The organism is Natrialba sp. SSL1 (genome assembly GCF_001861355.1).
GTDB lineage: Archaea > Halobacteriota > Halobacteria > Halobacteriales > Natrialbaceae > Natrialba.
In genome coordinates this window covers 393280-450305 of the sequence record NZ_MASN01000030.1, presented here as the reverse complement: position 1 = coordinate 450305, position 57026 = coordinate 393280, and the positions used below count along the sequence as shown (strand labels likewise).

Annotated in this window: 52 protein-coding genes, 3 tRNA genes and 1 other RNA gene (2 of these 56 only partly in view); 35 read left to right on the top strand and 21 right to left on the bottom strand. The window is 62.2% G+C overall.

Annotated elements, in window-relative coordinates:
• From BBD46_RS10235 to BBD46_RS10210, 6 genes are all read left to right on the top strand, one after another.
• Window positions 1–1688, top strand: partial view of a DNA-directed RNA polymerase subunit A' gene (locus BBD46_RS10235; RefSeq protein ID WP_071401590.1) — the 3' portion only. 1243 nt of this gene lie to the left of the window's left edge; the window shows 1688 of its 2931 coding nt (coding positions 1244–2931); the start codon falls outside the window, past its left edge; the stop codon is at window positions 1686–1688.
• The gene (gene rpoA2, locus BBD46_RS10230; RefSeq protein ID WP_071401589.1) at window positions 1681–2880 is read left to right on the top strand and encodes a DNA-directed RNA polymerase subunit A''; all 1200 of its coding nucleotides are present in this window, start codon (window positions 1681–1683) and stop codon (window positions 2878–2880) included. The genes BBD46_RS10235 and rpoA2 overlap by 8 nt, the downstream gene beginning before the upstream one ends.
• A 3-nt stretch (window positions 2881–2883) precedes the next feature.
• Window positions 2884–3378 (top strand): NusA-like transcription termination signal-binding factor, encoded by a 495-nt coding sequence (locus BBD46_RS10225; protein WP_071401588.1) that lies wholly within the window; start codon window positions 2884–2886, stop codon window positions 3376–3378.
• A gap of 98 nt (window positions 3379–3476) precedes the next feature.
• Window positions 3477–4673: a lactate 2-monooxygenase gene (locus BBD46_RS10220; RefSeq protein WP_071401587.1), complete on the top strand. Its 1197-nt coding sequence runs from the start codon at window positions 3477–3479 to the stop codon at window positions 4671–4673.
• A gap of 258 nt (window positions 4674–4931) precedes the next feature.
• Window positions 4932–5360 (top strand): 30S ribosomal protein S12, encoded by a 429-nt coding sequence (locus tag BBD46_RS10215; RefSeq protein ID WP_004267302.1) that lies wholly within the window; start codon window positions 4932–4934, stop codon window positions 5358–5360.
• Window positions 5361–5362: 2 nt separating this feature from the next.
• A complete protein-coding gene (locus BBD46_RS10210) occupies window positions 5363–5971 on the top strand; it encodes a 30S ribosomal protein S7 (RefSeq protein ID WP_071401586.1) in 609 nt (202 codons plus the stop codon).
• Window positions 5972–6140: 169 nt separating this feature from the next.
• On the opposite strand, the gene BBD46_RS10205 is transcribed toward BBD46_RS10210, so the two are convergent.
• On the bottom strand, window positions 6141–6902 hold the full coding sequence (locus BBD46_RS10205; protein WP_071401585.1) for a DUF5781 family protein: 762 nt from the start codon (window positions 6900–6902) through the stop codon (window positions 6141–6143).
• A 215-nt stretch (window positions 6903–7117) separates the two neighbouring features.
• Here BBD46_RS10205 and BBD46_RS10200 point away from each other — a divergent pair, with 215 nt between their 5' ends.
• Complete coding sequence (locus BBD46_RS10200) at window positions 7118–9304, top strand: elongation factor EF-2 (protein ID WP_071401584.1); 2187 nt, start codon at window positions 7118–7120, stop codon at window positions 9302–9304.
• Between the two features lie 170 nt (window positions 9305–9474).
• On the opposite strand, the gene BBD46_RS10195 is transcribed toward BBD46_RS10200, so the two are convergent.
• The 3 genes from BBD46_RS10195 to BBD46_RS22640 all read right to left on the bottom strand — a co-directional run bounded on the left by BBD46_RS10195 (window position 9475) and on the right by BBD46_RS22640 (window position 11056).
• Window positions 9475–9825 (bottom strand): HalOD1 output domain-containing protein, encoded by a 351-nt coding sequence (locus BBD46_RS10195; RefSeq protein ID WP_071401583.1) that lies wholly within the window; start codon window positions 9823–9825, stop codon window positions 9475–9477.
• A 2-nt stretch (window positions 9826–9827) separates the two neighbouring features.
• Window positions 9828–10676 (bottom strand): DUF7344 domain-containing protein, encoded by an 849-nt coding sequence (locus tag BBD46_RS10190; protein ID WP_071401582.1) that lies wholly within the window; start codon window positions 10674–10676, stop codon window positions 9828–9830.
• A gap of 233 nt (window positions 10677–10909) precedes the next feature.
• Entirely contained in the window at window positions 10910–11056 is a 147-nt protein-coding gene (locus BBD46_RS22640) for a hypothetical protein (RefSeq protein ID WP_171908185.1), read from the bottom strand.
• Window positions 11057–11251: 195 nt separating this feature from the next.
• Here BBD46_RS22640 and BBD46_RS10185 point away from each other — a divergent pair, with 195 nt between their 5' ends.
• The 6 genes from BBD46_RS10185 to BBD46_RS10160 all read left to right on the top strand — a co-directional run bounded on the left by BBD46_RS10185 (window position 11252) and on the right by BBD46_RS10160 (window position 17663).
• The gene (locus BBD46_RS10185) at window positions 11252–12178 is read left to right on the top strand and encodes an alpha/beta hydrolase (protein ID WP_071401581.1); all 927 of its coding nucleotides are present in this window, start codon (window positions 11252–11254) and stop codon (window positions 12176–12178) included.
• A gap of 143 nt (window positions 12179–12321) precedes the next feature.
• Window positions 12322–13689 (top strand): ABC transporter substrate-binding protein, encoded by a 1368-nt coding sequence (locus BBD46_RS10180; protein WP_071401580.1) that lies wholly within the window; start codon window positions 12322–12324, stop codon window positions 13687–13689.
• 8 nt (window positions 13690–13697) lie between these two features.
• Window positions 13698–14513, top strand: a complete 816-nt coding sequence (locus BBD46_RS10175) for an ABC transporter ATP-binding protein (RefSeq protein ID WP_071401579.1) — start codon at window positions 13698–13700, stop codon at window positions 14511–14513.
• A complete protein-coding gene (locus tag BBD46_RS10170; protein ID WP_071401578.1) occupies window positions 14510–15208 on the top strand; it encodes an ABC transporter ATP-binding protein in 699 nt (232 codons plus the stop codon). The genes BBD46_RS10175 and BBD46_RS10170 overlap by 4 nt, the downstream gene beginning before the upstream one ends.
• Before the next feature lie 57 nt (window positions 15209–15265).
• A complete protein-coding gene (locus BBD46_RS10165) occupies window positions 15266–16288 on the top strand; it encodes a branched-chain amino acid ABC transporter permease (protein ID WP_071401577.1) in 1023 nt (340 codons plus the stop codon).
• 124 nt (window positions 16289–16412) lie between these two features.
• Complete coding sequence (locus BBD46_RS10160) at window positions 16413–17663, top strand: branched-chain amino acid ABC transporter permease (protein WP_071401576.1); 1251 nt, start codon at window positions 16413–16415, stop codon at window positions 17661–17663.
• 138 nt (window positions 17664–17801) lie between these two features.
• Here BBD46_RS10160 and serS read toward each other — a convergent pair whose 3' ends face one another.
• Window positions 17802–19181 (bottom strand): serine--tRNA ligase, encoded by a 1380-nt coding sequence (serS, locus tag BBD46_RS10155; RefSeq protein WP_071401575.1) that lies wholly within the window; start codon window positions 19179–19181, stop codon window positions 17802–17804.
• A 179-nt stretch (window positions 19182–19360) separates the two neighbouring features.
• Here serS and BBD46_RS10150 point away from each other — a divergent pair, with 179 nt between their 5' ends.
• Window positions 19361–20581, top strand: a complete 1221-nt coding sequence (locus tag BBD46_RS10150) for a potassium channel family protein (RefSeq protein ID WP_071401574.1) — start codon at window positions 19361–19363, stop codon at window positions 20579–20581.
• 25 nt (window positions 20582–20606) lie between these two features.
• Here BBD46_RS10150 and BBD46_RS10145 read toward each other — a convergent pair whose 3' ends face one another.
• Window positions 20607–21191, bottom strand: a complete 585-nt coding sequence (locus tag BBD46_RS10145) for a magnesium transporter (RefSeq protein WP_071401573.1) — start codon at window positions 21189–21191, stop codon at window positions 20607–20609.
• Window positions 21191–21760 carry a magnesium transporter gene (locus tag BBD46_RS10140; RefSeq protein WP_071401572.1) on the bottom strand — a complete coding sequence of 190 codons (570 nt, stop codon included), beginning with the start codon at window positions 21758–21760 and terminating at the stop codon, window positions 21191–21193. Before BBD46_RS10140 ends, BBD46_RS10145 begins: the two co-directional genes overlap by 1 nt.
• A gap of 201 nt (window positions 21761–21961) precedes the next feature.
• Here BBD46_RS10140 and BBD46_RS10135 point away from each other — a divergent pair, with 201 nt between their 5' ends.
• The 3 genes from BBD46_RS10135 (at window position 21962) to BBD46_RS10125 (ending at window position 24039) form a co-directional block, all read left to right on the top strand.
• Complete coding sequence (locus BBD46_RS10135; RefSeq protein WP_071401571.1) at window positions 21962–22141, top strand: hypothetical protein; 180 nt, start codon at window positions 21962–21964, stop codon at window positions 22139–22141.
• Window positions 22128–23165 (top strand): magnesium transporter, encoded by a 1038-nt coding sequence (gene mgtE / locus BBD46_RS10130; RefSeq protein WP_071401570.1) that lies wholly within the window; start codon window positions 22128–22130, stop codon window positions 23163–23165. The genes BBD46_RS10135 and mgtE overlap by 14 nt, the downstream gene beginning before the upstream one ends.
• A 421-nt stretch (window positions 23166–23586) precedes the next feature.
• Entirely contained in the window at window positions 23587–24039 is a 453-nt protein-coding gene (locus BBD46_RS10125; protein ID WP_071401569.1) for a universal stress protein, read from the top strand.
• Here BBD46_RS10125 and BBD46_RS10120 read toward each other — a convergent pair.
• Both BBD46_RS10120 and BBD46_RS10115 read right to left on the bottom strand, forming a co-directional pair.
• On the bottom strand, window positions 24036–24449 hold the full coding sequence (locus BBD46_RS10120; protein WP_071401568.1) for a fluoride efflux transporter FluC: 414 nt from the start codon (window positions 24447–24449) through the stop codon (window positions 24036–24038). The genes BBD46_RS10125 and BBD46_RS10120 overlap by 4 nt on opposite strands.
• Window positions 24446–24865: a fluoride efflux transporter FluC gene (locus BBD46_RS10115; RefSeq protein ID WP_071401567.1), complete on the bottom strand. Its 420-nt coding sequence runs from the start codon at window positions 24863–24865 to the stop codon at window positions 24446–24448. The genes BBD46_RS10120 and BBD46_RS10115 overlap by 4 nt, the downstream gene beginning before the upstream one ends.
• Before the next feature lie 368 nt (window positions 24866–25233).
• Between BBD46_RS10115 and BBD46_RS10110 the strand changes: the two genes are divergently transcribed.
• The 5 genes from BBD46_RS10110 to BBD46_RS10090 all read left to right on the top strand — a co-directional run bounded on the left by BBD46_RS10110 (window position 25234) and on the right by BBD46_RS10090 (window position 32625).
• Window positions 25234–26145 carry a cation diffusion facilitator family transporter gene (locus BBD46_RS10110; RefSeq protein WP_071401566.1) on the top strand — a complete coding sequence of 304 codons (912 nt, stop codon included), beginning with the start codon at window positions 25234–25236 and terminating at the stop codon, window positions 26143–26145.
• A gap of 77 nt (window positions 26146–26222) precedes the next feature.
• Window positions 26223–27140, top strand: a complete 918-nt coding sequence (locus BBD46_RS10105) for an MBL fold metallo-hydrolase (RefSeq protein ID WP_071401565.1) — start codon at window positions 26223–26225, stop codon at window positions 27138–27140.
• 150 nt (window positions 27141–27290) lie between these two features.
• On the top strand, window positions 27291–29288 hold the full coding sequence (locus BBD46_RS10100) for an AMP-dependent synthetase/ligase (RefSeq protein WP_071401564.1): 1998 nt from the start codon (window positions 27291–27293) through the stop codon (window positions 29286–29288).
• Between the two features lie 207 nt (window positions 29289–29495).
• Window positions 29496–30470 (top strand): ABC transporter ATP-binding protein, encoded by a 975-nt coding sequence (locus tag BBD46_RS10095; RefSeq protein WP_171908184.1) that lies wholly within the window; start codon window positions 29496–29498, stop codon window positions 30468–30470.
• Between the two features lie 88 nt (window positions 30471–30558).
• Window positions 30559–32625 (top strand): DEAD/DEAH box helicase, encoded by a 2067-nt coding sequence (locus BBD46_RS10090; RefSeq protein ID WP_071401563.1) that lies wholly within the window; start codon window positions 30559–30561, stop codon window positions 32623–32625.
• A 170-nt stretch (window positions 32626–32795) separates the two neighbouring features.
• On the opposite strand, the gene BBD46_RS10085 is transcribed toward BBD46_RS10090, so the two are convergent.
• Complete coding sequence (locus BBD46_RS10085) at window positions 32796–33053, bottom strand: pro-sigmaK processing inhibitor BofA family protein (protein WP_071401562.1); 258 nt, start codon at window positions 33051–33053, stop codon at window positions 32796–32798.
• Between the two features lie 83 nt (window positions 33054–33136).
• Between BBD46_RS10085 and BBD46_RS10080 the strand changes: the two genes are divergently transcribed.
• Window positions 33137–33209: transfer RNA gene (locus BBD46_RS10080), tRNA-Pro, on the top strand.
• A 195-nt stretch (window positions 33210–33404) separates the two neighbouring features.
• Here BBD46_RS10080 and BBD46_RS22635 read toward each other — a convergent pair.
• On the bottom strand, window positions 33405–33563 hold the full coding sequence (locus BBD46_RS22635; RefSeq protein ID WP_171908183.1) for a hypothetical protein: 159 nt from the start codon (window positions 33561–33563) through the stop codon (window positions 33405–33407).
• A gap of 164 nt (window positions 33564–33727) precedes the next feature.
• Here BBD46_RS22635 and BBD46_RS10075 point away from each other — a divergent pair, with 164 nt between their 5' ends.
• Together BBD46_RS10075 and BBD46_RS10070 are read left to right on the top strand one after the other, a co-directional pair.
• Window positions 33728–34426 carry a DUF502 domain-containing protein gene (locus BBD46_RS10075; protein WP_071401561.1) on the top strand — a complete coding sequence of 233 codons (699 nt, stop codon included), beginning with the start codon at window positions 33728–33730 and terminating at the stop codon, window positions 34424–34426.
• Between the two features lie 133 nt (window positions 34427–34559).
• Window positions 34560–37205 carry an AAA family ATPase gene (locus BBD46_RS10070; RefSeq protein WP_071401560.1) on the top strand — a complete coding sequence of 882 codons (2646 nt, stop codon included), beginning with the start codon at window positions 34560–34562 and terminating at the stop codon, window positions 37203–37205.
• Between the two features lie 63 nt (window positions 37206–37268).
• On the opposite strand, the gene BBD46_RS10065 is transcribed toward BBD46_RS10070, so the two are convergent.
• Complete coding sequence (locus BBD46_RS10065) at window positions 37269–38258, bottom strand: transcription initiation factor IIB (protein WP_071401559.1); 990 nt, start codon at window positions 38256–38258, stop codon at window positions 37269–37271.
• 180 nt (window positions 38259–38438) lie between these two features.
• Window positions 38439–39029 carry a cysteine hydrolase family protein gene (locus tag BBD46_RS10060; RefSeq protein WP_071401558.1) on the bottom strand — a complete coding sequence of 197 codons (591 nt, stop codon included), beginning with the start codon at window positions 39027–39029 and terminating at the stop codon, window positions 38439–38441.
• 113 nt (window positions 39030–39142) lie between these two features.
• On the opposite strand from BBD46_RS10060, the gene BBD46_RS10055 reads away from it, so the two are divergent.
• The 4 genes from BBD46_RS10055 (at window position 39143) to BBD46_RS10040 (ending at window position 45355) form a co-directional block, all read left to right on the top strand.
• Entirely contained in the window at window positions 39143–40927 is a 1785-nt protein-coding gene (locus BBD46_RS10055) for an Hvo_1808 family surface protein (RefSeq protein ID WP_071401557.1), read from the top strand.
• 24 nt (window positions 40928–40951) lie between these two features.
• The gene (locus tag BBD46_RS10050; protein ID WP_071401556.1) at window positions 40952–42625 is read left to right on the top strand and encodes an Hvo_1808 family surface protein; all 1674 of its coding nucleotides are present in this window, start codon (window positions 40952–40954) and stop codon (window positions 42623–42625) included.
• Window positions 42626–42748: 123 nt separating this feature from the next.
• Entirely contained in the window at window positions 42749–43909 is a 1161-nt protein-coding gene (locus tag BBD46_RS10045) for a nicotinate phosphoribosyltransferase (protein WP_071401555.1), read from the top strand.
• A 240-nt stretch (window positions 43910–44149) separates the two neighbouring features.
• Window positions 44150–45355 carry a hypothetical protein gene (locus BBD46_RS10040; protein WP_139173559.1) on the top strand — a complete coding sequence of 402 codons (1206 nt, stop codon included), beginning with the start codon at window positions 44150–44152 and terminating at the stop codon, window positions 45353–45355.
• Between the two features lie 63 nt (window positions 45356–45418).
• On the opposite strand, the gene BBD46_RS10035 is transcribed toward BBD46_RS10040, so the two are convergent.
• A complete protein-coding gene (locus BBD46_RS10035; protein WP_071401553.1) occupies window positions 45419–45994 on the bottom strand; it encodes a hypothetical protein in 576 nt (191 codons plus the stop codon).
• 161 nt (window positions 45995–46155) lie between these two features.
• Window positions 46156–46755 carry a TIGR00296 family protein gene (locus tag BBD46_RS10030; protein ID WP_071401552.1) on the bottom strand — a complete coding sequence of 200 codons (600 nt, stop codon included), beginning with the start codon at window positions 46753–46755 and terminating at the stop codon, window positions 46156–46158.
• A gap of 158 nt (window positions 46756–46913) precedes the next feature.
• On the opposite strand from BBD46_RS10030, the gene rnpB reads away from it, so the two are divergent.
• Window positions 46914–47473: RNase P RNA component (gene rnpB / locus BBD46_RS10025), an RNA gene on the top strand.
• Between the two features lie 112 nt (window positions 47474–47585).
• On the opposite strand, the gene BBD46_RS10020 is transcribed toward rnpB, so the two are convergent.
• Together BBD46_RS10020 and BBD46_RS10015 are read right to left on the bottom strand one after the other, a co-directional pair.
• Entirely contained in the window at window positions 47586–47837 is a 252-nt protein-coding gene (locus tag BBD46_RS10020) for a HalOD1 output domain-containing protein (RefSeq protein WP_071401620.1), read from the bottom strand.
• 589 nt (window positions 47838–48426) lie between these two features.
• Window positions 48427–48499 (bottom strand) — tRNA-Arg (locus tag BBD46_RS10015).
• Window positions 48500–48954: 455 nt separating this feature from the next.
• On the opposite strand from BBD46_RS10015, the gene BBD46_RS10010 reads away from it, so the two are divergent.
• From BBD46_RS10010 to BBD46_RS10000, 3 genes are all read left to right on the top strand, one after another.
• Entirely contained in the window at window positions 48955–50418 is a 1464-nt protein-coding gene (locus BBD46_RS10010) for a single-stranded DNA binding protein (RefSeq protein ID WP_071401551.1), read from the top strand.
• A 64-nt stretch (window positions 50419–50482) separates the two neighbouring features.
• Window positions 50483–50914, top strand: a complete 432-nt coding sequence (locus tag BBD46_RS10005; RefSeq protein WP_071401550.1) for a histone — start codon at window positions 50483–50485, stop codon at window positions 50912–50914.
• 6 nt (window positions 50915–50920) lie between these two features.
• Window positions 50921–51949, top strand: a complete 1029-nt coding sequence (locus tag BBD46_RS10000; RefSeq protein WP_071401549.1) for a histone deacetylase family protein — start codon at window positions 50921–50923, stop codon at window positions 51947–51949.
• A gap of 63 nt (window positions 51950–52012) precedes the next feature.
• Here BBD46_RS10000 and cca read toward each other — a convergent pair whose 3' ends face one another.
• A complete protein-coding gene (cca, locus tag BBD46_RS09995) occupies window positions 52013–53494 on the bottom strand; it encodes a CCA tRNA nucleotidyltransferase (RefSeq protein ID WP_071401548.1) in 1482 nt (493 codons plus the stop codon).
• 96 nt (window positions 53495–53590) lie between these two features.
• Here cca and BBD46_RS09990 point away from each other — a divergent pair.
• Together BBD46_RS09990 and BBD46_RS09985 are read left to right on the top strand one after the other, a co-directional pair.
• Window positions 53591–53696: transfer RNA gene (locus BBD46_RS09990), tRNA-Asn, on the top strand.
• A gap of 83 nt (window positions 53697–53779) precedes the next feature.
• On the top strand, window positions 53780–54241 hold the full coding sequence (locus BBD46_RS09985; RefSeq protein ID WP_071401547.1) for a group I intron-associated PD-(D/E)XK endonuclease: 462 nt from the start codon (window positions 53780–53782) through the stop codon (window positions 54239–54241).
• A 236-nt stretch (window positions 54242–54477) separates the two neighbouring features.
• Here BBD46_RS09985 and BBD46_RS09980 read toward each other — a convergent pair whose 3' ends face one another.
• From BBD46_RS09980 to BBD46_RS09970, 3 genes are all read right to left on the bottom strand, one after another.
• The gene (locus BBD46_RS09980) at window positions 54478–55404 is read right to left on the bottom strand and encodes a poly-gamma-glutamate hydrolase family protein (protein WP_253184540.1); all 927 of its coding nucleotides are present in this window, start codon (window positions 55402–55404) and stop codon (window positions 54478–54480) included.
• Window positions 55405–55788: 384 nt separating this feature from the next.
• Window positions 55789–56883, bottom strand: a complete 1095-nt coding sequence (locus BBD46_RS09975) for a poly-gamma-glutamate hydrolase family protein (RefSeq protein WP_071401545.1) — start codon at window positions 56881–56883, stop codon at window positions 55789–55791.
• Window positions 56884–56983: 100 nt separating this feature from the next.
• On the bottom strand, window positions 56984–57026 hold the 3' end of the coding sequence (locus tag BBD46_RS09970; protein ID WP_071401544.1) for a Mur ligase family protein. Its footprint extends 1301 nt past the window's final position; 43 of the gene's 1344 nt are visible here — the last part of the coding sequence; the start codon falls outside the window, past its right edge; its stop codon occupies window positions 56984–56986.

Genomic DNA, 57026 nt, shown 5'->3' with positions numbered 1-57026 from the left:
CAAAGGAGATGACCCAGACGATGAACGTCACCGATCGAAACGTCGAGGAGGCTCGACGCTACGTCTCGAACGGTCCGGAGGGCCATCCCGGCGCGAACTACGTCCGCCGGCCCGACGGCCGTCGGCTGAAGGTGACCGAGAAGAACTGTGAAGCACTCGCCGAGAAGGTCGAGGCAGGTTGGGAGGTCAACCGGCACATGGTCGACGGCGACATCGTCATCTTCAATCGCCAGCCGTCGCTCCACCGGATGTCGATCATGGCCCACGAGGTCGTGGTCATGCCGTACAAGACGTTCCGCCTGAACACCGTCGTCTGTCCGCCGTACAACGCCGACTTCGACGGCGACGAGATGAACATGCACGCGCTGCAGAACGAGGAGGCCCGCGCCGAAGCGCGCGTCCTCATGCGCGTCCAGGAGCAGATCCTCTCCCCGCGCTTCGGTGAGAACATCATCGGCGCGATTCAGGACCACATCAGCGGGATGTACCTCCTGACCCACGACAACCCGCGCTTCAACGAGACGCAGGCGCTCGACCTGCTCCGTGCGACCCGGATCGACGAACTGCCGGAACCGAGCGGCATCGACGACGAGGGCGAGCCGTTCTGGACCGGGTACGACGTCTTCTCCGAACTCCTGCCAGACGACCTCAACCTCGAGTTCACGGGTACCGTCGGCGAGCCTGTCGTCATTGAAGACGGCCAGCTCATCGAGGGCACCATCGCCGAGGACGAAGTCGGCGAGTTCGGCGGCGAGATCGTCGACACCATCACGAAGATCTACGGCAACACCCGCTCGCGGATCTTCATCAACGAGGTCTCGACGCTCGCGATGCGCGCCATCATGCACTTCGGGTTCTCGATCGGGATCGACGACGAAACCATCCCGGGCGAAGCGCAGTCTCGCATCGACGAGACGATCGAGGACGCGAACGACCGCGTCGAGGAACTCATCGAAGCCTACGAGAACAACGAACTCGAGTCCCTCCCGGGCCGGACGCTCGACGAGACACTCGAGATGAAGATTATGCAGACGCTCTCGCGTGCGCGTGACAACGCCGGTAACATCGCGGACGAGCACTTCGACGACGAGAACCCGGCGGTCGTCATGGCCAACTCCGGTGCGCGTGGGTCGATGCTCAACCTGACGCAGATGGCCGGTGCAGTCGGTCAACAGGCAGTTCGGGGCGAGCGAATCAACCGCGGCTACGAGGACCGGACGCTCAGCCACTACAAGCCGAACGACCTCTCGGCTGAGGCCCACGGCTTCGTCGAGAACTCCTACACGTCGGGACTGACCCCGCGGGAGTTCTTCTTCCACGCGATGGGTGGCCGTGAGGGGCTGGTCGACACGGCAGTCCGGACCTCGAAGTCCGGTTACCTGCAGCGTCGCTTGATCAACGCGCTCTCGGAACTCGAAGCGCAGTACGACGGCACCGTCCGGGACACCTCGGACACGATCGTCCAGTTCGAGTTCGGCGAGGACGGCACCTCGCCGGTGAAGGTCTCCTCGGGTGACGACAACGACATCGACGTCGAGCAGATCGCAGACCGCGTGCTCGACTCGGAGTTCGCCTCCGAGGCTGAGAAAGAAGAGTTCCTCGGTACGAAACGACAGCCGACGAACCTCTCCGAGCACGCCGATACTCGCTTTGTCGAGGAGACGGAGGAGGTGACCTCCGATGACTGAGGTCGACTACGCCGTCGATGACGACATGATCGCCGTCGTCGAGGACAGCGACCTGCCGCGTCGACTCAAGGACAACGTCTACGAGACGCTCGAGGACCGCGGGGATGCGACCGTCGAGGACGCAGACGAACTCGCGAAGGCAGTCGAAGCCCGCTACGTCGACACGCGTGTCGAACCGCTCGACCCCGTCGGCACCGTCTCGGCGCAGTCGATCGGTGAGCCGGGGACGCAGCTGACGATGAACACGTTCCACTACGCGGGGGTCGCAGAAATCGACGTGACCCAGGGGCTGCCGCGGCTGATCGAACTCGTCGACGCCCGAAAAACTCCGGACACACCGATGATGACGGTCTATCTCGAGGACGAGTACGCGACCGAGCGCGAACGCGCCCACGAGGTCGTCTGGAACATCGAGGCGACGAAGATCCTCGCGCTGGGTGACGTCTCGACGAACGTTGCGGATATGCGCGTCCAGATTTCGCTCAACCAGGATACGCTCGAAGAGCGTATGATCACGCCCGAGGAGGTCGCCGAGATCATCGAGGACAACCTCGGCGTGAGCACGGTCCAGCAGGGAACTGACATCCAGTTCGGGCCTGAGGAGCCGTCCTACCGGGACCTGCTCCAACTCGTCGAGGAGCTTCGCGAGATCACGTTCAAGGGAATCGAGGAGGTCTCTCGCGTCGTTATCCGCCGAGAGGAGATGGACGACGGCGACGAGCAGTTCGTCCTCTACACCGAGGGATCGGCGTTCGGCGACGTCCTCGAGATCGAGGGCGTCGACGCCTCCCGGACGACGTGTAACAACATCCACGAGATCCACCGTAACCTCGGGATCGAGGCCGCACGCGAGGCCATCATCGAGGAGACGAACAACACGCTCGCAGAGCAGGGGCTCGACGACGTGAACGTGCGCCACCTGATGCTGGTCTCGGACATGATGACCAACCGCGGCGAGATCGAGTCGATCGGTCGCCACGGTATTTCGGGGTCGAAGGACTCGGTCCTCGCACGCGCAGCGTTCGAGGTGACGGTTAACCACCTGCTGAACGCGGCGATCCACGGCGAGATCGACGAACTCGACGGCGTCACGGAGAACGTCATCGTCGGGAAACCGATCAAGCTCGGGACCGGAGACGTCGACCTCCGGATGGGGTCGACCAGCCCCGAAAGCGGCGGCCAGGCAGACTAATCGATGGCGGTTACCCTCGACGACGACGCGCGTCAGTACCTCGCGACGTTCGAGGAGGTGACGGGCGCGGATGGGACCGATTGCATCCTCGACGGCGGCTGGACTGACGCCGCCGACGAGGGCGAGGACGCCGGTGCCGGCAATGGCGGCTCCGCCGGTGAGAGCACTGCCGACCGGCTGATCATCGTCGTTGCAAGCGGCCAGATGGGCGAAGCGATCGGTCCCGAGGGACGGACGATCCAGCGCTTCGAAGATCGGGTCGACCTGTCGGTTCGACTCGTCGAGAACGCGGCCGACCCGGAGACGTTCGTCGCGAACACGCTCGCGCCCGCGGCGGTCTACAACGTGACGATCAGCGAGAACAACGACACCGTCGCGTACGTCGAGGTTGCAGACGCCGACCGCGGCATCGCGATCGGGACGAACGGCCGCACGATCGACGCCGCACGCCGACTCGCAGAGCGTCACTTCGACATCGACGATATCCAGCTAACCTAACCGCGCGTCAACACGCCGTGGGAGACCCACACCCTATACCCCACACGACGTGTGAGTCGGTGCCAAGCTATTTTCTGTCGCACTGTGAACGGGACTCCATGAGCGACGAGCAGACACCGTCGTACGGCCGCGAACGGCTGGTAGAAGTCTACACACAGGGGATGTTGGCCGACACCACTCCCTCGATACCACCGCGCTTCGAAGACCTCGAGGCCGCCGCTCGCGAGGCACTCGAGTCCGACGCCTACGCCTACGTCGCGGGGAGTGCGGGTGCAGAACGAACCGACCGGGAGAATCAGGCGGCGTTTTCGACGTGGCGAATCGTGCCTCGGATGCTCCAGGGTGTCGAAAATCGCGATCTCTCGGTGACGCTCTTCGGCGAGCGCTACCCCGCCCCGGTCGCGCTGGCACCCATTGGCGTGCAGTCGATCCTGCATGAGGACGGCGAACTGGGGTCGGCACGCGCCGCAGCCGATCTCGGACTGCCATTCGTTCAGAGTTCGGCGTCGACGGAGCCACTCGAGTCCGTTGCCGAGGCGAGCGATGAGGGGCCGGCGTGGTTTCAGCTCTACTGGAGTTCGAACCGCGACCTCACCCGGAGCTTCGTCGAGCGCGCTGAACAGGCAGGGTACGAAGCGCTCGTCGTCACCGTCGACACGCCGGTGATTAGCTGGCGCGAACGCGACATCGAACAGGCGTACCTGCCGTTCCTCGACGGCGAGGGCGTCGGGAACTACTTCACCGACCCCGTCTTTCGCGACCTGGTCGGCGCACCACCCGAAGAGAACCAGGACGCTGCAGTCATGCAGTTCGTCGACGTCTTCGGCGATGCCTCGCTCACGTGGACCGATCTCGAGTGGCTCCGCGGCGTAACCGACCTGCCGATTCTGGTCAAGGGGATCGTCCACCCCGACGACGCACGGTGTGCACTCGAGTCCGGTGCGGACGGCGTGATCGTCTCGACGCACGGTGGTCGGCAGGTGGACAACGCGCTGCCCGCGATCGAGGCGCTGCCGCGGGTGGTCGACCACCTCGAGAAGGAGGGGTACGGCGACGCGCCGGTATTGTTCGACAGCGGGATTCGCCGTGGTGCGGACGCCGTCGTGGCGCTGGCACTCGGTGCGGAGATGGTGTTGCTCGGTCGCCCGTACGTCTACGGGCTGGCGATCGACGGCGAGGACGGCGTTCGCGAGGTCTGCCGGAACTTCCTGGCGGATTTCGATCTGACGATGGGGCTGTCAGGGCAGGCCTCGGTTGCAGACCTCGATCGGTCGCTGTTGGTTGAGTCGCAGTGATCGGGGCTGACGCAGTTGGGTGCATCCGTGTTCGGTCACTGTTGGTGAAGCCGCAGTGACCGGCGCTGTCGCGATCGGGTACACCCGCGTTCGGAAACCTCTCGCCCGCCGAGCGTCGCTACGCCACGCTCTGGCCGTAACTCGAAATCGTAAAACGGCCTCAGATTCGGCGAGCGGGGTGCGTCGAGCGCTCTCGTGGCGTAACGCCGAATCCAAACAGGGACGCTTAAGTGGCTCCGACGGATAGCGACGGGTACTATGGCAAACGGCAAATACGCCGCGCGCAAGCTCAAGAAGGACCGCCAGAACCAGCGGTGGTCCGACTCTGACTACGCGCGCCGCGCTCGTGGCCTTCGCGAGAAGTCTGACCCACTCGAGGGAGCACCACAGGCACGCGGTATCGTCCTGGAGAAGGTCGGTATCGAAGCAAAGCAGCCAAACTCGGCGATCCGAAAGTGCGTCCGAGTGCAGCTGATCAAGAACGGAAAGCAGGTCACCGCGTTCTGTCCCGGTGACGGTGCAATTTCGTTCATCGACGAGCACGACGAAGTCACCATCGCCGGTATCGGTGGGGCGAAGGGTCGTGCAATGGGTGACCTCTCGGGTGTCAACTACAAGGTTGACAAGGTCAACGGCGTCGCGCTGAAAGAGCTCGTCCGCGGGAACGCGGAGAAACCGGTTCGATAATCATGGCTGCAGAAGACCAACCAGACCCGGACGCCCCAGCCGGCGGCGCAGACATCGGTGCACAGCTCTTTGGTACGTGGGAAATCGACGAGATCGCCTACGAGGACCCCTCGACCGAACGCTACATCTCCGTGACGCCGGTCGCACACACCGCCGGTCGCCACGCGAGCAAGCAGTTCCAGAAGTCCCAGATCTCGATCGTCGAGCGCTTCATCAACCGCTTGATGCAGACCGAGGACAACACGGGCAAGAAGCAGCAGACGCTCAACTTCGTCCGTGAGGCGTTCGAACTCATCCACGAGCGCACCGAGGAGAACCCGATTCAGATTCTCGTCACGGCTGTCGAGAACGCTGCTCCGCGTGAGGAGACCGTCCGCCTGAAGTACGGTGGCATCTCCGTTCCGAAGGCCGTCGACGTCGCGCCACAGCGTCGCGTCGACCAGGCCCTGAAGTTCCTCGCCGAAGGTGTCCACAACGACTCGTTCAAGTCGTCCACGTCGGTTCCGGAGGCCATCGCCTCCCAGCTTACCGGCGCGGCGAACTACGACGTCCAGACCTACGCAGTCAGTCAGAAAGAAGAAAAAGAGCGCGTCGCGGCGGCTGCCCGCTAACGTCGGTTTCGTTTCGTTCGACCCGGCCTACTCGAGTTCGGGCCGTCGACACCGACTCTCTTCTCTCGCGTTCGATACTCTTTATTCGAGAGCTGTCGCGACAGCGCCAGTAATCGATGTGAGCGTCGAACGTGCGGCGGAATCGGCGTGCAACCGCAGCCGTCCCGTTTCAGTCTGCGGCCGCCGAGTTCGAATCGACGTACGAGCGCGTAGCGTCGACGAGCACTTTCCGGTACGTGCTTGCATCGGTTTCACGGCCGAGATCACGGAAGCGGCGGCGAAACGCCATCGTATCGACGGCGGGTGCGTCCATCGCGGCCGCGTGTGCGAGGTCGTAGAGGCGATGGCTCTCGTCCGGGTTGACGAGCTCGTGTCGCTCTGCAAGCGCGAGCGCGAATGCGGCGTTGACGGCCGTAATGTCCGGATCAGCACTCGCAGAGAGTCGCTGGAGTCCCGGTCGCGATGGGGTGTCCGGTCGGTCCGCGACCGCCGTTGCGAGGCTGGACTCGAGAAAGGAGAGCAGTTTCTCGCCGGGGCCGACCGAGAGCGTGATGTCGTCGGCGTAGATGTCTTTCATGTGGTTCGCAATCTGGTAACAGTGTGAGAGCTTTCGGCGTTCGACTGATTTGCCGGCCAGCGCGAGGTAGAGGACTTCCTCGATGGACTGGGTGTGGGAGGGATGGTCCTCCTCGTATCTGGCCATGTGGGCGAACTCGTGGAGGGCGAGTTCGCGGGCCATCGCGCTGGAGGCGGCCTGTCGTGAGATGTTGAGGACGTGGCGGTCCTCGTAGTGGCCGGCCCAGGTTCGCTCGTCTGGATCATCGCGCAGGCGCACGTAGACCGGGAGGGAGAGATCGTGTTCGGTTTCGAAGAGGTCCCGGGCGCTGAGAAATGGGGAGGTCGGGCCCGGCCCCTGAATACGAATGTCCATGTGCAAGAATAGCAAGGGCTGTGGCGGTATGTCTCTTACGCCGGTTTCTGTTTCGTGTGAACTAGTCGGACGACCACTGTCACAGCCGCCTCGCTTAGTGCATGTTATTCACTCACGCAAAATGTACATTCACCGCTGCGGACGGGGATACGCGTCGGATTCTGCCGGCGACGAAACACTACCCTTTTGACCCCGCTAGCGGTAATGAGGGGTATATGGGCCGACGCAAGAAGATCGTCCAAGAGTGTGAACGGTTGATGGACGAACCGGAGAACATCCGGAACATCGCCATCGCCGCTCACGTCGACCACGGGAAAACGACCCTTTCTGACAACCTCCTCGCGGGTGCGGGCATGATCTCCGACGAGACTGCCGGCGAACAGCTCGCGATGGACACGGAAGAAGACGAACAGGAACGTGGGATCACCATCGACGCAGCGAACGTTTCGATGACCCACGAGTACGAGGATACTAACCACCTGATCAACCTGATCGACACGCCGGGCCACGTCGACTTCGGTGGCGACGTGACGCGTGCGATGCGTGCCGTCGACGGTGCGCTCGTCGTTGTCGACGCCGTCGAGGGTGCCATGCCGCAGACCGAAACGGTCCTGCGCCAGGCACTCCGCGAGGGCGTCAAGCCGACCCTGTTCATCAACAAGGTCGACCGCCTGATTTCGGAACTGCAGGAAGGTCCCGAGGAGATGCAGCAGCGTCTCGTCTCCGTCATCGGCGACGTCAACGAACTCATCCGCGGCATGACCGAGGACATGGACGACGTCGAGGACTGGACCGTCTCCGTCGAAGACGGCACCGTCGGCTTCGGATCCGCCCTCTACAAGTGGGGCGTCTCGATGCCGTCGATGCAGCGCACCGGTATGGACTTCGGCGACATCATGGAACTCGAGCGCAACGACGAGCGCCAGGAGCTCCACGACCGGACGCCGCTGTCGGACGTCGTGCTCGACATGGTCTGTGAGCACTTCCCGAACCCAGTCGACGCACAGCCACGTCGTGTCCCGCGCATCTGGCGCGGTGACGACGAGTCCGAACTCGCAGAGGGGATGCGCCTCGTCGACGAGTCCGGTGAGGTCGTCTTCATGGTCACCGACATCGGAATGGACCCACACGCAGGCGAAATCGCCTCCGGTCGTGTCTTCTCGGGCTCCCTCGAGAAGGGTCAGGAGCTGTACGTCTCCGGAACCGCGGGCAAGAACCGCGTCCAGTCCGTTGGTATCTACATGGGTGGCGAGCGCGAGGAAGTCGAGCGCGTCCCAGCAGGTAACATCGCAGCCGTCACCGGTCTGCGTGACGCCATCGCCGGCTCGACCGTCTCCTCGGTCGAGATGACGCCGTTCGAGTCCATCGAGCACATCTCCGAGCCCGTCATCACGAAGTCCGTCGAGGCCCAGAACATGGACGACCTGCCAAAGCTCATCGAGACGCTGCGCCAGGTCTCCAAGGAGGACCCGACGATCCAGATTACGATTAACGAGGACACCGGCGAGCACCTGATCTCCGGACAGGGTGAGCTCCACCTCGAAGTCATCACCCAGCGTATCGAGAAGAACCAGGGTATTCCGGTCATCACTGGTGAACCGATCGTTGTCTACCGCGAGCAGCCACAGCAGGCAAGCCCGGAAGTCGAGGGTATTTCGCCGAACCGTCACAACCGCTTCTACATCTCCATCGAACCGATGACGGACGATCTCGTCGAGGTCATCCAGCTCGGCGAGGCATCGATGGACATGCCGGAGCAGGAACGCCGTGAAGCCCTGCAGGACGCCGGCATGGAGAAGGATGCGTCCCAGAACGTCGAGCACATCCACGGGACAAACATCCTCATCGACGACACGAAGGGTATCCAGCATCTGAACGAGACGATGGAACTCGTCATCGAAGGATTCGAGGACGCCCTCGACAACGGCCCGCTCGCAAACGAGCCGGTCCAGGGGACGCTCATCCGTCTGCACGACGCCCGTCTCCACGAGGACACCATCCACCGTGGTCCGGCACAGGTTATCCCTGCAACCCGTAACGCGCTTCACAACGCGCTGATCCACGGCAAGATCAAGCTGCTCGAGCCGATGCAGGACGCCCGTATCGACGTGCCAAACGACCACATGGGTGCCGCATCCGGCGAGATCCAGGGTCGTCGTGGCCGCGTCGACGACATGTACCAGGAAGGTGACCTCATGGTCGTCGAGGGTATCGCACCCGTCGGCGAGATGATCGGATTCGCGAGCGACATTCGCTCCGCAACCGAGGGTCGTGCCTCCTGGAACACCGAGAACGCCGGCTTTGAAGTCATGTCCGACTCGCTTCAGCGTGAGAAGATCATGGAGATCCGCGAGCGAAAGGGCATGAAGCTCGAACTGCCGGAAGCGATCGACTACCTCTAGGACTGGGACCGAACTGGGACGTGTCACAGCGTCCGTGCTCCCTGTCGTTCATTTTTCGCACTACCGACCGAGACCACACCGAGACCACGGTGAGCCGCTGTGCTATCCAGCCCGTCGTTCCACGTCGACTGCGCTGCTGTGAAACTATCGGCTGTCTGTTCTACCGGCCGTCAGCCACTGTTTCCATCCCTCTCTTCGGTGTCGCTCTCTGTCGTCATTTGAACGTGAACCGCCGTTCGAGTAACGGTGACGGCGCAGTCGCTGTACGTAAACGAGAGTTCCGCTTGCACCGCATCGGGCGTCTTTTCGTACAGTTCGTCCAGTTGCGTCGGATCGATGACGGTGTACAGCGGTTCGAGATCCAGCACGGGTGTGTTCGTGAGCGCGGCCACACCGCGAACGACTGTTTCGCTCGGTGATCGGCCGTCGGTAATCTCGTACGTCGACTGTGTGGCTGCCGGTACCGGTTCTCCCTCACCGTCGTCACCATTGCCACCGTCGGAGCGGAGTTTGTCTGTCATCGTTACAGTTCAAACGGCAGTTCACCGCTGAAGTGGTCGCTCTGGTAATCCAGATGATCGAGGCGCGGACCGAGTAATTCGCGGACGAGCACGACGAGCGGATTGGTCTTTCCCTCGCCGATCATCGCCGTTTCCGTTTTCGAGCCGGCCGCCATTGGTTTGTCTCGCAGCGAAAGCAACACCTTGTCACGGTCGGCGACGATGAGGCGGCTAATCCGTGGATAGCGAGAGGGCTCGTTCATCCAGTCGAGTTGTGGTTCCCAGATCGTCGTCTCCGGTGCGTGTTCGCGGAAGAACTGTCGAACGTCCGGATTCTGGGTCCCAACACAGAACTCGACACCACGGTCCATCGCCTGCGTTGCGTGTGGAATACAGTCCTCATCGAGGAGATCATCGGTCCGATAGATGATGAAGAGTTCCTCTTCAGCTTTATCAGCCAGTTCCCGACCGTAGTCGTAGACCGCCGCCTCCCCCTCGATCACACCGACATCGGCAGTATCGCCACCGTGTCTGACCCCGAACCGCGAGAGAAACTCATCGATCAGATCGAACGCAACCCAGTCCGGATCGATCGCATCCTCCCTCACCGAGACGACAGTTGTCTCGGGATCGTACTCGAGTATCTCTGCCTCGTCGAGTTGCGGGAGTTGGCCGTGGTGGAGTGCGTATTTCGTTCGCTCACGTTCGTTGTCGTACGCCTCGGTACCGAGGACCGCCGTGTCTTGCTCGACGAGTCGTTCGGCGAGTTCGTCGACGGTGAGCGTCCCCGGTGCGTCGTCGAGGCAGGAGAGGATCGCACGAATCTCTGGATCGGCGATCAGTTGAACGATCTGTTCCTCAGGGAGTTCCATGGGCCGCTTTGGATTGTCGACCAAATAATAGTATCTCCACATTCTGTTTTTTGTTCGGGTATTGTGACTATTGCTGGCCGATATTCATATTGGCATATTGTTTTGAGACGGTGTGTTCTGGCGGTCGACTGTGCGTGAACTCCGTCGGAGTTATCAGAAATCGTCACACTCGTGTGAACGTTCATTAGGCGATCTACGGTGTCTTTTTCGCCGTAATGTGACTGTCTCGGCTCTCAGGCGGTCAGGAGTTTTGCGAAGAAGGGGATCATTGCACAGAACGCGAGGAAAGCGAACCACCACGGTGCGAAGAAGATAATCACAATCGCGAATCCAAGGCCGACAATTGAGGCGATGAGTTTCTGTCTGAAGTCGATGTACATGTTCGGGTTGCACCGTGTTTTCGAGCCGACCAGATTATCTCTTCCGTCCGAGTCGACAGTGGTGTTTTCAGACGCCTGTGGTTGTGAGCACTGTGTGGGTCACGGGGACTGCGAGGGCCGTGAGGGCTGCGAGAGCCGCGACACGTTTACGAGTTAACGTCGGATTTTATTAATAACTCGGACGACCATCGTGCTATGGGATTGACGCAGCACGAAGTGACCGCAGACGACGGAACGGCACTAAATCTCTGGGAGCTATCGGGGGATCGTTCCGACGCTGCCGTCCTGTTCGTACACGGCGCGTTGACGTGCTCCCGCGCGCTGTTCGCTCCACCAGTCGACGGTGACGACTCGTACTCGTGGCTCCATGCGGCGGCCGACGAGCGAACCGCCTTCGCACTCGACGTTCGCGGGTACGGAGATAGTGACCTCCCAGCAGCACTCGAGGAACCACCCGAAGCGAACGGGCCGCCGGTTCGTGCGACTGACGCGGCCCGAGATATCCGGGCGGCGGTCGAGTTCGTGAGCGATCGGTTCGAGACGGTTCACTTCGTAGGGGTCTCCTGGGGGACGATCACGGGCGGAACGTACCTCACCGAAAACGATCACGATCTCGCCTCGGCGACGCTGTGTGCGCCGGTTTACAAACCCGAGTACGAGTTCGAAGTCGGCATGCAAGGGTTCGGACTGGAGACGGATCTGGACGCCTACTTCGTCGAGCGGCGCGAGGAGGTCGAGGAGAGACAGGATCCCGATAACGAAGCGCTGTTCGATGCGGTCTGGAACACGCAGGTCGAATCGAATCAGGGGCTGGCAGACGGTGATGGATACCTCGCCCAGACTGGCGCGCTCGCCGATGTCCGAGCGGGCTGTGAGGGAAATCCGGTGTACGACGCCAGCGAGATTGACTGCCCGACGCTCGTCGTCAGAGGGTCGGTCGACCAGGTCGCCGGTCGTGGCGACGCGCTGGCGCTGTACGACGAACTGTCGCTCCCGAATGATCAGAAGGAGTACGCCGAGATCGGCGGCGGCGACCACTTCGTCATGCACGGAGCGCGCCGCCACGCGCTGTACGACGTGGTCGACGCGTATCAACGCAGACACGAGGACGAAGCGGCCTGAATCACTCGGTTTCCCGCTGGACTGATGTACCGCGAACGCAGCGACATTGTTCGACGGTGAGTCCCTGATTTGCTCCGGAGCCGAGTCGCAGGTTGACATATGAACATGATGTGTTTCGTACTCGTAGTGCCTCATACATTGTTATGGCACGTCACACCACGAGGCGCAGTGTTCTCAAGGGTTCGGGTGCAACGGCTGCGGTCGGAACGACGCTGCTCGCGGGTTGCGTTACCGAAGAGGACAACGGTACCGGCGACCCGGACGAGCAGACGATTCGAATCGGCGCGTTCCAACCGACGTCGGGGGATCTGGAATATTACGGTCAATCAGCGCTACAGGGATTCTACTGCGGACTCGCGTACAAGTACGACGACGTCGAACCGGTCGACACCCTCTCGGCGGGCGAGTACACGGTTGACCCTGCGGACGGGCCGACGTTCGAGATCGTCCTCGAGGATACGGCGTTCGATCCGGACACCGCACGGCGCGTGGCGGAAGACCTCGTCGTCGACGAGGACGTCGACATCTTGTTCGGGGGCACGTCGTCCGACAGCGCACGCCGTGTGATCGACACGATCGTCCCGGAAACTGACATCCCGTACCTCTGTGGACCGGCAGCGGACGGGGATATCACCGTCTCGGACGAGTACTGCCACGAACGCGTGTTCCGCGCGAGCGAGCACACCTCGATGGACGCGCGGTCCGGTGCGAGGTACGTCGCCGAGGAGATGGATATTTCGACGGTACAGCTGTTTGGCTCGGACAACGCGTTCGGTCGCGGCGGCGTGGAGAACTACACGGCCGTCCTCGAACAGTCCGATGACATCGAAATTCTCGAACCGCGCTTTACGGAAGTTGGCTACTCCGAGTTCGAGGGAATGATGGACGAAGCCGTGGACGAAGAGGCCGACGCCGTCGGTGGTGTGTACACGTTTCAGACGCTCCCGCAGTTCATCGGCACGGCGATGGCGTACGACGTACAGATTTTCGGCGGCTTCGCGGAACTGGTCACGACACAGGTGCTGGGCGGGGCGGTCGTGGAGGCGCTCGGCGAGGAGTTCACCGCGGAAGACATCGAGGAATCCGGCTTGGGGCCGTTCACGACGCGATATCACTGGAACCAGTACGACAACCCGGTCAACGACGCGTACATCGACATGAACGTCGAGACCTACGAACAGGTTCCGGACCTCCTCAGTGCGGGTACCTTCACGATCGCCTCCGCGCTGGTGCAGGCGCTGGAGGAGGCCGAGGACGCCAGTTCCGATGCGATCGTCGACGCCCTAACTGGTATGACCGTGACGGACACGCCGAAGGGCGAGAACGGCTATCAGTTCCGCGAGGAGAACAATCAGGCGGCCTCGGAGATGACCGTCGCCTACCCGGTGCCGACGTCCGAGGAGTTCGAAGACACCTGGGACGCTCCGATCATGCCGGGCGACCCGATCGAAACCGTGGCTGCCGACGAGGCGATGGTGCCGGCCGACGAGATGGGTTGTGACCTCAGTTAGAGTCAGCAATGTTACTCTCGACCACCAATTTGACGAAACAGTTCGGTGGGATCACTGCCGTGGACGGCGTCGATTTCACGCTCGAAGACGGGCAACTCTGTTCCGTAATCGGTCCGAACGGGGCCGGCAAAACGACGTTCTTCAATCTGATTACGGGTGAACTCGAGCCCACCTTCGGGACAATCGAGTTCGACTCCTCCGACGCGGGAACCGTCGAGATCACGGACGCCGATCCGGCGACGACCGCCCGGCTTGGACTCCACCGGTCGTACCAGATCACGAATATCTTTCCGACGGTCTCGGTTCTCGAAAACGTCCGAATCGCGGCACAGGCCCACCGTGGCAACGACTCGTGGCGGTTCTGGCGGAACGTCAACAGCTTCGACGAACACTTCGAGGAGGCCCACGCCATTCTGGAGCGAATCGGCCTGGCCAACGACGCCGACATCGCTGCCCAGAACCTGAGCCACGGCGAGAAACGTAGTCTCGAGATCGGAATCGCACTCGCCGGTGACCCTGACGTGCTGTTGCTCGACGAACCGACTGCCGGCGTCTCGAGCGAAGATATCGGTCGGCTCACCGACCTCATCGACGACGTCGCCGCGGATCACGCGATCATGCTGATCGAACACAATATGGACATCGTGATGGACATCAGCGATCGCGTCGTCGTCCTCGACAACGGCGAACTCATCGCGGACGGCGTTCCGTCGGAAATTCGCGAGAGCGATCGGGTCCAGCAGGCGTATCTCGGCGGTTACGGGCAAGACGACGAAAGTGACGAATCCGCCGACGACTCAGAGACGGGGGTGGCGGCCGGATGAGTGTTCTCGAACTCGAGGACGTTCACACCTACTACGGCGAGAGCCACGTGTTACAGGGAGTTTCTCTCGACGTCGAAGAACAAGAGATCGTCGCACTGATCGGGCGTAACGGCGTCGGGAAGACGACGACGCTCCGATCGATCCTCCAGCTAACGCCGCCTCAAGAAGGGACGATCCGTTACAGAGGCGAGGAGATCGTCGGGAAGGACACACACGAAGTTAGTAACGACGGGATCGGCTGGGTTCCCGAGGAGCGGCGGATGTTCGGATATCTGACCGTCGAAGAGAACATTCGGGTTGCAGTCAAACCGGACGACGATTTCGAGGCCCAGCGAGAGTACGTCTACTCGCTGTTCCCTGCGCTCGACGAGTTCAGCGAGAAGGAAGCGAGGAACTTGAGTGGCGGCCAACAGCAGATGCTCGCCATCGCTCGCGGCATGGTCGGACAGAACGAGTTGTTGCTCGTCGACGAGCCGAGTGAGGGGCTGGCACCGATGATCGTCGACCAGGTTGTCGACGCGCTCGAAACGGCCTCGGAAGACACGACGATGATCCTCGTCGAGCAGAACTTCCCCCTCGCGATGGAGCTCGCAGACCGGTTCTACCTCATCGATCACGGGACCGTCGTCGAGTCCGGTTCAACCGAGGGTGTCACGGCTGACGACGAACGAATACGGAGGTATCTCAGCGCATGAGACGGAACGAGCGAGCACAGCGCCGACAGCGAACCTGCTGTTCAGGAGGTCGAGACGATGACGTTTGAACTCGCGACCGAGGTTCCGCTGGTGATCGATACGCTCGAACGGCTGTTCCAGCCGAGTACGATCGCACGGATCATCGTCGAGGGACTCGGCAAGGCGGCCGTCTACTTCGTCCTCGCGGTCGGATTGACGCTCGTCTTCGGTCTGATGGGCGTGCTCAACTTCACCCACGGTGCGATGGCGATGCTCGGTGCGTACATCGGGGGGCTCATCATGGTCCTTTCCGTCTCCGACGGCACGGGCGCACTCGTTCGGATCGCGCTCTTCGTGGTCGTGCTGGCGGTGGTCTTTGCACTGCTCACCGGCTTCGGGAGCGCCTTCGAGTACTCGCTGATCCGTCCGATCTACGATCGGACGCCGATGTACCAGATCCTCCTGACGTTCGGCGTCGCGCTGATCCTCGAGGAGGTGACGCGGATCGTTGTCCTCTCGCAGGGAATTCAGCCCGAACCACCGTGGTCGGGAGCGATGGGGACGGCTCCGGCGGTCTTCACGGAGCGATACGATATCCTCGGTGCACCGATCCGCGGCCTGTACGCGTTCGAAATCGTCCTCGGGATTGTGGCTGTCGTGGGCGTCTGGCTGTTCCTCAACCGGACGCTGTACGGCCTCTATATCCGGGCCGGCAGCGAGGACCCGGAGATGGTCGAGGCGCTCGGCATCGACGTTCGCCAGGCGTTTACGATCGTGTTCGGCCTCGGGACGGGTCTCGCCGGTATCGGCGGCGTATTGCTCATGTGGGACCCGCTGTGGGGGCCAAGCGCCCTGCTCGCCATCGACGTGTTGCTGTACGCGTTCGTCGTGGTCATCATCGGCGGCCTCGGCTCGTTCAAGGGCACGGTCGCGGCGGCAATCCTGGTCGGCATCGCAGACTCGTTCACGACGTGGCTGTTCGCCACCGGGATCGTCACCTTCACCGGGCTCCCGGAACTGACGATATTCGGTTTACTGGTAATCATGCTCATTATCCGTCCACAGGGACTGTACGGCGTCGAGGAGGTGGGGGGCCATTAGCCCGACTGACTCCGGTCGAGACTCCGACCCCGATCACGACCGCAACTGCGACCGCGAGCGAACCGCGGACGGCGGCGTCGAGACCACATCGGACCAGGCCGCCGAGCAGCGCTCGACAACGGCCGTGAGTTCCAGTGACGAACACTGGATCAGGTCGTACGGCCGCGACCAGTTCCCGCACGTGCTGGTCGTGCTCGGATTCGCGCTGTATCCGATACTGCTTGGCGTCCTCAACCGAACGCCGCTCGCGTCGGAAGCCAGCGCGTTCCTTCCGGGGCTCACCTTCATGATCATCGTTCTCTACATGGGACTGTTCGCGATCAGCTTCGACTTTATCAGCGGCTACACCGGCTACCTCTCGTTCGGCCACGCCGCGTTCTACGGAACGGGAGCGTACTTCGTGGTGCTCGCTGCGAACGGACAGGTCCCGGGCGTCCCGGAAGGGACGCCGTTCATGATTACGATGCTCCTCGGTGCGACCCTGGCGTTCGTCGTTGCGCTCGCCATCGGTGCCGTTTCGTTCCGGCTCACAGGCGTCTACTTCGCGATGCTTACGCTCGGCTTCGCGCAGGTGATGTACGAGTTCATCCGCCACTGGGGGTACGTCAGTTCGAACCCGACCGAGGGGGCGACGATTCCGTCCGGCGCCGACATGTCGATCGGCGTTCCGTTCGTCGACTCACTCAACTTCGCCGTCGGCCGACTCTCCGGGGACAGCTTCGAGAACGTCCTCGGAGTGGGAATCGACGTTTCGGCGACGATGACGTCGTACTACGCGCTCGGCATCGTCGTCCTTCTGTCGTACTTCGTGATGCAGCGGATCATCCACTCTCCCTTCGGCAAAGTCATGATCGCGATCCGCGAGAACGAAGAACGCGCCAGAGCGGTCGGCTACAATGTCTTCTGGTACAAGATGGGTGCGTTCGCGACGAGTGCGTTCTTCGCCGCTATCGCCGGTGCACTGTTCGCCGCGTACGCGGGCGGTGCCTCGCCGGACAATTCCTTCTACTTCCTCGTCACGGCGGACGCGCTGATCATGGCGATCATCGGCGGTATCGGAACGCTCGCCGGACCACTGTTCGGCGCACTGTTCCACGAGTGGTTCGAAGACATCCTCTCGACGGAGAGCGACGGACTCTCCACGTACCTTGAGCAGCTCCTGCCGGAGAGCGTCCTCACCGCCGAGGTCGCGGGACTGACGATCAACGACTTCATCGGAACGTTCCTCGACGGCCGCGCCCCGCTGTATCTGGGGATTATCTTCGTGCTGTTCGTGCTGTTCGTCCCCAACGGACTGCTCGGATCGATTCGAGATCGACTCGGCGGGACGGTAAGTAAGCGCCTCCCGGCTACTCTCGAGCGCTACCGGCGGTAAATCGACTCTCTTTTTTTCGCGTGCGTTGATCGATGTATCCGTCACAAATCGTCCGTCGATCGCTATTCCGTCAGAAACCGTTCGTCAACCGTCGTTCCCGCGATAACGTGGTTGTCTTTCCGTATGGTCGACTTTCGGTTACTCCCGTTCGCCCGACCCAAGCGCACTCTCGCCGACCTTCTCGTGGCCCTCGATAACTTCCTGGCCACCCATGTACGGCCGCAGCGCCTCGGGCACCGTGACAGTGCCGTCCTCGTTCTGGTAGTACTCGAGTACCGCCACCATCACGCGCGGCAGCGCGAGTCCGGAAGCGTTCAGCGTGTGCAGGTAGTCGGCCGATTCGTGGCGCTCTGGGCGGTAGCGCAGGCCGGCGCGGCGGGCCTGGAAGTCTTCGAAGTTCGAGGCCGAGGAGACTTCGAGCCAGCGGCCGCCCTCCTCGGGACCGTCGTCCATGTCGTCTGCGGGGGCCCAGATCTCGATGTCGTAGGTTTTGGCCGAGGCGAAGGTGAGGTCGCCGGTACAGAGTTCGAGGATGCGGTAGGGAAGGCCGAGTTGCTGGAGTACCTCCTCGGCTTCCGAGAGTAGTCCCTCGAGGCGGTCGTAGCTGTTCTCGGGTTCGACGAAGTTGACGAGTTCGACCTTGTTGAACTGGTGGACGCGGACGATGCCGCGGGTTTCGGTGCCGTGTTCGCCGGCTTCGCGCCGGAAGTTCGGGGTGTACGCCTGGTGTTTGAGCGGGAGGTCGTCTTTGAGGAGGATGTCGTCGGCGTACATGTTGGTGACCGGCACCTCGGCCGTGGGACAGAGCCAGAGGTCCTCGTCCTCGTAGTCTTCTTCGTTGCTGCCGCCGAGTCGGTAGGCGTCGTCGGCGAACTTCGGTAGCTGACCGGTACCGCGCATCGATTCGCTGGTGACCGGCACCGGCGGGAAGAGGTCCACGTAGTCCTGCTCGCGGTGGACATCGAGCATGAACTGGATCAGCGCGTGCTCTAAGCGTGCGCCGTCGCCCTTGAGGAAGTAAAAGCCCGAACCCGTGGTCTTCGCGCCGCGAGCCTCGTCGATGATGTCGAGATCCTCGCCGAGGTCGTAGTGAGGGACGACCTCGTCGGGAAGGTCACGCCTGTCGTCGAAGCCCCAGCGCCGGTCCTCGACGTTGTCGTCCTCGTCCTCGCCGACCGGGACGCTCTCGTCGGGAAGCTGTGGGATTTCGAGCAGTCGCTCGTCGAGCTCATCGCGGAGGTCGGCGGCCTCGGTTTCGACGTCCTCGATTTCGGCTTTGAGCTCCTTCGATTCCGCGATGGCTTCCTCGCGCTCTTCGTCTTTGCCCTCGGCGACGAGTTCGCCGATCCTGTCGGTAATCTCGTTTCGCTCGTGGCGGAGTTCGTCGCCGCGGGCTTTCAGTTCGCGCCAGCGCTCGTCCGTCTCGAGAAGGTCGTCGAGGTCGATGTCCGCGCCCCGGTTCTCGAGTGCCTCGCGAACGGCGTCGGGCTGTTCGCGAAGCGTCGTTTGATCGATCATTGCCCGTGGGTTCTTTGTGGCCGTCCAAAACCGTATCGGAAGGCGTCGTTGGCTGTGTCTGTCGCCGTGGTCGTTGTCTACCGCCCGTCGGTTGCTGTCCGTCGTCTACTGTCCGCCGTTCGGAACGAACTCGGCCCACGCGGGAAACGTTTTTTTCGACGCGGCGGGTTTGTCGACGTATGGACCCGTTCGAGGGGGAAGCGGCGGTACCGATCGAGTACGAGCCACGGAGCGTCAAGGACGTCCTCGTCGAGATGAAGGACACAGCGGAGCTGCTGATCGACCTCTCGTACTCGGCGGTGCTCCACCGCAACGAGGACCTCGCGCGGGAAGTGCTCCGGCTCGAAGAGCGCATGGACGTACTCGAGTTACAGGCGCGCATGAGCCTCATGCTCGCCGTCCGGAATCCGGACGATGCGGAGCAGCTCGCGCCGGTGCTCGGCATCGTCGCCGCGGCGGGCGATATCAGCGATGCGGCTGGCGACATTGCGAAGATCGTCTTGGAAGAGGTCGGTCTTCCGGAGGCGATGCGCGCGGCGCTGCCCGAGGCGACCGAGACGCTCGTCCGCGGTGTCGTTGCATCCGATTCCGAGTACGCCGGGCGCACGCTGGTCGATATCGACCTTGAGTCCGTGACCGGCGTCCGGGTAATCGCGCTCCGGCGCGGTGACGAGTGGCTGTTGAACCCCGGACCGGAGACGCAGATCGAGCGCGATGACGTCGCGCTGTTGCGCGGTCCCGAACCGGCAGTCGATGGGGTCTACGAGACGCTAACTGGCGAGCCCTACGAGTCACCGGCGATCGACGCGCCGGATATCGAGGATCTGGAGCGAGCGGTCGACACGATCGTCCACATGAAGAACCTCTCGGAGCTCGCGGTCGACCTGGCCTACAGCAGCGTGCTGTTCGACAGCGAGGGGATCGCAGAGGAGGTTCGGAATCTCGAGGTCGAAGTCGACGCGATGGAATCGCGCTTCGAGGCGTGGACTCTTCGGGCCGCCGCGGACGCCGAGGATCCGGTCGTGCTGCGCGGGTTGATCCAGCTCGGGAGCAGCACGGAGGTTATCAGCGACGCGGCAGTCGACATCAGCGAGGGTGTGCTCAGAGATCTGGAGGTACATCCGGTCGTCCAGATGGCAGTCGAGGAGAGCGACGAGATCATTACGCGGGTCGTGGTCGAACCGGAGAGCAGACTCGATGGGGCGACCGTCATCGGCGGTGTGCCGGATACAGAGTCGACGATGTCGATTATCGCGATTCGTCGCCCCGAGGAGGGCTGGTTGCTCGTCGGCGACACCGACACCGAACTCGAGGCGGGCGACGTGTTGATCTCGAAGGGAACGCGGACGGCGGCGGAGGCATTCGACGACCTCTCGCAGGAACAGGAACGGACGCCGTAGCAACGCGCCAAAACGTTATTCCGGATTAAAAGCCGATAACCAGCGCCGAAACGCCGATGAAGATGATCATCCCGAAGACGTCGACGACGTTCGTGACGATCGGAATCGTCGTGTCGTCGGGGTCGATCCCCAGTTTGTAGGAGGCGTACGTCGCCGCGAAACTGAAGACGATCGCGATAACCGCGACGGACAGCCCGCTCGTCAGCGAAATCACGAGCAACATCCACAGCGGCAACGCGCCGCCGATTATCTGTCCGAGCAGCCAGGCACCTACGGCAAGCGCGGTAAAAACAGTCACCGCGAGCGCGAGAATCGCAAGAATGTTCGCCCAGAGCTCCCGGTCTCGGGGATCGAAATCCGTCATCCCCAGGTGGAGCCGGGAGGTAAGCCGCGAACTCAGAATCGCACCGAGGTTCCCGCCCATGTCGACCATCGTCGGCACCATCACCGCGAGCAGCCCGTACTCGGTGAGCATCTCTTCTGCGTCCTCGAGTGTGATCCCCGCTGCGAGGACGATAACCGAGAGGACGATCAACAGCGGGAACATGTTCCTGACGATGCTGTGTGCATCCCACGAGCCGAGCGAGCCCTGTCCCTGCGGGACGACCATCAGACGATCACCTCGACGACGCCGATCGCGAACAGCAAGAAGAGCATCCCGAAGATGTCACCGAGGGTGGTCACGATCGGTCCGACGAGGTTGTCCGGATCGTAGCCGTACTTGTAGCCCGCGAAGATCAGCGCGAGCAGGCCGAAGATGAGCACGACCGAGGTCAGTACGCCGGCGACGAGCATGATCCCGACGAGTTCGTACAGCGCGGCAGACTCCCAGCCGAGCACCTGCAGTGCCAGCCAGCTAACGACGCCGATGACGACCGAAATGCCGATGCCGTTGATGAACGAGGCGATGACGGCGTTGACGAGTCGCTCGTCCCACTCGAATCGCGGTTCGATCAGTCCCTGGTGGAGCCCACTCGAGATGCGCCCGCCGAGTGCGCCGTAGACGTTCCCCCTGGTTGCGAGGAAGACGGGAACCATCACGAGCAAGCCGGGAAAGCGCTCGACGCTCTCGAGCATCCCCTCGAGAACGAGGCCGGCGAACAGGCCGCCCCCGAGCGCGATGAGGAGAATCGGCATCGCCTCACGATAGATCGACCAGACATCGCCGCGAACGCTCATATCAGTTCATCACTCAGTCGTCTGTTAAACGTATCGGGACTGAAAGCACCAACACTGGTGCTGGAAGACGAGACACGTGGTTGGGTTCGCTCGATCCCACTCGGATTTGTTCTCAGTGTCTCCGCCACTGGTGTGTGGCTAAAATACATGGTGTATCTAGAAGGGAAACTGTTTTTGAGAGGTCTAATAATTCTGCACCGTATGCTGGATACCAATCACAGCAGTCGATACGGAACTGAAACTGCGATCGCCGATGCTGCCGTCGCCGACGGTATCGAACGCCGGCGGACACTCGAGGAACTCGTGCTCGACCTGCTCGAAGGCGAGTTTGCAGGTGTCATTCGGTCCCACGTTCGAGGTGAGGTATATGGGGGCTGCTGAGCAACCCACCGAGTTCCACGCGGATCGCGTCTACGACGTAACCGACGAGGAGTACGTCGCCGTCACCCAGGAAACGTTCGTCGGCCCCGCAATCGAAGAGTTCCGTCACTTCGAACCGATCGACGACGAAACGACCGTCTATTATCTCTACGTCACCGACAACTCCGGCCGATTAGTCGGCGTCATGTCCCTCCGGGAACTGCTCAACGCCCCGGAAGACGACGTGGTCGAAGAACACATGCATACCGACCTCGTGACGATCGACGCCGATGCGGATCCCGAGTACGCGGCCGACGAGATGGCTGATCGGGACTTCCCCGCACTGCCGGTCATCGACACCGACGACGTGCTGATCGGCGTCCTCCGTACCGACGACATGCTCGAGGTCGTCGAGGAGGAAGCCACCGAGGACATCATGAAGAGCGCCGGCTTCTCGTTCGCCGACATCGAGAGCTCGCGAAGCTCGGCCATACTCGAGTCCTCGATCCCGAAGATCCTCCGACTGCGACTGCCGTGGCTGATCGTCGCGTTGGCCGGCGGTCTGATGGCCGGCGGCGTCATCGAGCAGTTCGAGGACACGCTCGAAGCCGTCGTGGCGCTCGCCTTCTTCGTCCCGGTGATCATGGACATGGGCGGGAACGTCGGCACGCAGGCGTCGACGATTTTCGTCCGCGGTCTCGCGCTCGGTCACATCGACGATAGAAACGCGATGCGTCACTTCGCTCGCGAGGGGCTGATCGGCCTCCTCATCGGCCTGATCATCGGCGGGATCGGTGCTGGTGCGGCGTACGTCTGGCAGATCAACGAACCGTACGCACTCGAGCTGGCGGCGGTCGTCTTCGTCGGCCTCGTCACGGTCTGTGTGGTCGCGTCGGTCGTCGGCTACGTCATCCCGTGGATCATGAACAAACTCGGCTTCGACCCCGCGGCGGCGTCGGACCCGCTGATCACGACGGTCAAGGACATCACCGCGCTGCTGATCTACTTCGGACTGGCGGCGGTGCTGCTGAGTGAACTGATCTAAAGAGTACAGCGGGAGTTCCACGGGTCATCTGACCCGTGGGTGAATCGCGTACGCCCCTCGTCATAATCTACGGTTTTATTACGCATCAACTCGTTGAATTAGATGGGAACCCACCGTTAACAACCACTCAAAACCCACGCACTGAAACATGGTAAGACGTGGTGAGACTGGTGGTGTCGAGCCATCGTAAAGTGGCTGACCTTCACGGACACGAACGGCGTGTTCGGGTGTTACTGGTTCCACGCGACCGAACGGGAGCGCGAAGGGAATTAAAGATTCGCACGCTTTACCGCCCGATTCTGGGCGTGACGCGCCTCTGGGAACGCTACGGGTCACCTGACCCGTGGTACTTTACGCCATCGCCCCTGCAGGGGCACTCCTGCCGACGTACACTTTTTGAAACTGCCGTCGTAGTCGTCGTATGCCCGAGCACATCCTCGTTCCAGTCGACGGCTCCCAGCCAGCGACGGCGGCACTCGAGTACGCCCACGAGCACTTCCCCGAGGACCGGCTGACGGTGCTGTACGTCGTTGACCCGATGGCGGATTACAGCCGCGAACGGTCGTATCCGGGGTATACGGCGGACGATGAGTTCAAGACGGAACACGAGAAGGGAGAAGCGATACTCGAGACGGCGCGCGAGCGACTGCCGGACGACGCGACCGTCGAGACTACACTCGAGGCCGGCAAGCCTCCGAGGGTAATCGTCGAGTACGCAGACGACCACGACGTCGACGGAATCGTTATCGGGAGCCACGGACGGACGGGTGCTGTCCGCTATCTGCTCGGCAGCGTTGCAGAACAGGTCGTTCGTCGGGCTGCGGTGCCGGTCACCATCGTTCGTGGCTCTCCCGAGGACGAGCCCTCAGATTAGACGACGGCGACGACCACCCACGCGAGGCCGATGCCCGCGAGCGAGAGAGCGAGGTTGACGACCGCGTTGGCGACGGCGAGGTGTTTGTCGCCGCGTTCGTAGAGCTGGACCGTCTCGACCGAAAAGGACGAGAACGTTGTGAACGCGCCGCAGATGCCGATTCCGACCAGCTGAATCACCGACTCGCTCGCGCCCGCGAACGTCGCCAGCGCGAAGACGAAACTCCCGACGACGTTGACGAGCAGCGTCGGCCAGGGGAATCGGTCACTCGAGAGCTGCTGGTAGACGGCGTACCGAAGTATCGCACCGATTGCGCCGCCGGTGCCGACGATGTGGGCCGGTTCGGGGTCGATGGCGACGAGGTCGGTAGTGAGTGCCAGCGCTAACGCCAGTATCGGAAATTCGCTCACGCCGTCTCACCTCCGGCCGCTGTGGCTTCGGGACTGCGAACCCGGCGGGCGAGTTCGCGGCTCGCGAGCACGCCGGCGAAGCCGAGTCCGTAGTTGCCGAGGACGATGGCGACGAGCAGGAACGGGTCGGTGGCGAGCGCCGTCTGGAGTGCGAACGTACTGTAGGTCGTCAGTGACGACAGAAAGCCGGTCGTGAAGACGAGCCGCGACTTTCGTTCGACGATTCCCGAGTACTGGGCCTCGTAGGCGATAAAGCCGAGCGCGAAACAGCCGAGAACGTTGACGAGCAAGACGGCGACGACATCCGGGACAAGCCCGAGTGCGAAAAACCGGAGATTCGCGCCGGCGAAGCCGCCGATGCCGACCAGCGCGAGCGTTTCGAGTCGAACGAGGGGGTGGGGGTGGGATCCTGCCATGGCTACCGAAGCAGGGACCGTCAGCCGGCCGTGGGGTACAGGCTGAACGCGCAGCGTGGATCCGACCAGCCAATCGGCCGACCAACCGATCATCCGGCCAGCCGACCAGCCGAATACTCGAATAGCCGAATATCCGACCAGCCGAACAGCGTCTCGCGTACACAGTCTGCCCACAGCACCGACAGTTGGGTCAGGCGGGCCCCATCGCCCAGTGTCTGTCACGTCCTTCTCACAGCCACCCAATGAGCGTTGCGGAACCAGAGAGGAGGTGGTACTCGAGTTCGACCCAGAGCCCACGTCGCCAGCTACCCTACCCAGCAGTCACCGCGAAGGAAAAGACCCAAGGTTAGACTGGCTCTAAAACAGCCATGGTCGAGGCCGTCGAGGAGCGACGCGGGTTTGCGCGGGCGTCGTGGGCCAACGTGCTCGGAAACGCGGTGAAGATCATCGTCGAGGGAGCGGCGGGCTTGCTGTTCGGCAGCGTCGCGTTGCTGGCCGACGCGGCCCACTCCGTCGCGGACCTCGTTGCGAGTATCGTCGTCCTCGTCTGGGGGCGCAGTTCGTTCGACGAACCCGACGACACCCACCCCCACGGCCACGATCGGATCGAACCGCTGACGGCGCTGTTCGTCGGTGCGGTGATCGCCCTGCTAGGGCTGAACCTGCTCTATAGCTCCGTCGAGGGGCTCATCACCGGCGTCGATGTCACGTTCAGTCCGCTCTTACTCGGCGCGCTCGCGTTCGCAATCGTCGACATGTATCTCGTCTACCGCTACACCGAGGCGATCAACGAACACCTGCAGTCGACCGCACTCGAGGCGCTCGCGACTGACTGTCTGAACGATATCTACACCTCCTTCGCGGCCGTCGTCGGCGTTATCGGCGTTCTGCTCGGCCAGCCGCTGCTCGATCCGCTCGCTGGCGCACTCGTCAGTCTCCTCGTCGTCTATCAGGGCGTCGTGATCGGCCGTGAGAACGTGAACTACCTCATCGGTGCCGCACCGACGCCAGAGAAACGCGAGGCGGTGACCGAGGTCCTTCGCGAGCATCCCGACGCGCACGGAATGCACGACCTGACCGTCTTCTACGACGGCCCCGTCCTCGAGGTCGAAGTCCACGTTGAGGTCGACGGCGACCTGCCGCTCCGGCGGGCCCACGACATCGAGTCCGACCTGGTCGAGGAACTACGGGCACTCGAGGACGTGGGTGACGCGCACGTCCATCTCGACCCGTCGGGGATCGGGGAGTGGAAGGAGCAGTCGGACGAAGCTGAGCAGTAGCGGGAGTTGGCTCCACCGGAGAACGGCGGGCTTGCTGTGATACGTGCTTTTATCCCGTCTGCCGACGGGCTTCCGATATGGCCATCGGAGACGTTCGTGCGGTGACGGTTGGCGACTGCTCGGATCTCTACTACCTGGACACCGGCATGTACGAGACGGAAGGGTACGGTGCCGTCTACATCATAGACGACGAGCGGCCGGCGATCGTCGAGACCGGTATCGGAACCAACTACGACCTGATTCTCGACGGGCTCGCGGAACTCGACATCGCACCCGAGGACGTCGCGGTCATCACCGTCACGCACATCCACCTCGATCACGCGGGCGGTGCGGGACTCCTCGCAGAGGCCTGCCCGAACGCTGATGTGCATATCCCCAGTGTCGGCGCGAGCCTGCTCGCCGACCCCGGCAAACTCGTCGCCGGAACGAAAAACGCCGTCGGCGACCAGTGGCAGTACTACGTCGAACCGGAACCGATCCCCGAAGACCGGATCGTCGAACTCGAGGACGGCGACGTGATCGACCTCGGCGAGCACGAACTGCGCGTTCACGAGGCACCGGGTCACGCCTTCCATCAGGTGGTCTTCGAGGACCCTGCGAACGACGCCGTCTTCACCGGCGACGCGGCGGGGATCTGGATTCCCGACCGCGAGGAAATCGTCGAGACCTCACCACCCTCCGACTTCGATCTGGAGCAGTGCCTCGCGGATGCTCGAACGATCGCCGATATCGACCCCGACGTCCTCCTCTACACTCACTTCGGCCCCCGATACGTCGGCGACGATGCCGACCAGGCTCTCGAGGAGTACGCCACCGTCCTCACCGAGTGGGTAAACGCGGTCGAGGCGAAGCGAGAGGAACTGGCCGACGACGAACTCATGGCACACTTTGCGGCCGCGACCGACCACGGTGACGCCTGGAGCGACGAGAAGGCGAGCGCCGAGGCAGCGATGAACGTTCGCGGCGTGGTCGGCTACCTTGACGACCGGGAGTGAACTGCGAGCGAGGGGGAACGTCTCTCGACCGAACTCGCCACCGCTGTCGACAGATCGGCGGTAACAAGTTCTCGCACACGAATAAACGGAAATTCGACCGAAACCAGTTTCATCACGTTTTATCGCGTGGGCCTCACTCTCATTTGATATATGAACTGGCGGGACGCCGAACGCGAGTACGACGACGAGGTGATCGGGACGACGACGCTCGGACGGATGTTCGAGGAGACGGCCGAACGGAACGCGAATCGGCCGGCCCAGCGCTACAAGGGTGGAGTCTACGACCGCTCGCTCACCGACGACGTGCTGCCGGCGGCCGAGCCGGACTCGTTCACCGCGATTTCCTACGCCGAGATGCGCAATATCGTCCGCAACCTCGCCGCCGGCTTTCGCGACCTCGGCGTCGAGTCGGGCGACCGAGTCGGCATCTTCAGCAACACCCGCATGGAGTGGGCCCAGACCGACTTCGCGCTGCTGGGTGCCGGCGCAGTCGTCACCACGGTCTACACGAGTTCTTCTCCCGACCAGGTCTCCTATCTGCTCGACGACCCCGACGCAGATGGCGTCGTCGTCGAGAACCAAGAACTTCTCGAGCGCGTCCTCGAGGTCGAGGACGAACTGGCACTCGAGTTCATCGTCTCGATCGACGAACTCGACGGGTACGACGACCGGGACGACATTCTGACGCTCGCGGAACTGCACGAGCGCGGTGCAGAGGCGTTCGACGAGGAGGCCTATCAGGAATGGGTCGACGAACCCGCGATGGACGATCTGGCGAGTCTCATCTACACGAGCGGGACGACCGGGAAGCCAAAGGGCGTCCAGCTTACCCACAGCAACTTTCGGTCGAACGTCAACCAGATCCGCAAGCGCTTCGCGCCGCGACCGGACCGCGACGACGACGTGCCGGTGATTGACTCGGACTGCCAGGCGATGTCGTATCTGCCGCTTGCACACGTCTTCGAGCGGACGGCGGGGCATTTCCTGTTGTTCGCAAGCGGTGCCTGCGTTGCCTACGCCGAAAACCCGGACACGCTGCAGGAAGACTTCAGCACCGTCCAGCCGAACACGGCGACCAGCGTCCCGCGCGTCTACGAGAAGATCTACGACGCGATCCGCGAGCAGGCGAGCGAGTCCCCGGTCAAGAAGCGTATCTTCGAGTGGGCAACCGACGTGGGTGTCGAGTACCAGCGGGCGGACTCACCCGGCCCGATTCTGAACACGAAGCGCGCGCTCGCGGACAAACTCGTCTTCTCGACGGTCCGTGAGGCGTTGGGCGGCGAGATCGAGATCCTGATCAGCGGCGGTGGTAGCCTCTCGCCCGAACTCGCTCGACTCTACCACGCGATGGGGCTCCCGATCTTCGAGGGCTACGGCCTGACCGAGACCTCGCCGGTCGTCGCGGTCAACCCGCCAGAGGAGCCGAAGATCGGAACCATCGGGCCGACGGTGACCGACGTCGACATCTCGATCGACGAGAGCGTCGTCGATCAGGACGCGTTCGACGACCCTGGAACGGTCGGCGAACTGCTCACCCGCGGGCCGAACGTGACACAGGGGTACTGGAACAAGCCCTCGGCGACCGATCGGGCGTTCACCGATGCCGCACAGCCTGACGGCGGTGCAGCCCTGCAGGACCCAGATGCCGACGCCGAGGGGCAGTGGTTCCGCACTGGCGACGTCGTCCACCTGCGCGAGGATGGCTACATCGAGTTCCGCGACCGCGTCAAACAACTCATCGTCCTCTCGACGGGCAAAAACGTCGCGCCCGGTCCGATCGAGGACGCCTTCGCCGCGAGCGAGGTCGTCGAACAGTGTATGGTCGTCGGCGACGGCGAGAAGTTCATCGGCGCGCTGCTCGTCCCGAACGTCGAACACATCCGCGAGTGGGCCGACGAGGAGGGTATCGACCTGCCCGACGACCTCGAAGCACTCTGTGACGACGACCGCGTTCGCGAGTACGTCCAGCAAGAGGTCGACCGCGCGAACGAGGACTTCGAGAAACACGAGACGATCAAGCAGTTCGAACTCGTCCCCCAGGAGTTCACCGAGGAGAACGAGATGCTGACGCCGACGATGAAGAAGAAACGCCGCGTCATCATGGACCGATTCGAGAACCGCGTCGACCGGATCTACGACGAGTCCTGATTCCGTCGTTCTCACGACCGACACCACGCTCCAGCCGTCCATCGCCGCGCTCGGGTTCGCGCGCGTCGGGTCAACTCTTCTGCTCTGTTTGCCCGAACAGGTTCGCAAAACGTCGGTCACTCTCGGGTACGGATCGCCGAAACCGATGCACTTTTCAATAGTTAGGTCAGCCTAAAAAGTGAACAGGCGGCAGCTGTTCGGTAACCTATGAGCAACGAGACGCACTCGCAACCGTCCTCACAATCGACGCCAGAGGCGCGAACAGACCGGTCCGCCGTGCACGAATCCGGTGACACCAGCCAGTTCGCCGACGCTACCGTCCACTCCGGTCCGCAGCCAGCCGACGCCGCTGACGGGGACTCGAGTACCCCATCCGATACCAATGGCGGGCACTCGAGTCAACTCGTCGGCGATACCCTCGCGATCGGCTACCCGACGACCGAGGAGCCGGTCGTCGAGGTCGACCGGATCGACCTTCCGGCGGGCGAGATTACGGCGCTCGTCGGGCCGAACGGGAGCGGTAAGTCGACGCTGCTGAAGGCGCTGGCTCGCCAGCACGCGCCTGAGAACGGCACTATCCTCCTCGACGGCGACGATATCGACGACTTCGATAGCAAGCCCTTCGCTCGCCGTGTCGGGATGCTCTCTCAGGAACACGAGTCGCCCGGCGGGATGACCGCCGAGGAGCTGATCTACTACGGGCGGTATCCGCACATGGGCTTTTTCGACGCGCCGACTTCGGAGGACGAGGCGGCTGTCGAGCGCGCGATCGATCTCGCGGGCGTCGACCACCTGCGCGAGGCGGAGGTCGGCAACCTGAGCGGCGGCCAGAAGCAACTCGTCTGGATCGCGATGGTGCTCGCCCAGGAGACGGACGTGTTGCTGCTCGACGAGCCCACGACGTATCTCGACCTCCAGCACCAGCTACAGGTGATGGAACTCGTCCAGACATTGAACGAGGAGCGCGGCGTGACGGTGGGAATCGTCCTGCACGACATCTCGCAGGCTGCCCGCTACGCGGACAACCTCGTTGCACTCAAGGACGGCTCCGTTTTCGACTGGGGGCCGCCGGACGAGGTCGTCACCGACGACCTCCTCGAGACGGTCTTCGGTGTCGTTGCAACCGTCGGCTACGGCGAGAACGGGCCGACGATCATGCCCCACCACCCTGTCGAGCAGTAAGGTCACGGGCTCGCTACGAATCCGTACAGTCGGTACGAGTCGGTACGAGTCCGAATCGCTCAAGTACGACAGTCGTGTACCACGTATCGTGTCGAAGCAGGTCCAGCAGGTCGAAACCATCTTCTGCCACGAAACCGGCGGCGACTACCTGATCGTCGTCCAGCGCGACGGCAAGCGGCTGTTCCGGGCAAAGCTCGGTCTCTCCGAAACCTCCGCCGGGCCCCGCCCCGCGAAGTTCCGTCTCAAGGACGGCTCAAGTGAGGAGCCACGCCAGCCCGACGAGTTCGTCGAACTCGCACGCCGCGCAAAGCGAATTCGCATTTCAGAGCAGACCTCCCGCACTGGCCGCGAGGAACTCCTCGAGATGCTGTCGGGCTACCAGCTCGAGGAGAAGGCAAAGGCCGTTCGGACCTGTCGCTACTGCGCCTCCGCGGGCCGTTACTCGCCGATCACGACCGACACGGCGGTCAAGGACGACGAGGACTGGATCTGCCAGGACTGCGCCCGCCAGGAACTCGAGCGCCAGCTATCGTACTCCGGCGGCGGCAAGGTCACCGGCGCTGCAAAGGACCGACTCGAGGACCTCATGATCGAAGTACAGGACCTTGATCGAATCGTCAACCTGCTGCAGGGCCAACTCGATCCCGATCTGACGAAGTTCGATACCATCTCGGCGACGACCGACGAGGTCGACCCCGTCCGAGTCGACTCGCTGAACCTCCATCCCGGCCTGCAGAACCTGCTCGAGGATCGGTTCGAAACGCTGCTTCCGGTCCAGAGTCTCGCTGTCGATAACGGGCTCTTCGAGGGCGACGACCAGATGGTCGTCTCCGCGACGGCGACCGGGAAGACGCTGGTCGGCGAGATGACCGGCATCAACCGCGTACTGAACGGCAAGGGGAAGATGCTCTTTCTCGTCCCGCTCGTCGCACTCGCGAACCAGAAACACGAGGACTTCAAGGACGAGTACGGCGACCTCGTCGACGTCTCCATCCGCGTCGGTGCCAGCCGCATCGCGGACAACGGCAACCAGTTCGACCCCAACGCCGACGTCATCGTCGGCACCTACGAGGGCATCGACCACGCCCTCCGAACCGGCAAGGACATGGGTGACATCGGCACCGTCGTCATCGACGAGGTTCACACCCTCAAAGAAGACGAACGCGGCCACCGCCTCGACGGCCTCATCTCGCGGCTCAAACACACCTGCGAGCAGCGAGCAAAGCGGCGAGACGACTACCAGGGAGCCCAGTGGGTCTACCTCTCCGCAACCGTCGGCAACCCCGAACAGCTCGCAACCGCACTCGAGTCCACCCTCATCGAGTTCGAGGAGCGTCCCGTCCCAATCGAGCGCCACGTCACCTTCGCCGACGGCCAGGAGAAGGTCCGCGTCGAGAACAAACTCGTCAGACGCGAGTTCGATACCGAGTCCTCGAAGGGGTATCGCGGCCAGACGATTATCTTCACGAACTCCCGCAGACGGTGTCACGAAATTTCGCGGAAACTCGAGTACTCCTCGGCGCCGTACCACGCGGGACTCGATTACAAGCGCCGCAAAACGGTCGAGCGCCAGTTCGGCGACCAGGATCTCGCGGCGGTCGTGACGACGGCGGCGCTCGCAGCGGGTGTCGACTTCCCCGCCTCGCAGGTCGTCTTCGACTCGTTGGCGATGGGGATCGAGTGGCTCTCCGTGCAGGAGTTCCACCAGATGCTCGGGCGCGCGGGACGACCGGACTACCACGACAAGGGGACGGTGTACGTCCTTGTCGAGCCCGACACTGCCTATCACAACTCGATGGAGATGACGGAGGACGAGGTGGCGTTCAAGCTGCTCAAGGGCGAGATGGAGTCGGTGATGACCCACTACGACGAGAGCGCGGCGATCGAGGAGACGCTCGCGAACATCACCGTCGGCGGCAAGGCGGCGAAGTCGCTCAACGACCGGATGTTGGGTGACGTGCCGACGAAGCACGCGGTCGGCAAACTGCTTCAGTACGACTTCATCGACGGCTTCGAGCCGACGCCGTTGGGGCAGGTCGTGACGGAACACTTCCTCGATCCCAGCGAGGCGTTCACGCTGCTCGACGGTATTCGGAAGGACGCGCATCCGTACGAGCTCGTGGCGGATATCGAGCTTCGCGATGCGGATCTGTGACGCGATTGCTTCTCTGCTTCCGGACCTGTTTGCTGGTATCGTTCGTCTGTTGGCTGTCTCTGGGTCGCAGTAGTTGGTCTCTCCGTCGCTCTCTCTTCGCAGTAGTGGGTGTATGTGTGTGTGCGAAAACGGGGCGGCAAAACGACGTGACGACGACCGGTCGACGGTGGTCAGGGAACGAACGCGATGCCGAACATCGATAGGAGGATCACCAGCAGTGAGCCGGGGAAGCCACCGATCGCGACGACTGCGATCGCAATCGGAGTAATTGCAACGGAGAGTCCGAAGACGGCCTGGGCCAGAAAGAGGACGATGAGGCCCACGACGGCGTTGACGATGAACGGACGGACCGTCTGGATGATGGTCGTTGCGCCGAGAAGCGCAGCGAGAACGAGGACCAAGAGGAGGATTTCGAGTCCTGTAACCATGCACGACTCTAGCGTCGCGAGGAACAAAACCGTTCGGAACAGAACGAAACCCTTTATGCAGTGCACCCGAAAGAAGGAGGTACGGGATCGTGGGTTAGCCTGGTATACTTCGGGCCTTGGGTGCCCGTGACCCCGGTTCAAATCCGGGCGATCCCATCTTTCTGTCGCGAACAATTTCGTGAGCGACAGCAAATGGAACGAGTCTGGGTTTGGAGTAGACCGAGGTTCTGCGCGAAGCGCAGGTTCTCGGGCGTGGTTCAAATCCGGGCGATCCCATATTTTTACCGCTGACTAACTCGGGAGTAGCGACTGGACCCGTTCGAAACGAAAAACTGCCTGGCGAGTACGATCTTATACCGCATCGCCGAGTTCTTCCGCTTCCCATTCGGCCGCGAGTCGCTTGGCGAGTTCACGGGGCTTGTGGCTGTACACCAGGTGATGTTCGAGCGTGTCGGTGGCGGCGACCTCTTCGTTGCATAGGTGACAGTAGACTGGGGATCTGGTTGCCATACCGATTCTACGCCGTAATCGACGAAAACCGTCTCGTCTGTGTGTTCTGAACAGACGACTATCACATCTGAAGTGTGCTAGTGAATCTCAGTGCCACGCAACAGTCGATACGATGCTCGCGAAAGCCGAACGGTTTACTGGGTGTACCGTCCCACTCTCAACGCATGGCAGCACTTCGGAACGGAGCGCAGGCCGCACTCAAGCGGTGGCTTATCAACGGGATTGCGATCACGATTCCGCTAGTCATCACGCTCCTCATTCTGATCGTCGTCGTCGACTTCGTACTCGGCGTCCTCTCACCCGTCGTCGAGGGCATTATCTACCTGTTACCGAACGATCCGCCGACTGCGGTCGTCCAGTTCGTCACGCTGGCGTCACTGTTCGGCTTTTTCCTGCTCGTGGGAATCGTTGCAGAGTATACACCCGGTCGCCACATCTCGAAGCGTCTCCACGCCACCATGGAGACGATTCCGGGTATCAGCACCGTCTACGAGAGTATCCGACGCGCCAGCCACATGCTGCTCGACGACGATACAGATCAGTTCAAAGATGTGAAACTCGTCGAGTTCCCCCACGAGAACGCCTACATGCTGGCTTTTCTTACCGCCCAGACACCACCTGTTATCGAATCGCGGGCCGACGAGGGACAGATGGTGACCATCATGGTCCCCCTCGGACCGAACCCGACGACGAACGGCTTCGTCATGCACGTTCCCGCGACGAACGTCTACGACATCGATATCACCGTCGAGGAAGCGATCCGCTCGATTGCGACGCTCGGTGTTGCCTCCTCGGAACTTGGCTCCCAGACGGCTGGGTCGTCATCAGACGCACCGGACGCAACCGTCGATACGGAACGGTAGAGCGCGCGTCTCCAAAACAGAGGGCGTGAGAGAACGTCACTGCCTGTCCATTTTGGAGCAGCCGCACCCACCCGGTTCAGTTTCAGTCCGGTTTGCAACCATTTATACCCGATGGCGAACCTAGGACAGTGCAATGGCGCAAGCGGGAAATTCTGAACTTGTCGACGCGTTCGAGCAGTTCTTCCGCAACTACTACGACAACGAAATCAAGCAGCTTGCGCAGCAGTATCCCAACGAACAGCGCTCGCTCCACGTCGACTGGCAGGAACTCTACCGGTTCGATCCGGATCTAGCCGACGACATGCTGGCCCAGCCAGAACAGCTTCAGCGCTACGCTGAGGAGGCCTTGCGGCTCTACGACCTACCGATCGACGTGAGCCTCGGACAGGCCCACGTCCGGATCAAGAACCTGCCCGAGACCGAGACGCCCGAGATCCGCGAGATCCGCGCTCGCGACATGAACTCGCTGGTCGAGGTTCACGGTATCGTCCGCAAGGCGACGGACGTCCGCCCGAAAATCGAGGAGGCTGCCTTCGAGTGCCAACTCTGTGGCACGCTCAGCCGCGTCCCGCAGTCGAGCGGCGACTTCCAGGAACCCCACGAGTGCCAGGGCTGTGAACGACAGGGGCCGTTCAAGGTCAACTTCGACCAGTCCGAGTTCGTCGACTCCCAGAAGCTCCGCATTCAGGAGAGTCCCGAGGGGCTCCGCGGCGGCGAGACGCCACAGGCGCTCGACGTCCACGTCGAGGACGACATTACTGGCGAGGTCACGCCCGGCGATCACGTCTCCGCGACGGGTGTGCTCAGACTCGAACAGCAGAGCAATCAAGGCGAGAAGACGCCGGTGTTCGACTTCTACATGGAGGGGATGTCCGTCGATATCGACGAAGAGCAGTTCGAGGACATGGACATCACCGACGAGGACAAGAAGCGAATCTACGAAATCTCGAACCGGGACGACGTCTACGAGAAGATGGTCGGCTCCATCGCCCCCTCCATCTACGGCTACGATCAGGAGAAGCTCGCGATGACCCTCCAGTTGTTCTCCGGCGTGACGAAACACCTCCCCGACGGGTCCCGAATTCGTGGCGACCTGCATATGCTTCTGATAGGGGATCCGGGTACCGGAAAGAGTCAGATGATTGGTTATATCCAGAACATCGCGCCCCGATCCGTCTACACCTCCGGAAAGGGGTCGTCCTCGGCGGGACTTACCGCTGCGGCTGTGAGAGACGACTTCGGCGACGGCCAACAGTGGACACTCGAGGCCGGTGCGCTGGTCCTCGCCGATCAGGGAATTGCGGCGGTTGACGAACTCGATAAGATGCGGTGCGTGACTGGTGAAACCATTGTCAAGCTAGCTGATGGCTCAAATGAGTCTATCGGAGAGATTGCTTGCCAGGCTGCAGCGGGGGGTACAATTGAACCACTCGAGAACGGCCAAACGATTCGCGGTGTCGATCTGGCTGTCCGAACGATGACCGAGTCTGGTGTGATTGTTGACCGGCCAGTAACTGCAGTTCACCAGTATGAGGCGCCATCGGAACTGATCGAGATCGTTACTGAAGACGGAAAGCAACTCCGCACAACTGCAGATCACCCATTCTTCATCTACCAGAACGGCTCGGTTGTCGAACGAAGCGCAGAGAATCTCGAGATTGGGGATCGGACGCTTACACCGCAGGATCGATCATCCGTTATCGCTGATGGTGGTGTCGTATCCGCTGAATCGGCACACTCAGCTGGTCGTGATGTCGAGCCGAAAGAAATCATCGGGAGACGGCGAATTGAAGGCGACGACTGGGACTACGTCTACGATCTCACGGTCGAGGGAACGCACAACTTCGTCGCCAACGGCATGGTCGTCCACAACTCCGAAGACCGCTCTGCCATGCACGAGGCGCTCGAGCAGCAGAAAATCTCTGTTTCCAAGGCAGGGATCAACGCCACCCTCAAGTCCCGCTGTTCGCTGTTGGGTGCGGCGAACCCCAAGTACGGTCGCTTCGATCAGTACGAACCGATCAGCGAACAGATCGACCTCGAGCCGGCGCTCATCTCGCGGTTCGACCTGATCTTCACCGTCACGGACACGCCAGACGAGGAGAAAGACCGCAATTTGGCGGAACACATCTTGACGACCAACTACGCGGGTGAGCTAACCACTCAGCGCGAGCAGATGACCAACCTCGACGTCACTCAGGACGAAATTGAGGAGATGACCGAACAGGTCGACCCGGAGATCGACGCCGACCTCCTTCGGAAGTACATCGCCTTCTCCAAGCAGAACTGTCACCCGCGGATGACCGAGGAAGCCCGCGAGTCGATCCGGGACTTTTACGTCAACCTTCGATCGAAGGGGACCGACGAGGACGCAGCTGTGCCCGTCACAGCCCGAAAGCTCGAGGCGCTGGTTCGCCTCTCTGAGGCCAGCGCGCGTGTTCGTCTCTCAGACACGGTCGAACAGTCCGACGCAGACCGGGTTATCGAAATCGTCCGGTCGTGTCTGCAGGACGTTGGTGTCGACCCAGAAACGGGTGAGTTCGACGCCGACATCGTCGAAGCGGGTACCTCGAAGTCCCAGCGAGACCGGATCAAGAACCTGAAACAGCTGATCAGTGATATCGAAGAAGAGTACGACGACGGTGCGCCGGTCGACATTGTCATGGATCGCGCAGAGGAAATCGGCATGGACCACTCGAAAGCAGAGCACGAAATCGAGAAGCTAAAGCAGAAAGGCGAGGTCTACGAGCCGAGTACGGACAATCTGCGAACGACGTGACGAAGTGACTTCGTCTGCCAGCGTAACCGACGGCTTACCCGACCAATCCGTTTGCAATCACTCTCACTCAGTTGCTGACTCCGCTTCAGAATCGGTATCCGTTGTCTCTGTCTCTGTCTCTGTGTCTGATTCTGACTCCGAGTCTACCTCCGATTCGAGTGCCTCGAGTTTCTGGTGTGTTGTTCGGATCGTCGTGGCCGCAACATCTGCGACAGCAGCAGCGTCGGCCTGCGTGATGGTTGGCCACTCATCGCGTTCACCGGCGGCATGGTAGAGACAGGCTGCGGCGACACCGCTCGGGTTGCTGCCACAGATTCGATTTGCCTGCTGTAGTGCGGTGACGTGTTCGTGTGCGCGTCGCTCGGTGGGCATCTCGAGGTCAAGTTCTGAGGCGAACCGCGGGAGATAGTGAGTGGGGTCGATCGGTCCGGTTTCGAGTCCGAGGTCGCGATTGAGGGCTGAATAGGCCGCCTTGAGTTCGGCTTCATCTGCGGATGCGACGGTGAGAATTTCGTCGATCGTTCGTGGGAGGTCGTGGATACGACAGATTGCGTAAACGACTGCAGCGGCAAAGCCTTCGAGTGAACGTCCCTGGAGGAGGTTTTCGGATTGGGCGCTGTCGAACAGGGCACAGGCCTGCTCGGTGATAGGATCGGTTAGCGATAGTCGGGCGACGATGCATTTGATTTCGTTGAACGCACGAACCTGGTTGTACTCCGCTTTCGTCCCGATCTGTGAACGGGTGTGTTCGCGCTGCAGTCTGGTGAGCTGGCGGCGCTTGCGGCCGGTGATTCGTGTGCTCCGGTCGAACCGTGACCCAGACCCGTATCCGATCATCGTTGACAGCCCCCGGTCGTGTCGTGAGCGAGTGAGCGGGGCACCGGTTCGGCGACGGTCAGTCGGATCGTCGGCGAAGGACCGCCACTCAGGGCCACGGTCGATCGGATCAGTATCAACGACGGCACCACACTCCTCGCAGATCGTTTCCGTTTCGCGCTCCCGGAGTATTCCATCGCACTCCGGACAGTGAGTCGGCGAATCGTTGCGCTCCATTGGTTATATCGCTTCGTACTAGTCTGGGGCCGGGATACTATTTAAAGTAACCGAATAGTTGGAAATATAATATCATTGCGATGGGCAGCGGCTACGCTGATACAGACACCGCTCGGTGTCGTGAGTACCAGTAAATGGACCAAAAACGCGGTTGAGACAGCGTGTGCCGTCGGCCAGGGTCTAATCGACTTCCGGGGCGAACGTAATATCGTCGCCTGCAAGCACCTCGCCGAACAGCCAGCCAGCGTGATCAAGGGCGTACTCGTGATGGTCGTCCTCGAGTGCACCGATACAGTCTTCGACCATGAGCGGTCGGAAGTCTCGGAGGCCGGCGCTGCCGCCAGTGTGGAGCACGCAGACGTTCGCGAGTGTGCCACAGATGAGCAGGTCGTCGATCCCACGAGCGTTCAGCCAGCCCTCGAGTTCGGTGTTGTAAAAGGCGTCGTAGGTGTGTTTTTCGACGACGTGATCGTCCGGATGAACCTCGAGTTCGTCCACGAGTTCGGCCTCCCAGGAGTCTTCGAGGACGTGTTCGCCCCACTGCTCGAACTCGTCGTAGTAGTGTGCCCCGTCGAACTGTTCCGCCGGGTGGACGTCTCTGGTGTAGACGATGCGTGCGCCCGCGTCGCGAGCGTGGTCGACGAGTTCGGCAACTGGTTCGATGACTTCCTCGCTGCCGGGTGCATACAACGCCCCGTCGGGATGGCAGAACCCGTTTTGCATGTCGACGACGACGACGGCCGTACGGTCTGGGTCCAGCGTGACTGACATACGCGGTGGTACGAACGCCGCTGTCAAAACGTTCGCGGCGGGTGCGTTCGCTCCATTCGGTCGACCGTCGCTCTTTTCACGATTGCTTTCGTACAGGTTCGCATCTATACCCGATGAATTCGACGCGAACGCGGCGTATGGCGGGTCTTGCCGTCCTTGCAGCAGTCGTACTCCTCGTTGCTGCGATCGGCGGTGTTGCTATCTTTTCCCCGGGTGAGGATCCGGGTCCGGGCCCCGACTCTGACTCGGGCGCTAGCGATCACGAACAGAACGGACTCGAGTCGGACATCCCAGAAGAGGATCGACCGGCCGATCCGTCCACAACAGAGACAATCGGCTACGTCGACGGCTACTGGTACGACGACGAGTTACCGGTCGACGACCGTGAGGACGCCGTCGTCGAGTCGGACGAGCTGGACGCCGTCGTCGCCCGGTCGATGGCACGCGTCGAACTCATCCGCAACCTGACCTTCCAGGACGAGGCTGACGTCGATGTCATCTCTCGCGAGGAGTATCAGACAGAACACGGAGATATGTTCGCGAACGTGACCGGCGACGAGCGGCTCCAGCAGAACGTCAATTACGAGGCGCTGTTCATGGTCGACCGCGAGACCGACGCGACCGAGGCGTTCGAGTCGCTCTACGGCGGTGCCGTCGACGGCTTCTACGATCCGGTGACCGACGAAATCGTTCTCGTCTCGGACAGCCCGGACTCGCCCGAACTGGACGAGGTCGTTCTTGGTCACGAGTTGCTTCACGCGCTGCAAGACCAGCACTTCGACCTCCAGAGCTACGACCGCGAGACGATCGACCAGGACAACGCCAAGAACGGCCTCATCGAGGGTGATGCGGTCTGGGTCGACACCACGTACGAACAGCGATGTGAGGCGGACTGGGACTGTCTCCAGCCGACCCGGACCCCGCCTGCTGCGGACGACCTCAACTGGGGGCTGTACCTCACCGTCTACCAGCCCTACGACGACGGCCCCGACTACGTCGACTACCTGCTCGGACAGGGCGGCTGGGACGCTGTCGACGCAGCCTACGACGACCCGCCCGCAAGCAGTTCCGAAGTGATCCGCCCGGGTGACGACCGGGAGCCGACCGCAATCGAGATCGAGGATCGCTCGACCGAGGAGTGGACCCAACTCGAGTTGGACGGCGACGACGTTGCGACCGAATCCGTCGGTGAGGCGGGGATGGTTGCGATGTTCGCCGGCGGTGCGTTCGACGACATGCGACCGACGGTACTCGAGCAGGCTGACATCCTCGGCTCCGGAATGGGGTACGAGTTCGACCACGCCATCACCGACGGCTGGGCGGGGGACGAACTAGTGACCTACGTCGCGACGAACGACGGGGAGACCGCTGACGATGTCGACGACACCGGCTACGTCTGGCAGACCGAGTGGGCCTCAGACGAGGACGCCGCGCAGTTCGCCGACGCGTACACCGAGTTGCTCGAACTGTACAACGGCGACCAGACTGACGACTCGACAGATACCTACGTAATCGACGACGGCTTCCCCGGTGCGTACCACATCGACCAGGACGGTGAGACGGTGACCATCGTCCGCGCGCCAACCGTCGACGACCTCGATGCGATCGACGCGGGCGCTGTTCCGGGCAGCGCGGACGCGCCTGGATCGAACTCGATCAGCACTGATTCGACCACGGCCGGTACTCCCGACGACCAGGAGGGCGCTGTCCTTGCAGGACTCGACCCTGGCTTTGGGACGGTGACGGCCGTCTTCGTGTCCATCGCGCTCGTCGGAACGGGTGGCTGGCTCGTCGTCCGCAGAACGCGCACTCGGTCACGGGTGCACTCGAGTCCACCCGGTTCGGCCTCGCACGGCGCACGTCACGCAGTGGCGGTCGCAAAGCCGACGAAGCTTTGATCGCACCGGCGAAAACGAGAGTCGATGACGAAGCGACAGGGGCCGAACTCTCGGCAGGCGGTCGACGGACGGCTGCGTACTCGAGTCCGAAGCCTGCCGCTGGGGTTGGTCGCGATTGTGTTCCTCATTCTGCTTGCGGGCTGTACGCTTCCAGCGTCGCCGGACCAGTTCGGGACTGACCGCGAGTACGGCGACCTCGGCGAGTATTCGCCGGAGGATACGTTCACGTTCGACGAGGAGGCCACTACCGAACTCACCGAGGCCGAGCTCGAGCAGGCCAAGTACCGGGCGATGGCCCGCATCGAGGTCGTCCGCGAGTTGCGGTTCGAGCACGATGTGGAACTCGAGGTGATCACTCGTGAGGAATATCGCGAGCAACGTGGTGAGTCCGGCACTGCGTCGCCGTTCGTCAACGAGTTCTGGCGCGGGACGTTCGTCGTCGACGGTGAGACGGACGCGAATCAGGAACTCGACGCCCTCTACGGCGCTTCAGTCCAGGGCTATTACACCGACGACCGGATCGTCATTGTTACCGACCCAGCGAACGATGGTGTCCGAATCGATCGCGACACGCTGGTACACGAACTCGTCCACGCGCTGCAGGACCAGCACTTCGGCCTCGCACGCGAGGGCGAGACGCTCGACGAGCGACGCGCCGAACTCGGTTTGATCGAGGGTGAGGCGAACTACGTGCCGGAGCTATACGACGAGCGCTGTGGCGAGCAGTGGCAGTGTCTCGCTGCCACCGTTCCGACGGATGGGAATGGGTCCACTCCCGCAGCGGACGACAGTACTGGGGATGCAGCCGAGGCCGACGCCGACACCGACGCTGACGCTGACGCCGACGCCGATACCAGCGAAATCAACCCTGGCCTCTTCCTCTCTATCTACGCTCCCTACGCCACCGGGCCGGAGTTCGTCGCCAGCCTCCACGAGCGCGGCGGCTGGGACGCCGTCGACGCGGCCTACGACGACCGGCCGACGAGCACGGCACAACTGATCGACCCCGAGCGCTACCCTGACGACGAACCAGTCACCGTCGACGTTCCCGACCGCTCCGATGCGGCGTGGGAGCCGATTACGGTCGGCGACGAGGGCGACGAACCGCGGACCGACACCGTCGGTGAGGCGACACTGTTCGCGACGCTGTGGGCTAACGGCGTCATCGACCGCCCGCTCACCGCGGGCGCACCCGAGCACTCGCCGTACAACTACTCGGCACCCGAGACCAGTGGGTGGACCGGCGATACGTTCCAGGTGTATCAACAAGCGGCAGGAGACGAAGACACTGAGGCACAGAACCAGAGCCAGGAGCAGCACCAGACCCACGACCAGCACGCCTTTGTCTGGAAACTCACCTGGGACACCCCCGCCGATGCGGCTACCTTCGCCGACGCCTACCGGACCCTCCTCGCCACCCACGGCGCAACGCTCGAGGACTCGGACTCATCCGCGCCCGGAGAACAGCAAACGATCCACCACATCCCCGACAGCGACCCGTTCGCCGGCGGCTACGCCGTCTCGGTCTCTGATGACACAGTGGCGATCGTCGGCGCACCGTCGACAGGAGCACTCGAGTCCGTCCACGACACTGTCGCCACACCGACGCCCGAATCCACGGCGCTCGCCGCCTCGCCACCCGCTCTCGCCGTTGGCGACACAGACCCCTACTCGAGTCCGGTTTCGTCCTCGTCGTAATCTGTGCGCACCACCAGTACCACCCCTGCAACTCTCTGCCAGGTGTGTCACAAGAGACCACAATCGACGCCGAAATCGACCGGAGACGGGTAGATTTTTGGCTTCGCGCAGGAAATCGACGCTATGTCAAACCCGTTCGGAACCATCCCCGACGAGGCGATTCTCGAGGGGACCGCGACGGACGCCTACTTCGACCGCACGCGGACGACACTCGAGTACGCCGGGAAGAACCCCCACGTCGTCGCCGAGGTCACTGCCGACCAGTTCCCGACTGGGTCGTTCGACGTCGTCACGGGCGTCAAAGACGTCGCGACGCTCTTCGAGGGGCGGGCCGTCGACGTGGACGCACTACCTGACGGCCACCTGTTCGATGGCGGGCCAGTCATGCGAATCGAAGGCCCCTATCTCGAGTTCGCTGAACTCGAAACGTCGCTGCTCGGCTTTCTTTCCCAACCCAGTGGGTTCGCGACGGCGGCACTCGAGTCCCGGCTGGCTGCGCCGGAGTCGACGGTCCTTTCCTTCGGTGCGCGCCACGTCCACCCGTCGATTGCAGCGACGGTCGAGCGGGCGGCGCTGCTCGCCGGACTCGATGGCTTTTCGCACGTCGCTGCGGGCGAGATCCTCGGGCGTGAAGCAGGCGGCACGATGCCCCACGCGCTCATGTTCTGTTTCGGTGAGAGGAATCAGGCCGAGGCCTGGGAGGCGTTCGACGAGGCGGTCCCGGAGGACGTTCCCCGAATCGCACTGACCGACACCTTCTGGGACGAGAAGAGCGAGAGCCTGCTCGCAGCCGAGACGCTTGGCGACGATCTCGACGGCGTCCGTATCGATACCACGAGTTCGCGTCGCGGCGACTTCCGTCACATCATCCGCGAAGTTCGCTGGGAACTCGACGCACGGGGCTACGAGGACGTCGACATCTTCTGCAGCGGCGGACTCGGACCGGATTCGATGCGCGAACTGCGAGACCTCGCGGACGGCTTCGGCGTCGGGAGCCACATTACCAGTGCAGACTCGGTCGACTTCAGCCTGGATATTGTCGAGATAGAAGGGAAGCCGATCTCTAAACGCGGCAAGCTCTCGGGTGTGAAGGAGGTCTACCGAACCGCAGACGGTGGCCACCACGTCGCGCTGGCCGACCGCGACGCGCCTGCCGATGCGACGCCACTCTTCGAACCGCTCGTCCGTGACGGCGAACTTGTCCGCGAATTTGACCTCGACGAGGCGAGTGAGCGGTGTCTGGCCGACGCCGAGGCGGTCGGATTCGCCGACGCAGAGCCGTAGTTGCGCCGTTACTGTCTTTTGATTCCGACAGCGGACCTCGTCTCCGAACTGGTGTTTCCTGACTTATTCGTGTAGGTATCCTCATTCTGATGGTAATACCGATCCGATAGTTCTACTGAGGAGACGCTGTATTTACCGCCGCTCGGCATCTATTAATTCTCTCACACCCTGATGCATCGGTAACATATTCGAAACATATAGTAAGGAATATTTATATATTCGAACTATCCTTTTCGTGGTATGGCATCTACTGCCAGGAATGGAAAACTCCTGTTTGGGCTTGGGGTACTGTTACTCGTAATCGACACTGCCGGGCTGACTGGCCCGGGTGAACCGCTGACAGCCCTTGGATCAGTTGTCAGTTTCTGGTGGTTGCTGGTCTTTGCCGGCGCTGTACTCGTACTCCTCCCGCGTCTCACCAGCGGTGGGAGCGTTCCGTTCCTCGACATCGATAACGGAATCAGCCAGGAACGCCAGGATATCGTCGCCGAAACTGACTGGTCCCGACTGGGCCGGCACACCCTCCGCAACTCCTACGGACTCGCACTGACCGTTTCTGCGGTCATCCTGTTCATTGTCGCGCTTGGATTGCAGGAGTTCGGTCTCGTTGCGCTCTGGGTCGCTGCGATGATCATCGGGGCGATCGTCGTCGCGATTACGTGGCGCTCCTCTTACGGAATCATTGCCGACCATACGGAGACGATCGCCGTCCGGGCACCGGACAACTTCGCTGCCCACTCGTTCCACATCGCACTCCGACAGCAGGCAGAAGACCTCGGCTATCGAATTCCGACATCCACGTCTCCGACTGCGGCCGGGAGAGCGTCGGCCGTTGCCGATGACGTCTTCCACGCGAGTGGTGGATTCGAGGCCACGACCCGTCCAATCGAACACTCCCGGTCACTCGCACCCGAAGTCGACGACGAATACCTCGAACAGATCCTCACCGTCGCTACTCTCGGCGTCTTCATCTCGTTGCTCGGCATCACACTCGTCGGCATCGACGCCGGCGGTGCCGCCGTGAGCGCGTTCGGTGGCGTCTTCTTCCTCGTCGGCACGACCATCGTCGCCTACGACTACGCGACCCGAACGCGAGAGTGGGCCAAACTCTACTGCGTCGAGGAAGGGACGATCTATTCGACGACCGTCAACACGTACGATGACGACGTTCAGGACGCCTTCGAGTCACCACGAATTGACCCAAGTTCGTCGACCACTGAGACAGCTGCGATCCTCTCAGTAACCGTCAGCGCAACGTGTACGCCGATGTACGGCGAGGAGAACGTCGAGGAAGACTTCGAGGAACTCGTCGCTGCCGTCGAGGACGCCGCAGCCGAGTACCAGTTCTCCGTCGTCGACTCGGACACCGCCGCACTCGAGTACGACGAGTCGACAGCCGACACGACTGCGGAGACTGCGGCGACTGACGCAACTGATGCAGCGTAACTGATTCGTCGTGGTTTTCGTGGTTTTTCGTTTTTCGAGGCGTATCCGCTGTTTCCACGCGAGTTAGCTGGTAGCCGACTCGGGTTCTGAGACGGGTCGTCGCCGCCATCCATACAAGAGGCCGCTGATACCACAGCCGAGCACGAACAGCACCGTCGTTTCCATTGCGATCAGCAACAGGTATGGATCGAAGACGACGAACGCGAAGGCTTCCTCGGCGATCGTCGACTCGCCGGTGAAGTACTCGCCAAAGAGGAGACTGTAGGGGACAGTTACGTCAGCAACCGGCATCATCGAGAGCGACGGATCGACCTGTTCCTCCGAATGCATCCGAGCGAGTGGCTCCGCCCTGAACACGCGAAAACTCGACCGGAGTAGACGTCCGAAGCCCGAGAGCAGGAGCAGCAGTATCAGTCCCGGAAGTGTGACGACGACACCTCTGGTCACTGCATAGACTGTCGATTCGGAGACGCCGCGACAGTCCGCCCGCCACAGTACGATCGGGATCGCTGCGATTCCGAGGATACCGGTCGACCAGACGGGAAGGTAGCCGGCAATAATCCCGTACACCCAGAGGCAGTATCCGACAGCGACCGCCGTTCCGACCAACTCGGGGAGCAGTTGCGGTTGGCCCGCCATTGGTACCGTTCTCGAGTCGGTGGGAGATTAGTTGTTCTGGCTACACGGGGTACTAGCGACCACTACTGTGTACTCCAAACTCCTTGCTACCGGCTAGTGGTAGAATCCAACCTGGCTGTTACCAACGGAAGGACGCGACAGTGTTGTTGGTGTTGGCCTTGCTACAGTTCTTCGATACTCCCGTCAGCTTCGCGCTCGCGGAAGACTTGCCCTTCAAACAGCGTGACGACGACGTCGTCGTCCTGCCAGGCAGTCGGTGCGAGTTTGGCCTTGCGGCAGGTCCGATCGAGGTACTCGCGTTCGCTCCAGCCGTTTTCGACGGGTACTGTCGGGTAGAGCCAGCCACCCTCACCGCCGTCGATGGCGACACCGTGTGTGCCGAGTTCGATATCCGTGAGTGGATCGTCGGTGAGGACGACGTTTTTGACCGCACAGACAGAGACCGTGAGATTTGGCAACTCGGAGGGGCTTATCTCGGAGCCACAGGAGTCCTCGCTGGCGGCCTCGATCGCCGCGTCGACGATGACGTGACCGAGCTGTTCACCCGAACGGTAGCCGCCGGCGCAGCCGCGTAGGCTGCCGCGACCGCGGGTGGACTCGAGTCGAACGAACGCACCGGTTCGCTCGTAGAAGCTCTCGCGCATGCTCCCTGGTTGTTCTCGTTGACCGTGTTCGACGTAGGATTCGACGGCTTCACGCGCGAGTTCGACCGCTCGCGCACCGTCTTCGTAGGAAAGGTTGACGCCCTGTCCCTGGGACATACACGTGTACATGAGACAGCCGTCCTAAAACGCTTCCATTCGTTTCGAAAGTCAAACCACCGGGTGGTAGCGTTCCGGTAGTGACACGTTTTGTGGCTATCGACAGTCGGCCGTGGCTTCGACCGAGGGACTTATTCGCTACTAGCACCTAGAAATGATGGAGAGAGAGCCTGGCTGCCGCGGCGGCGATCCTGGCAACGGGATGGCTGTACAACGCGGACTACCCCCTCGGGGTAGCCCGCGCTCTTACCGTTGGCCACCCCTCCGGGTTGCCCAACGCTCTTAACGTTGCCCGACTCCCCGAGTCGCGCAACGCTCGCGAGGAAAGTCCCCCCACCTGTTCGGGCAGGTGACCGGACGCAAGTCCGGAGCGGGAGACCGCTGGCTCTGGAACAGAAACGACACGTCTCGGCCCGACCGATGATGCGTGCGAACCCGACCGAGAGGAAGGGGAGTCAACCCGCAGAGGGAAGGCGACTCAAAGCGCCTCTGGCGCGCGAGCCGCCGAGCGGTGTGTGGTCCGCGTTCACGGTTCGAAACCGTGGATCGTGCTCGTCACGATCGATCACACAGAGACGGCCGAGGATCGATGGAACGGCGAACCCTCACCGGTGCAAGTCCACGCCGTGGTAGCCCGAACGCCCACGGCTTTGCCGTGACGGCGTGGACGCTCAGCCGAATGCCGGGATGAACAGAAGGGGGCTTACTCCTCTCACCAATTTTTCACGCTGAGCATCAGGACTGTCCCATGCAACTGGCGTCGACACGGCTGCCGCTCACGTCTGCGATCTGGTGACGACTCGAGTTGGAAAAAACGCGGCGCGTCGGCCTTACTGGATGACCTCGACGGAGAGCTGAACCTCGGTCCGGCTAATCGTTACTTCGTACTGATCGTACGTAAATGAGATTTCTGGGCGGACATCGGTTGCAGTCTGGTCCGAAAAGAGTGCGTCGAGTGCATCCGGATCGATAGTATCGTACAGCGGTGGCAGCTCGGTCGGGTCACAGTCGGTAGCTGTCGACACGGCTTCAATCACCGCGAGCGACGCGGTGTGGTCGGTGTCGTAATCGTACTGTGCCATTGCTGTTGATCCCGCAGTCGAGTTCGTCCGATGGTGTACTTTCGAATCCATCCCACTTCTTGGAAGATGGGCCACACCGTCTCATAAAAAGCTATCTAAATCCAGACTGTGTTTCCTCAGTTTAGGAAATGACTATTGGAAACAGCACCGTCTGGGAACAGACTATATGTACCCCTTCTCGCACCAGCTGGTATCGGCTCACCGCCGGTATTACCTCCCCGTTGGTGTCGGAAGCGGCGAGTTGTTGGTATCTAACATGGGCAGTCGCAAACACTGAACATCCCCAACTCAAACGCAAACCGGCGGCTGAACACGATGTCATAGCCCTATGCGCATGCGTCCTGACAGACCTTCAAACTCGCTAAGGTGTTCCGAGCGTGCGGCGCAAAGCGCCGTTTCGGGCTGCAACTCGTCTGCTCAAATTCTCCGGGTCCGTTTCCCGAACACGGACGACTCGCTCCGCTCGTCGTTGTTGTGTTCGGAAAAGCGTCCTGACGGAGTCCAACGCGAGCGGTAGCGAGCGTTGGGCACGTCAGGACCGAACGCAAAAGCGGGCGCTGAGCAATACGAAGCGTCCGTGATAAGTGAGCGTCCTGACGGAGATTTGAACTCCGGTCCCTGGCTCCGCAAGCCAAGAGGATAGTCCACTACCCTATCAGGACTCATCTCTTCGTAGCCGCGTGGACATTAAAGCCCTTTCGAAAGCAACCGGTGAACGGGCCCGTTTCGGCCGATTGTGCCTGTCTAACTCTCCCACGACACCGTTCGGCGTCCCACTCTCCCTTATCCCACCGCAAATCGTGCTGGCGGTAGCACGAACGCCCGTACTCGAGTACCGACCCTGATCGACGACCTGCGCACATTCAAATAGGATGACAGGCCCATCATGCGGTACGCACGATGATGAAGGGAATCGAGACGAGTTGCACTCGAGTTGCGTCCGGCGCGCGTCGGACACTCGAGGCGGGTGATCCGTCCGAGATGTCTGGCAAGGCTTCCGAATCTGGCGTGATCGCCACGTCGAGCATGGGCAGAGGCGGCCAACAGTCTCCGCGCGTCCATCGCACACATCGAATGGATAACGCTTATGCGCGGGCTACGCCTGCACGAGCATAGAATGAGCGATATCGAGGGCGTCTACGAAGATCTCGAGGCCGACGTTTCTCTCGAAGAGTTTCGCGAGGCCGTCGAGGAGAAAGTCGAGCAGATGGGGGGGCTCGCGGACGAGGAAACCGCGGCGATGCTGATCGCCCACGAAATCGGCGAGAGCGAGGTCGGCGGCATCGCCGACATCGAACCCAGTATGGAGGTGGCGAAGTTCGTCGCCAAGGTGCTCTCGATCGGCGAGCGCCGAACGTTCGAACGCGACGGCGAGGACGAGGATGGCCAGGTCGTCAACGTCGAAGTCGCCGACGAAACCGGCTCCGTGCGCGCGGCGTTCTGGGACGAACACGCCGAGGCCGCACTCGGGGAACTCGAGGAGGGCCAGGTACTCCGAATCAAGGGTCGGCCAAAGGACGGCTTCAGCGGCGTCGAGGTCAGTGTCGACGAGGTCGAACCGGATCCGGACACCGAGGTCGACGTGCAGGTGTCGGACACGCACACCGTCGAGAGTCTCTCGCTTGGGCTCTCGAACGTCAACCTCGTCGGGCTGGTTCTGGATACGGGGACCGTCCGGACGTTCGACCGCGACGACGGCTCTGAAGGGCGCGTTTCGAACCTCGTACTCGGCGACTCGACCGGGCGCGTCCGCGTAACGCTGTGGGACGAACAGGCAGACCTCGCGACCGAGACCGAGACGGGGACGACCGTCGAAGTCGTCGACGGCTACGTTAAGGAGCGCGACGGCAGCCTCGAACTCCACGTCGGTAACCGCGGCGCAGTCGAAGAAGTCGACGCCGAGGTCGAATACGTCCCGGAGAGTACGTCTATCGAGTCCATCGAAATCGGACAGGAGGTCGACCTCGCCGGTGTCGTCCGCTCGGCGGACCCGAAACGGACGTTCGACCGCGACGACGGCTCCGAGGGGCAGGTGCGGAACATCCGCGTCCAGGACGCGACCGGCGATATCCGCGTCGCGCTCTGGGGTGAGAAGGCTGATATCGACATCGGGCCGGGCGATGAAGTCGCACTCGGCGATGTCGAGATTCAGGACGGCTGGCAGGACGATCTCGAAGCTTCCGCAGGCTGGCAGTCGACGATTACGGTACTCGAGTCCGACTCCGAGCGCACGACGGGCGGCGACGAGAGCGGCGGTGACGACGAGAATGCGGGACTCGGCGCGTTTGCGGGCGATGCGTCCGACGACGCCGAGACAGCTGACGCGGCGAGTGAGGATGGCGATGGTGCGGCCACGACCACGACGACAGCTACCGAGGCCGACGATGCAACTGGAACCGGCGACGGCGGCGATGAAACCGAGTTCACCGGCGTCGTCGTGCAGGCTGGCAACCCGGTCGTTCTCGACGACGGCGAGACGACGATGAGCGTCGACACCGATGTCGACGTGGGTCTTGGTGAGGAAGTCACCGCACGCGGCGTCGTTCGGGATGGCCGCCTCGATGCAAACGACGTATTCTAAGCAGCCCTTGCGCTGTCAAGCGGCGAGGAAAAGCGTTAAGGGCGTTAACTTCACCTATGATGGTATGAACGTCGAACTCCCGTTCGCCCCCGTGGATACGATTATCCGCCGGAACGCGGGCGAGCTTCGGGTGAGTGCCGATGCGTCCCAGGAACTCGCAGCCCGGATCCAGGACCACGGGAGCGAACTCGCGATCGACGCGGCCGAGTGTGCCACTGACGAGGGCCGAAAGACGCTGATGGCCGCCGACTTCGGCGTCGAAACCGTCGTCGACAAGAACGAACTCGAGTTACCAGTCGCGCCGGTCGACCGGATCGCCAGACTGGAGATCGACGACCAGTATCGCGTCTCGATGGATGCTCGCGTCGCGCTCGCGGACATTCTCGAGGATTATGCCGACAACGTCGCAGGTGCGGCGGCGATTCTCGCACACCACGCCGATCGGCGCACGATCATCGACGACGACATCGAGACGTACTTCTCGCTGTTCGAGTGACAGCAGATGCAATTCGGCTACAGCGAGGCCTGCCTCGCACACGATCCCGGTCCGCGCCATCCTGAGTCGCCCGACCGGCTGCGTGCCATTCGAGAGCGCCTGAAGAAGAAACACGGCGTCGAGTACGTCGAGGCAGACGTCTGTCCGATCGACGACATTGCGGCCGTCCACGACCGCGATTACGTCGAGTCGGTCAAGGAATTCTGTGACGACGGCGGCGGCAACTGGGACCCTGACACGACGGCGGTCGAGGCAACCTGGGATGCGGTCTGTGCCAGCGCCGGGCAGGCCTGCTGGGCCGTCGACGCCGCACTTGCGGGTGATTCAGGTCGCAAGACGCCGTTTGCGATCGGCCGACCGCCGGGCCACCACGCCGTCCCCGACGACGCGATGGGGTTTTGTTTCGCGAACAACGTCGCGATTGCCGCCCAGCACGCACTCGACCACGAGGAGTACGATGTCGACCGCGTCGCGATCTTCGACTGGGACGTCCACCACGGCAACGGAACACAGGATATCTTCGAGGACCGTGACGACGTGTTCTTCGTCTCGATCCACGAACAGGGTCTGTATCCCGGCACCGGCGACGTCGAGGAGACCGGCTCCGGTGACGGTGCAGGGACGACGATGAACATCCCGATGCCTGCGGGCACGAGCGACGCGGGCTACCTCGCCGCGTTCGACGGCCCAATCGCGACCGCGCTCGAGTCGTTCGATCCGGACCTCCTCCTCATCAGCGCGGGGTTCGATGCACACCGTCACGACCCGATTTCTCGGATTCGGCTCTCGACGGAGGCCTACGCGCTGCTAACCGATCGTGTCCGGACCCTTGCTGGCGAACTGGATGCACCGCTCGCGTTCGTTCTCGAAGGCGGCTACGGACTAGATGTCCTCGCAGACAGCGTCTCGATCGTCCACGAGACGTTCGACGGCCGCGAACCGATCGGGCCGGACGACGACGCCGAAATCGACGAGGCGGTCGAAGACGCACTCGAGGCGGTTCTTGAGGAACACGAGTTAGATATCGAGCTGTAGCTCGTCTTCGTCCCCTCTTTCGTTCCGTACGTGTCATGCCGCTTGCAGCGATTCGAGCCCTACTCAGGGCCGCGGCTCGAAATACGTCCTGAACTCGCGACCGAACTCCTCGAGTAGCACTGTAATTTCGTCGCCCACTAGCACCTCGTAGTCGGACTCGAGTGCTGTCTGGACGTGCGCGCCGAGGCCAACGTCGAAGAGACGCTGACTCTCGAGAAACTCACGTGCGCTCGTGAATTCGCGCTCGCGCTCGGTGACGTAGCGGTCGCCGTCGATGAACGGGCCGTAGGCGTCTGAATCGTCCTCGTACGCGTCGTAGAACCCCTCGGCGTGGCCCTGCACGTGAACTGGCGGCCCGTCGTGGCGCTCGACTGCGGGACGCTCGGCGACGGCGAGTTCGGCGAACACAACGGCCGTCTCGTCTGTGAACGCCGCAGCGCGAAAGACGTCGAAGCCGCGATTGTCGAGCCCCTGTGTGATTCCGTCGAGCGACTTCTGAAGCTGCGGGTAGAGCTGGTCTTCCACGAGGTCCGGCGCATCGAATCGGATCGCAACCGGCGTCGTCTGGCGGCGCTCGAGGTGCTCGCGAAGGTCGGCTTCGGACAGCGGATCGGGGTCGGCTGGCTCGACGTACTCGAGTGCCGGCTCGTCGAGAAACGCGCGGGCGTAGTGCTGGAGTCGGGCGACGTTCTCGGGGGAGCAGACTGCGGCGACGTTGCGTTCGGGGTCGGTAGGGTCGATGACGATGAGCGGGTCGGCAAAGGTTTCACGGCCGTGGTCCTCGGGGTCGAGTTCGACCGGCGGCTGCCACTCCGCGGCGGCCTGGAGGAGCGGGCGAAAGCCGCCGTACTCGCAGACGAGCAGTTCGGTCAGGTAACCGCTGAACCCCCGCGTTCGGAGGTCGCTGCCGTAGGCGTCGATGCCTTTCAGGAACTGCTTCGTGACGCGCACGTCGGCGGCGAGGTCGTCGTCGAGGCGCTGGCGCAGGTATTCCGTGTGGAACGGCGTTCGGTCGACGGCCGATCTGATTTCGGTGGCCGACTCGAGCCGAAAGCAGGGGACGACGTCGACGTCGAATCCTTCGACGGTGCCCTTAACGTAGGGGTGTTCGGCGTACTCCTCGTGGCCCTCGGGGAGGGTGGTGTGGCCAACCTCGAGGCCGTAGGACTCGAGTGTCTCCCGGTCGAGTTCGGGTGGGAATCGAACGAAGACATCGATGTCGCGGTCGCCGCTGATCCAGGTGCCTCTCGCGGTGGAGCCGACCTGGATGACGTCTGCGTCGTCGCATAGCTCGGTCGCTGCGGCTTTGGCGCGGGTGGTGAGTTGGTTGGCGACGGCACGGAGTCGCTCGCGTTCGTCCTTGTCGGGGTCGACGCGGTCTCGGACGGTGGCGACGACGTTGGCGAACTCGTCGCTGGCAGCGCCCCCGTTGCCGTTGCCGCTGCCGTTGCCGTTGTCTTCGTCTCGAGTGTCTCCGGCATCACGGTCGCCAGCGGTTGCGTCGGCGTCTGCATCAGCGCCGGCGTCTGCATCCTCGTCGCTCATTTTCCCGCATCTACTCGTGCGGTGCGTGAAAGGGTGTCGAACCACCGGAGGCGAAAACGAAAGCCCTATCAAATGAACCCTCCAATCACGAGTTGAGCCGAAGTAGCTCAGATGGTAGAGCACCTCGCTGTTACGGCGACTCAGGTACTGCCTGTCCGCCGCAGATACGAGGTTGTCCCAGGTTCGAGTCCTGGCTTCGGCGCTTTTCCGATTTTCACCGTCCAGTTGACATATTGACTGTTCTCTAACTGATGGTTTATACCATATACCGCATCGAATAGCGGTATGTCTGATCGAACGACATGGTATGAGTCACTCAAAGAACCGCAAAAGCGCGGTCAAGCAACCGAGGCGATCATCCGTTCTGCGTTCGTAATCCGCGACATTCCCGTTCTCGTTCCAGCCTACGACAACGAACCGTACGATCTCGTTGTCGAAATCGCCGGTCAGTTCCACCGAATTCAGTGCAAAACAGCGTATCAGAAGAGCGAGGGCACAGTCGCGTTTGAGACGGTGAGCACACGCCGCCGAGGGGACGGATACGATCGGACTGGGTACGATGGTCGTGCGGAGTACTTTGCGGTCTACGACCCACTCAACGATAATCGGTATCTCGTACCCGTCTCGGAGGCTGCAACTGGGAAAATGGAAATTCGGTTTCGAGACCCAGTGAACGGACAACGCGCCGGGATCAACTGGGCAAAAGAGTATCTCTTCGACAAACAACTCGCAGTACTCAGGCCATAATTCCGGCAGAGCGTTCCAGTGTCGCTGTTTTTCGAATCGTTACCTGCGAGGAGCGATAGCTCCGAGCAAAACCCAAGAAAAACAGCGAAACAAGCAGACTCGAACACGCGAGTCGCATGCGGCCGAACACAGTGAGGCCGACCGCCTCGCACCTGTTCGACTCCTGGCTTCGGCGTCCAACACTTCTTCGGAATTGGGGCTCTCTCGCTACACTCGAGTCGATCCGTCGTCAGCTTTCAGTGCAGTTCCTCGAGTGCACTCGCGACGGCATCCGCGACAGCTGCCCACTGCTCTTGCCGAACGTTCATCGGCTGTTCGAGCTGAATCGTTTGCCCAATCGTTCCGACCTCGTTGAGCACGTTCTCGGGTGCTGCACCGGCGTAGCTGGTCGCGTCACTACTCGCGAGTTCGACCGGCGTCTCGGGTAGGGCCTCCTCGAGTGCAGTGGCGACGAGTGCCCGGTCGTCTTCGCTTGCGGTACCGCCGACGAGGATGGCGTCGCTCGTGTAGCCGTGGAAGGCGACGCTCCACTCGAACTCCCGGTGGCGAATGTCGTTGAGGACTGGAAACGAGGCGTGGTGGATATCCGTCGAGTGGACGTGCCACCGGTCGAGCGCGCCGCCGCCGTCGTTGAAGCCCGCGCAGATCCAGGCGAGGCCGCCGGCCGTGTCGACGACGCGTTTGGCCTGCCAGTCGGTTCCGTACTCAACGTAGCCGCCGTGGGGGGCGAGTGCGAGCACGTCGGTGGCGGCGGTATCGTCATTACCATCGACATCGTCATCGTCGCCAACGAGATACTCCGCGTACTCGTCGTTGAGCCGCGCACTCTGTCGCGTCTCGTAGTTTGGATGGGTCGCAAGCTGGCCAACTGTCAGGGTGTCGCCATCTCCGGCACCGATGCGATCGAGACCGTGGTCGGTTAGCCAGAGGTGTTCGCTGTCGTGGTCCGACGCAATGGTGTAGATGGCGTTCGCAAAGCCGCCCCCAGCGTCGTGAAACAACCGAATCTGCTGGCCGATCTCGAGTGTACTCGAGTCGAGGAGCTCACACGGGAGCGAGCAGTAACGATCAGTTGCAGCGCGGGTCGTCCATTCGTCGTCGACCTCCTCGACGGTTCGGTCCCAGTAGGTCGTTTCGCCGTTACAGCTCAGTGGAGTGGTCATGGTCGTTCGTTTGGTCGTGATAGCAGTCGTCTTCGTTCCGGTCCCTGTTTTCGTCGCCGGATCCGAGTCGGCAGCCAGTGCTCGGGAACCGAATCCGGACCCGCTGAGTGCAGTTGCCGCGATTCCGGTTCGAAGCAGTTGGCGGCGGCGATAGTTGTGCTCCGAATTCGTCTTTGAATGCTGGTTCGTAGCGGGGCGCTTCTTGCACATCTGTTGTTAATTTCCGAAAGTCGCTAGTTGTAGTCGTACTCATACTCATACGTTCTCATTGCGGTGTGTCTTTCGAGAGCTACAACCGATCCAGATCGCAGTGAAAAACTGTCGGGGTTGGGGTGTGGTGTCGTGGTGTTGTGGTGGCGTGGTGTGTCGCTCCCAGCGAACTGCTCAGCAGCTATGTCGCTGCATCAACACGACGTCGTCGGAGAGTCCAGCGGCGACGCCGAGCGAAATCTCCTCCCAGTAGGCTCGTCGAGCGTCGTAGCTCTGTGCGAGGTAGATGGTTTCCGCAGCGAGTCGATTGCTGAGCAGTTCCTGGTTGGTTCCGCTCTCGTCATCGGCAAGCGTCGCCGTCACCGAACAGGTTGGCAACGCGTCGTTGATCGAATCGCGCACGGCTTCGCGGCGTGCCCGGTCAGCCGTCCCGCCGACGACGATCCCCGTCTCACAGACGCCGCTGAAGTCGACGGCGAGCTCGAACTCCTCGTCGGCGATCGTCTCGAGTTCGGGGTAGGATGACGGCGAGAGTTCGCTCGTCGGGACGTGCCATCGGTGGAAGGCGTTGACTCCGTTCGGGCCCCACCCTTTCGTCCGCCAGCACGTTGCCTCGGCAAGCTCGCCGGCGTGTTCGGCCTGCTGGTCGGTCTTTGGCTGGACGGCTCCACCGTGGGGAGCGAGAAAGAGGAGGTCGGACCCCCGGTCGTCCAGCCGTTCGATCAACTCGCCCTGTTCGCGCGCTTCGTCTTCGGAGAGGTCCGGATTTGGAATCGTCGTCGAAACCGTGACGTCGATCTCCTCATCGTCGCCAGTATAGGCTTGGAGGAGCTCCGGACAGTCGTCGTTGCCGGGATCAGTCGGCTCGACCGACGCGAGATCGAGCCGCTTGCGTGCGGCGGTCCCGCCTCTGATGATGTCGGACGGATTCTCCGGGCGCTCCTCGACGATCGTGTAGATGGCGAACTCGTCGTCGTTGTCGTTTCGGACGAGCCGGACCTGTTGTCCCGCCGAGAGCCCGTGGGCCGAGAGCAGCCGTGGATCGGCCGAGATTGCGGTTTTCTCTCCCTCGAGCGACGGTTGGTTATCAGCGAGCGGACAGAGGATTCCGGTCTCGAACTCGTCGCCGTCGCTGACTCGCGTCGCTGCCTCGTACGAGCCGACGGCGAGGCCGAGCAACGCCGGTGTTCCGACTGCGGCGGTCAACGCCGATCGGCGGGTTAGTTTCGGGGTGTCGATTCGTCCGGTTTCGTTTGTGTCGTCTGTCATTGGTTTGTTTCTGTGAGCATGGGAGATGCCCGTCTCCCTGCGGTTTTCTACCGCTCGATACCTCTGTTCTGTCGCCGTGTTCCCCGCCAGCGGCCAGCGGCTATTGAGCCGGGGCACGCTGCTCGGGTTCGGGCTCATGCCCG

Coding starts and splice junctions, on each gene's coding strand:
- BBD46_RS10165 (WP_071401577.1), top strand. CDS start 15,266: ATGACGTTTGAACTCGCGACCGAGGTTCCGCTGGTGATCGATACGCTC.
- BBD46_RS10100 (WP_071401564.1), top strand. CDS start 27,291: ATGAACTGGCGGGACGCCGAACGCGAGTACGACGACGAGGTGATCGGG.
- BBD46_RS10190 (WP_071401582.1), bottom strand. CDS start 10,676: ATGGAACTCCCTGAGGAACAGATCGTTCAACTGATCGCCGATCCAGAG.
- BBD46_RS10145 (WP_071401573.1), bottom strand. CDS start 21,191: ATGGTCGTCCCGCAGGGACAGGGCTCGCTCGGCTCGTGGGATGCACAC.
- BBD46_RS10175 (WP_071401579.1), top strand. CDS start 13,698: ATGTTACTCTCGACCACCAATTTGACGAAACAGTTCGGTGGGATCACT.
- BBD46_RS10170 (WP_071401578.1), top strand. CDS start 14,510: ATGAGTGTTCTCGAACTCGAGGACGTTCACACCTACTACGGCGAGAGC.
- BBD46_RS10055 (WP_071401557.1), top strand. CDS start 39,143: ATGAATTCGACGCGAACGCGGCGTATGGCGGGTCTTGCCGTCCTTGCA.
- BBD46_RS22640 (WP_171908185.1), bottom strand. CDS start 11,056: ATGTACATCGACTTCAGACAGAAACTCATCGCCTCAATTGTCGGCCTT.
- cca (WP_071401548.1), bottom strand. CDS start 53,494: ATGAGCGACGAGGATGCAGACGCCGGCGCTGATGCAGACGCCGACGCA.
- rpoA2 (WP_071401589.1), top strand. CDS start 1,681: ATGACTGAGGTCGACTACGCCGTCGATGACGACATGATCGCCGTCGTC.
- BBD46_RS10020 (WP_071401620.1), bottom strand. CDS start 47,837: ATGGCACAGTACGATTACGACACCGACCACACCGCGTCGCTCGCGGTG.
- BBD46_RS10125 (WP_071401569.1), top strand. CDS start 23,587: ATGCCCGAGCACATCCTCGTTCCAGTCGACGGCTCCCAGCCAGCGACG.
- BBD46_RS10195 (WP_071401583.1), bottom strand. CDS start 9,825: ATGACAGACAAACTCCGCTCCGACGGTGGCAATGGTGACGACGGTGAG.
- BBD46_RS10210 (WP_071401586.1), top strand. CDS start 5,363: ATGGCTGCAGAAGACCAACCAGACCCGGACGCCCCAGCCGGCGGCGCA.
- BBD46_RS10225 (WP_071401588.1), top strand. CDS start 2,884: ATGGCGGTTACCCTCGACGACGACGCGCGTCAGTACCTCGCGACGTTC.
- BBD46_RS10200 (WP_071401584.1), top strand. CDS start 7,118: ATGGGCCGACGCAAGAAGATCGTCCAAGAGTGTGAACGGTTGATGGAC.
- BBD46_RS10000 (WP_071401549.1), top strand. CDS start 50,921: ATGCAATTCGGCTACAGCGAGGCCTGCCTCGCACACGATCCCGGTCCG.
- BBD46_RS10180 (WP_071401580.1), top strand. CDS start 12,322: ATGGCACGTCACACCACGAGGCGCAGTGTTCTCAAGGGTTCGGGTGCA.
- BBD46_RS10035 (WP_071401553.1), bottom strand. CDS start 45,994: ATGGCGGGCCAACCGCAACTGCTCCCCGAGTTGGTCGGAACGGCGGTC.
- BBD46_RS10060 (WP_071401558.1), bottom strand. CDS start 39,029: ATGTCAGTCACGCTGGACCCAGACCGTACGGCCGTCGTCGTCGTCGAC.
- BBD46_RS10040 (WP_139173559.1), top strand. CDS start 44,150: ATGGCATCTACTGCCAGGAATGGAAAACTCCTGTTTGGGCTTGGGGTA.
- BBD46_RS10115 (WP_071401567.1), bottom strand. CDS start 24,865: ATGGCAGGATCCCACCCCCACCCCCTCGTTCGACTCGAAACGCTCGCG.
- BBD46_RS10050 (WP_071401556.1), top strand. CDS start 40,952: ATGACGAAGCGACAGGGGCCGAACTCTCGGCAGGCGGTCGACGGACGG.
- BBD46_RS10010 (WP_071401551.1), top strand. CDS start 48,955: ATGAGCGATATCGAGGGCGTCTACGAAGATCTCGAGGCCGACGTTTCT.
- BBD46_RS10095 (WP_171908184.1), top strand. CDS start 29,496: ATGAGCAACGAGACGCACTCGCAACCGTCCTCACAATCGACGCCAGAG.
- BBD46_RS10185 (WP_071401581.1), top strand. CDS start 11,252: ATGGGATTGACGCAGCACGAAGTGACCGCAGACGACGGAACGGCACTA.
- BBD46_RS10105 (WP_071401565.1), top strand. CDS start 26,223: ATGGCCATCGGAGACGTTCGTGCGGTGACGGTTGGCGACTGCTCGGAT.
- BBD46_RS10045 (WP_071401555.1), top strand. CDS start 42,749: ATGTCAAACCCGTTCGGAACCATCCCCGACGAGGCGATTCTCGAGGGG.
- BBD46_RS10215 (WP_004267302.1), top strand. CDS start 4,932: ATGGCAAACGGCAAATACGCCGCGCGCAAGCTCAAGAAGGACCGCCAG.
- BBD46_RS10110 (WP_071401566.1), top strand. CDS start 25,234: ATGGTCGAGGCCGTCGAGGAGCGACGCGGGTTTGCGCGGGCGTCGTGG.
- BBD46_RS10030 (WP_071401552.1), bottom strand. CDS start 46,755: ATGTCCCAGGGACAGGGCGTCAACCTTTCCTACGAAGACGGTGCGCGA.
- BBD46_RS10150 (WP_071401574.1), top strand. CDS start 19,361: ATGGACCCGTTCGAGGGGGAAGCGGCGGTACCGATCGAGTACGAGCCA.
- BBD46_RS09980 (WP_253184540.1), bottom strand. CDS start 55,404: ATGACCACTCCACTGAGCTGTAACGGCGAAACGACCTACTGGGACCGA.
- BBD46_RS10065 (WP_071401559.1), bottom strand. CDS start 38,258: ATGGAGCGCAACGATTCGCCGACTCACTGTCCGGAGTGCGATGGAATA.
- BBD46_RS10005 (WP_071401550.1), top strand. CDS start 50,483: ATGAACGTCGAACTCCCGTTCGCCCCCGTGGATACGATTATCCGCCGG.
- BBD46_RS10085 (WP_071401562.1), bottom strand. CDS start 33,053: ATGGTTACAGGACTCGAAATCCTCCTCTTGGTCCTCGTTCTCGCTGCG.
- BBD46_RS10140 (WP_071401572.1), bottom strand. CDS start 21,760: ATGAGCGTTCGCGGCGATGTCTGGTCGATCTATCGTGAGGCGATGCCG.
- BBD46_RS10220 (WP_071401587.1), top strand. CDS start 3,477: ATGAGCGACGAGCAGACACCGTCGTACGGCCGCGAACGGCTGGTAGAA.
- mgtE (WP_071401570.1), top strand. CDS start 22,128: ATGGGGGCTGCTGAGCAACCCACCGAGTTCCACGCGGATCGCGTCTAC.
- BBD46_RS09975 (WP_071401545.1), bottom strand. CDS start 56,883: ATGACAGACGACACAAACGAAACCGGACGAATCGACACCCCGAAACTA.
- BBD46_RS22635 (WP_171908183.1), bottom strand. CDS start 33,563: ATGGCAACCAGATCCCCAGTCTACTGTCACCTATGCAACGAAGAGGTC.
- BBD46_RS10070 (WP_071401560.1), top strand. CDS start 34,560: ATGGCGCAAGCGGGAAATTCTGAACTTGTCGACGCGTTCGAGCAGTTC.
- BBD46_RS10135 (WP_071401571.1), top strand. CDS start 21,962: ATGCTGGATACCAATCACAGCAGTCGATACGGAACTGAAACTGCGATC.
- BBD46_RS10075 (WP_071401561.1), top strand. CDS start 33,728: ATGGCAGCACTTCGGAACGGAGCGCAGGCCGCACTCAAGCGGTGGCTT.
- BBD46_RS10205 (WP_071401585.1), bottom strand. CDS start 6,902: ATGGACATTCGTATTCAGGGGCCGGGCCCGACCTCCCCATTTCTCAGC.
- serS (WP_071401575.1), bottom strand. CDS start 19,181: ATGATCGATCAAACGACGCTTCGCGAACAGCCCGACGCCGTTCGCGAG.
- BBD46_RS09985 (WP_071401547.1), top strand. CDS start 53,780: ATGTCTGATCGAACGACATGGTATGAGTCACTCAAAGAACCGCAAAAG.